The sequence below is a fragment of the Imbroritus primus genome (assembly GCF_964332355.1).
In the GTDB taxonomy this organism is placed as follows: domain Bacteria; phylum Pseudomonadota; class Gammaproteobacteria; order Burkholderiales; family Burkholderiaceae; genus Imbroritus; species Imbroritus primus.
Genome location: NZ_OZ201293.1, coordinates 1,481,228 through 1,538,508, shown reverse-complemented (window position 1 = coordinate 1,538,508; position 57,281 = coordinate 1,481,228). Strand labels below are relative to the sequence as shown.

51 protein-coding genes (2 of these 51 running past the window's edge) are annotated in these 57,281 nt (G+C 63.3%); 14 read left to right on the top strand and 37 right to left on the bottom strand.

The genetic code is table 11. From position 1 onward, the window contains the following. The 5 genes from ACQ3C8_RS07040 to queE form a co-directional block, all read right to left on the bottom strand. Positions 1-439, bottom strand: the 5' portion of a protein-coding gene (locus ACQ3C8_RS07040) for an ABC-F family ATPase (RefSeq protein ID WP_009522642.1). It extends 1,172 nt beyond the left edge of the window; the window shows 439 of its 1,611 coding nt (coding positions 1-439); the start codon lies at positions 437-439; the stop codon falls past the left edge of the window. Positions 440-634: 195 nt separating this feature from the next. Beyond that, positions 635-1,546, bottom strand: a complete 912-nt coding sequence (ldcA, locus tag ACQ3C8_RS07035) for a muramoyltetrapeptide carboxypeptidase (protein ID WP_428852948.1) — start codon at positions 1,544-1,546, stop codon at positions 635-637. A gap of 116 nt (positions 1,547-1,662) precedes the next feature. After that, the gene (tadA, locus tag ACQ3C8_RS07030; protein WP_428852947.1) at positions 1,663-2,169 is read right to left on the bottom strand and encodes a tRNA adenosine(34) deaminase TadA; all 507 of its coding nucleotides are present in this window, start codon (positions 2,167-2,169) and stop codon (positions 1,663-1,665) included. Continuing rightward, positions 2,169-2,645 carry a 6-carboxytetrahydropterin synthase QueD gene (gene queD / locus ACQ3C8_RS07025; protein ID WP_009522638.1) on the bottom strand — a complete coding sequence of 159 codons (477 nt, stop codon included), beginning with the start codon at positions 2,643-2,645 and terminating at the stop codon, positions 2,169-2,171. Before queD ends, tadA begins: the two co-directional genes overlap by 1 nt. A 39-nt stretch (positions 2,646-2,684) precedes the next feature. Beyond that, entirely contained in the window at positions 2,685-3,332 is a 648-nt protein-coding gene (gene queE, locus ACQ3C8_RS07020; RefSeq protein WP_428852946.1) for a 7-carboxy-7-deazaguanine synthase, read from the bottom strand. Between the two features lie 290 nt (positions 3,333-3,622). On the opposite strand from queE, the gene ACQ3C8_RS07015 reads away from it, so the two are divergent. From ACQ3C8_RS07015 to ACQ3C8_RS07005, 3 genes are all read left to right on the top strand, one after another. Then, positions 3,623-4,246, top strand: coding sequence for a hypothetical protein (locus ACQ3C8_RS07015; protein ID WP_009522636.1), 624 nt, complete (start codon positions 3,623-3,625; stop codon positions 4,244-4,246). A 22-nt stretch (positions 4,247-4,268) separates the two neighbouring features. After that, the gene (locus ACQ3C8_RS07010; protein ID WP_428852945.1) at positions 4,269-6,686 is read left to right on the top strand and encodes a catalase; all 2,418 of its coding nucleotides are present in this window, start codon (positions 4,269-4,271) and stop codon (positions 6,684-6,686) included. A gap of 460 nt (positions 6,687-7,146) precedes the next feature. Then, a complete protein-coding gene (locus ACQ3C8_RS07005) occupies positions 7,147-10,014 on the top strand; it encodes an HD domain-containing phosphohydrolase (RefSeq protein ID WP_428852944.1) in 2,868 nt (955 codons plus the stop codon). Positions 10,015-10,026: 12 nt separating this feature from the next. Here the strand turns inward: ACQ3C8_RS07005 and ACQ3C8_RS07000 are convergent, their stop codons facing one another. Beyond that, entirely contained in the window at positions 10,027-11,463 is a 1,437-nt protein-coding gene (locus ACQ3C8_RS07000; RefSeq protein ID WP_428852943.1) for a heavy metal sensor histidine kinase, read from the bottom strand. Then, the gene (locus tag ACQ3C8_RS06995) at positions 11,453-12,127 is read right to left on the bottom strand and encodes a heavy metal response regulator transcription factor (protein WP_428852942.1); all 675 of its coding nucleotides are present in this window, start codon (positions 12,125-12,127) and stop codon (positions 11,453-11,455) included. Before ACQ3C8_RS06995 ends, ACQ3C8_RS07000 begins: the two co-directional genes overlap by 11 nt. A gap of 351 nt (positions 12,128-12,478) precedes the next feature. Here ACQ3C8_RS06995 and ACQ3C8_RS06990 point away from each other — a divergent pair, with 351 nt between their 5' ends. The 3 genes from ACQ3C8_RS06990 to ACQ3C8_RS06980 all read left to right on the top strand — a co-directional run bounded on the left by ACQ3C8_RS06990 (position 12,479) and on the right by ACQ3C8_RS06980 (position 16,163). Continuing rightward, positions 12,479-14,323 (top strand): copper resistance system multicopper oxidase, encoded by a 1,845-nt coding sequence (locus ACQ3C8_RS06990; RefSeq protein WP_428852941.1) that lies wholly within the window; start codon positions 12,479-12,481, stop codon positions 14,321-14,323. Positions 14,324-14,603: 280 nt separating this feature from the next. Then, a complete protein-coding gene (locus tag ACQ3C8_RS06985) occupies positions 14,604-15,629 on the top strand; it encodes a copper resistance protein B (protein ID WP_428849609.1) in 1,026 nt (341 codons plus the stop codon). Between the two features lie 33 nt (positions 15,630-15,662). Beyond that, positions 15,663-16,163, top strand: coding sequence for a cupredoxin domain-containing protein (locus ACQ3C8_RS06980; protein WP_009522628.1), 501 nt, complete (start codon positions 15,663-15,665; stop codon positions 16,161-16,163). A gap of 58 nt (positions 16,164-16,221) precedes the next feature. Here the strand turns inward: ACQ3C8_RS06980 and ACQ3C8_RS06975 are convergent, their stop codons facing one another. After that, positions 16,222-17,142 (bottom strand): LysR family transcriptional regulator, encoded by a 921-nt coding sequence (locus ACQ3C8_RS06975; protein ID WP_428852940.1) that lies wholly within the window; start codon positions 17,140-17,142, stop codon positions 16,222-16,224. 113 nt (positions 17,143-17,255) lie between these two features. Between ACQ3C8_RS06975 and ACQ3C8_RS06970 the strand changes: the two genes are divergently transcribed. Beyond that, complete coding sequence (locus ACQ3C8_RS06970) at positions 17,256-17,999, top strand: SDR family oxidoreductase (RefSeq protein ID WP_428852939.1); 744 nt, start codon at positions 17,256-17,258, stop codon at positions 17,997-17,999. Positions 18,000-18,053: 54 nt separating this feature from the next. On the opposite strand, the gene ACQ3C8_RS06965 is transcribed toward ACQ3C8_RS06970, so the two are convergent. From ACQ3C8_RS06965 to guaB, 6 genes are all read right to left on the bottom strand, one after another. Next, positions 18,054-18,431, bottom strand: coding sequence for a hypothetical protein (locus tag ACQ3C8_RS06965; RefSeq protein WP_009522625.1), 378 nt, complete (start codon positions 18,429-18,431; stop codon positions 18,054-18,056). Positions 18,432-18,723: 292 nt separating this feature from the next. After that, positions 18,724-19,782: an endonuclease/exonuclease/phosphatase family protein gene (locus ACQ3C8_RS06960; protein WP_428852938.1), complete on the bottom strand. Its 1,059-nt coding sequence runs from the start codon at positions 19,780-19,782 to the stop codon at positions 18,724-18,726. A 267-nt stretch (positions 19,783-20,049) separates the two neighbouring features. Beyond that, positions 20,050-20,397: a GFA family protein gene (locus ACQ3C8_RS06955; protein WP_009522623.1), complete on the bottom strand. Its 348-nt coding sequence runs from the start codon at positions 20,395-20,397 to the stop codon at positions 20,050-20,052. Positions 20,398-20,660: 263 nt separating this feature from the next. Then, entirely contained in the window at positions 20,661-22,280 is a 1,620-nt protein-coding gene (gene guaA / locus ACQ3C8_RS06950) for a glutamine-hydrolyzing GMP synthase (protein ID WP_428852937.1), read from the bottom strand. Next, a complete protein-coding gene (locus tag ACQ3C8_RS06945; protein WP_428852936.1) occupies positions 22,255-22,833 on the bottom strand; it encodes a hypothetical protein in 579 nt (192 codons plus the stop codon). Before ACQ3C8_RS06945 ends, guaA begins: the two co-directional genes overlap by 26 nt. Before the next feature lie 135 nt (positions 22,834-22,968). After that, entirely contained in the window at positions 22,969-24,429 is a 1,461-nt protein-coding gene (gene guaB / locus ACQ3C8_RS06940) for an IMP dehydrogenase (RefSeq protein WP_009522620.1), read from the bottom strand. Positions 24,430-24,603: 174 nt separating this feature from the next. On the opposite strand from guaB, the gene ACQ3C8_RS06935 reads away from it, so the two are divergent. Continuing rightward, entirely contained in the window at positions 24,604-25,551 is a 948-nt protein-coding gene (locus ACQ3C8_RS06935) for a DMT family transporter (protein WP_428852935.1), read from the top strand. Between the two features lie 43 nt (positions 25,552-25,594). Further along, positions 25,595-26,182, top strand: coding sequence for a DUF4124 domain-containing protein (locus tag ACQ3C8_RS06930; RefSeq protein WP_428852934.1), 588 nt, complete (start codon positions 25,595-25,597; stop codon positions 26,180-26,182). A gap of 54 nt (positions 26,183-26,236) precedes the next feature. On the opposite strand, the gene ACQ3C8_RS06925 is transcribed toward ACQ3C8_RS06930, so the two are convergent. Further along, on the bottom strand, positions 26,237-26,578 hold the full coding sequence (locus ACQ3C8_RS06925) for an RnfH family protein (protein WP_428852933.1): 342 nt from the start codon (positions 26,576-26,578) through the stop codon (positions 26,237-26,239). Further along, a complete protein-coding gene (locus ACQ3C8_RS06920; RefSeq protein WP_009522616.1) occupies positions 26,565-27,002 on the bottom strand; it encodes a type II toxin-antitoxin system RatA family toxin in 438 nt (145 codons plus the stop codon). Before ACQ3C8_RS06920 ends, ACQ3C8_RS06925 begins: the two co-directional genes overlap by 14 nt. A 135-nt stretch (positions 27,003-27,137) precedes the next feature. Here ACQ3C8_RS06920 and smpB point away from each other — a divergent pair, with 135 nt between their 5' ends. Then, positions 27,138-27,581 carry an SsrA-binding protein SmpB gene (gene smpB / locus ACQ3C8_RS06915; protein ID WP_009522615.1) on the top strand — a complete coding sequence of 148 codons (444 nt, stop codon included), beginning with the start codon at positions 27,138-27,140 and terminating at the stop codon, positions 27,579-27,581. 139 nt (positions 27,582-27,720) lie between these two features. On the opposite strand, the gene ACQ3C8_RS06910 is transcribed toward smpB, so the two are convergent. The 3 genes from ACQ3C8_RS06910 to ppsA form a co-directional block, all read right to left on the bottom strand. Then, complete coding sequence (locus ACQ3C8_RS06910) at positions 27,721-28,674, bottom strand: SPFH domain-containing protein (protein WP_428852932.1); 954 nt, start codon at positions 28,672-28,674, stop codon at positions 27,721-27,723. Between the two features lie 105 nt (positions 28,675-28,779). Continuing rightward, positions 28,780-29,214, bottom strand: a complete 435-nt coding sequence (locus ACQ3C8_RS06905) for an NfeD family protein (RefSeq protein WP_009522613.1) — start codon at positions 29,212-29,214, stop codon at positions 28,780-28,782. 249 nt (positions 29,215-29,463) lie between these two features. Then, positions 29,464-31,851, bottom strand: coding sequence for a phosphoenolpyruvate synthase (gene ppsA / locus ACQ3C8_RS06900; protein ID WP_428852931.1), 2,388 nt, complete (start codon positions 31,849-31,851; stop codon positions 29,464-29,466). 234 nt (positions 31,852-32,085) lie between these two features. Here ppsA and ppsR point away from each other — a divergent pair, with 234 nt between their 5' ends. Then, positions 32,086-32,925: a posphoenolpyruvate synthetase regulatory kinase/phosphorylase PpsR gene (ppsR, locus tag ACQ3C8_RS06895; protein ID WP_009522611.1), complete on the top strand. Its 840-nt coding sequence runs from the start codon at positions 32,086-32,088 to the stop codon at positions 32,923-32,925. Between the two features lie 249 nt (positions 32,926-33,174). Here ppsR and ACQ3C8_RS06890 read toward each other — a convergent pair whose 3' ends face one another. The 16 genes from ACQ3C8_RS06890 to rpsB all read right to left on the bottom strand — a co-directional run bounded on the left by ACQ3C8_RS06890 (position 33,175) and on the right by rpsB (position 48,938). After that, entirely contained in the window at positions 33,175-33,954 is a 780-nt protein-coding gene (locus ACQ3C8_RS06890) for a TrmH family RNA methyltransferase (protein ID WP_428852930.1), read from the bottom strand. A 12-nt stretch (positions 33,955-33,966) separates the two neighbouring features. Next, positions 33,967-34,617, bottom strand: coding sequence for a ribonuclease HII (gene rnhB, locus ACQ3C8_RS06885; protein ID WP_428852929.1), 651 nt, complete (start codon positions 34,615-34,617; stop codon positions 33,967-33,969). Between the two features lies 1 nt (position 34,618). Further along, the gene (gene lpxB, locus ACQ3C8_RS06880) at positions 34,619-35,782 is read right to left on the bottom strand and encodes a lipid-A-disaccharide synthase (protein ID WP_009522608.1); all 1,164 of its coding nucleotides are present in this window, start codon (positions 35,780-35,782) and stop codon (positions 34,619-34,621) included. Then, positions 35,782-36,588, bottom strand: a complete 807-nt coding sequence (gene lpxA, locus ACQ3C8_RS06875; protein ID WP_009522607.1) for an acyl-ACP--UDP-N-acetylglucosamine O-acyltransferase — start codon at positions 36,586-36,588, stop codon at positions 35,782-35,784. The genes lpxB and lpxA overlap by 1 nt, the downstream gene beginning before the upstream one ends. Positions 36,589-36,693: 105 nt before the next feature. Further along, complete coding sequence (gene fabZ / locus ACQ3C8_RS06870) at positions 36,694-37,170, bottom strand: 3-hydroxyacyl-ACP dehydratase FabZ (protein ID WP_009522606.1); 477 nt, start codon at positions 37,168-37,170, stop codon at positions 36,694-36,696. Continuing rightward, positions 37,167-38,237, bottom strand: a complete 1,071-nt coding sequence (gene lpxD / locus ACQ3C8_RS06865; protein WP_428852928.1) for a UDP-3-O-(3-hydroxymyristoyl)glucosamine N-acyltransferase — start codon at positions 38,235-38,237, stop codon at positions 37,167-37,169. Before lpxD ends, fabZ begins: the two co-directional genes overlap by 4 nt. Before the next feature lie 51 nt (positions 38,238-38,288). Next, positions 38,289-38,813, bottom strand: coding sequence for an OmpH family outer membrane protein (locus ACQ3C8_RS06860; RefSeq protein ID WP_009522604.1), 525 nt, complete (start codon positions 38,811-38,813; stop codon positions 38,289-38,291). 14 nt (positions 38,814-38,827) lie between these two features. After that, positions 38,828-41,131: an outer membrane protein assembly factor BamA gene (bamA, locus tag ACQ3C8_RS06855; RefSeq protein WP_037030057.1), complete on the bottom strand. Its 2,304-nt coding sequence runs from the start codon at positions 41,129-41,131 to the stop codon at positions 38,828-38,830. A 120-nt stretch (positions 41,132-41,251) separates the two neighbouring features. Further along, the gene (gene rseP / locus ACQ3C8_RS06850; protein WP_428852927.1) at positions 41,252-42,616 is read right to left on the bottom strand and encodes an RIP metalloprotease RseP; all 1,365 of its coding nucleotides are present in this window, start codon (positions 42,614-42,616) and stop codon (positions 41,252-41,254) included. A gap of 32 nt (positions 42,617-42,648) precedes the next feature. Then, positions 42,649-43,827, bottom strand: coding sequence for a 1-deoxy-D-xylulose-5-phosphate reductoisomerase (ispC, locus tag ACQ3C8_RS06845; RefSeq protein ID WP_428852926.1), 1,179 nt, complete (start codon positions 43,825-43,827; stop codon positions 42,649-42,651). Continuing rightward, a complete protein-coding gene (locus ACQ3C8_RS06840) occupies positions 43,827-44,639 on the bottom strand; it encodes a phosphatidate cytidylyltransferase (protein ID WP_428852925.1) in 813 nt (270 codons plus the stop codon). Before ACQ3C8_RS06840 ends, ispC begins: the two co-directional genes overlap by 1 nt. A 12-nt stretch (positions 44,640-44,651) precedes the next feature. Beyond that, entirely contained in the window at positions 44,652-45,431 is a 780-nt protein-coding gene (uppS, locus tag ACQ3C8_RS06835; RefSeq protein ID WP_428852924.1) for a polyprenyl diphosphate synthase, read from the bottom strand. A 61-nt stretch (positions 45,432-45,492) separates the two neighbouring features. After that, positions 45,493-46,050, bottom strand: coding sequence for a ribosome recycling factor (gene frr, locus ACQ3C8_RS06830; protein ID WP_009522598.1), 558 nt, complete (start codon positions 46,048-46,050; stop codon positions 45,493-45,495). A 63-nt stretch (positions 46,051-46,113) separates the two neighbouring features. Further along, complete coding sequence (gene pyrH / locus ACQ3C8_RS06825; protein ID WP_009522597.1) at positions 46,114-46,824, bottom strand: UMP kinase; 711 nt, start codon at positions 46,822-46,824, stop codon at positions 46,114-46,116. Between the two features lie 237 nt (positions 46,825-47,061). Then, positions 47,062-47,940, bottom strand: coding sequence for a translation elongation factor Ts (gene tsf, locus ACQ3C8_RS06820; RefSeq protein WP_009522595.1), 879 nt, complete (start codon positions 47,938-47,940; stop codon positions 47,062-47,064). Between the two features lie 251 nt (positions 47,941-48,191). Next, positions 48,192-48,938 (bottom strand): 30S ribosomal protein S2, encoded by a 747-nt coding sequence (gene rpsB / locus ACQ3C8_RS06815; RefSeq protein ID WP_009522594.1) that lies wholly within the window; start codon positions 48,936-48,938, stop codon positions 48,192-48,194. A gap of 404 nt (positions 48,939-49,342) precedes the next feature. Between rpsB and map the strand changes: the two genes are divergently transcribed. Both map and ACQ3C8_RS06805 read left to right on the top strand, forming a co-directional pair. After that, on the top strand, positions 49,343-50,158 hold the full coding sequence (gene map, locus ACQ3C8_RS06810; protein ID WP_428852923.1) for a type I methionyl aminopeptidase: 816 nt from the start codon (positions 49,343-49,345) through the stop codon (positions 50,156-50,158). Between the two features lie 64 nt (positions 50,159-50,222). Then, positions 50,223-52,796 carry a [protein-PII] uridylyltransferase gene (locus ACQ3C8_RS06805; RefSeq protein WP_428852922.1) on the top strand — a complete coding sequence of 858 codons (2,574 nt, stop codon included), beginning with the start codon at positions 50,223-50,225 and terminating at the stop codon, positions 52,794-52,796. 23 nt (positions 52,797-52,819) lie between these two features. Here ACQ3C8_RS06805 and ACQ3C8_RS06800 read toward each other — a convergent pair whose 3' ends face one another. After that, complete coding sequence (locus ACQ3C8_RS06800) at positions 52,820-53,338, bottom strand: hypothetical protein (RefSeq protein WP_428852921.1); 519 nt, start codon at positions 53,336-53,338, stop codon at positions 52,820-52,822. Between the two features lie 585 nt (positions 53,339-53,923). On the opposite strand from ACQ3C8_RS06800, the gene ACQ3C8_RS06795 reads away from it, so the two are divergent. Next, positions 53,924-54,733: a pseudouridine synthase gene (locus ACQ3C8_RS06795; protein ID WP_009522590.1), complete on the top strand. Its 810-nt coding sequence runs from the start codon at positions 53,924-53,926 to the stop codon at positions 54,731-54,733. A gap of 156 nt (positions 54,734-54,889) precedes the next feature. Here the strand turns inward: ACQ3C8_RS06795 and purL are convergent, their stop codons facing one another. Beyond that, a protein-coding gene (purL, locus tag ACQ3C8_RS06790) for a phosphoribosylformylglycinamidine synthase (RefSeq protein ID WP_428852920.1) crosses the window boundary here: on the bottom strand, positions 54,890-57,281 show its 3' portion. 1,631 nt of this gene lie beyond the right edge of the window; 2,392 of the gene's 4,023 nt are visible here — the last part of the coding sequence; the start codon falls outside the window, past its right edge — the gene reads right to left on this strand; the stop codon is at positions 54,890-54,892.

The following is a 57,281-nucleotide window of genomic DNA, read 5'->3' as shown; positions in this document are numbered from 1 at the left end:
CCGTCGGAATGCCCACGCCCAACAGCAACTCGCCGGCACGCGCCTCGGCGGTGTAGCCGTCGTATTCGGCGTACTTGGCCTCCAGTTCGGCGGCGCGCATGTAATCCTCGTCGCTCGCTTCGGGGTTGGCGTAGATGGCGTCGCGCTCGCTCGCGGCAGCCCACATCTCGGTATGGCCCATCATCACCACGTCCAGCACGCGCATGTCTTCGTAGGCGAACTGGTCCTGGCGCAGCTTGCCGAGGCGCACGCCCGGCTCGATCATGACGTTGCCCGACGACGGCTCGAGGTCGCCACCGAGGATCTTCATGAACGTCGATTTACCGCAGCCGTTGGCCCCGATGAGGCCGTAACGGTTACCTTCGCCGAACTTGACCGAGATGTTCTCGAACAAGGGCTTGGGCCCGAATTGCATGGTGATGTTGGCAGTCGAAAGCACGGGTCGATCCTGAATTTAGCTGTGCCCCCCGGCAACGGGCGCGTAGCGGGCAAGGCAATGAGAAAGCAGGCCCTCCCGGATGCGGTGCATTCCGCCGGGGCGCGGCATTCCGCGCGGGCCAAACCTTGTATTGTACCACCCGGGCATGATGGCAGCGACGCAGCCACCCTCGCCTTGCCCCTGCTCCAGGCGGACCTAGGCCGACAGCACGGGATAGGCGGAAAGCGTCAGCGTGTAGCCCAGAGGGTGCGGCGCCACGACCGCATGCCCGCCGACGGGCAGAGTCATCTTGCGGGCACAGTGGCCAAATGGCAGCCCCGTGAAGATGGGAACCGGCAAGGTCGCGCGTAGCCAGGCGACCATCTCGCCAAGGTCGTAGCCATTGTCGTAATCCGTCGTCCGGTACGACGAAAAATCGCCCAGCAGCACCGCGCGCTGGCCGGACAGAACGCCGGCTTGCCACAATTGCAGCAGCATGCGCTCGACGCGGTACGGATGCTCGTTGACATCCTCCACGAACAGGATGCCGTCGCGGATGCGCGGCATCCATGGTGTGCCGACGAGGCTGCACAGCATGGCGAGATTGCCGCCCCACAGCGTGCCCTCCAGCGGCACGTCGTACGGCTGCGGCTCGGCGATGGTCTCGGTCACGGTCGGGGTCGTGGTCACGGCACGGAAATGCGCGGCCATGAAAGGATCCACCGGTTCCGCGCCGAAATCGGCTGACAGCATCGGCCCGGCAAAGCTGACACCGCCGGTCTGCGCCAGATAGGCCAGCTGGAAGGCCGTGAAATCGCTGTGCCCGACCATCAGCGTGCCGCTGTGCGCCACCTGCCGCGCCACGCGCGCATAGTCGATGCGCTCGAGCAGCCGGCTCAGGCCGTAGCCGCCACGCACCATCAGGGCAATGCCCGGGGTGTCGCCCGCGCCGATGCTGTGCAGGTCGGCCAGGCGTTCATCGTCGGTCCCGGCAAAGCGCTGGTGACGGCGCGCGATAGCGCCCTCGCCTTCCACCCGGTAGCCCAGCTCGCGCAGCACGGCAATGCCGCGCTCGGCGCGTTCAACGGGATGCGGGTAACCGGAGGGCGCGTGCAGGCGGATCAGCATGAGGCAACCCCGGAGAAGCGGTTGAATCGGCCATGCAAGTGTGGCTGGGCGAGCGGATGCCCGTCAGCTTGCTGTTCCTCGTATGCGCGTTCCATACCGCCTTGCTCCATGCGGATCTAGTCCTGGATATCGCGGAGCGCCTTACGCTGCGCACGCCGCTCGGCAAAAAAATCCTTGAGAATCTGGCTACAGGCTTCGGCCTCGCACCCTGCGGTGACCGTCGTCTGGTGATTCAACCGGGCTTCCGCGAACAGGTTGAGCACGCTGCCGCAGGCCCCAGTCTTGGGGTCCGGCGCACCATACACCACGCGCCGCACGCGTGCATGCAACATGGCGCCCGCACACATGACACAGGGCTCCAGCGTGACATACACGTCGCACTCGGGCAACCGGTAGTTGCCCAGATGCAGCGCCGCGGCCCGCAGCGCCTGCATCTCGGCGTGGGCCGACGGATCATGCGCACCAATCGGGCGGTTGTGTCCGCTGGCGATGATCGCACCCTGGTGGACGACCACCGCCCCCACGGGCACCTCGCCCGCAGCCTGCGCCAGCCGCGCCTGCTCAAGCGCGGCAGCCATGAACTGCGCATCCTGCTCCGCCGTCGGTTCGGGCAGTGCCGCCATCAGTCTTGTACCGTGCGCGGTGCCTGCATGGTGACCTCGGCCCAGCAGTTCGGGGTTTCGTACAACACCAGGCGCGACAGGTACAGCTGGTGACCGAAGCAGTCGCGGAAGACCGGCGCGAGCATGGCAAACGCTGCCTGTGCAAGGTTTTCCACGGTCGGGATATCGTCCAGCACGAAGGTCTTGTGATTGTCCATGCTGTTGAGGAAATTCAGCAGCGCCGTATCGCCCCGGTAGATCAGAAAGGCATGGTCCCACTTGGACACCAGGTGCTCGTGGGCGAGCGTCTTGACATCGCCGAAATCGAGGATCATGCCGTCATCCGATGCGCCTTCGCTGTGCAGCACCTGGCCCGACAGCGTCAATTCGAGCTGGTAGCGATGGCCATGCAGGTTGCGGCACTGCCCTCCGTGGCTGGGAATGCGGTGCCCGGCATCGAATTCGAGGCGGCGAGTGATGGAAACCTGTTTAGTCATGACGGCAATGTTTGGTACGAGCGGATATGGCTCGGCATCTCAGCGGATACCCAGCAACTTGTGGGTTTGCAGGCTCAGGCGCCAGCGCGGATGGTCCTGGCAGAACCGGACGGCGGCCGCGGTATTTTCACGCTGCAGCGGGCCATCCATGGGCTGCACCAGGAGATGGCGGAAATCGAGCGCCTCGTAGGCGGCAAAGTCTTGTCCGGCTTGGGGAATCACGACCTTTAGCTCGTCGCCACGCGTCACCACGAGTTCAGCGCCCATCTTGGGGCTCACGCAGATCCAGTCAACACCCTCCGGGACTGGCAGCGTGCCGTTGGTCTCGATGGCGATCTCGAATCCCTGGGCGCGCAAGGCGGCGATCAATGGCGCATCGAGTTGCAGCAACGGTTCGCCACCCGTGCATACGACCAGGGGCCGTCCACCGGCCTCATCTGGCAACGGCGCCGGCCATTGGGCAGCCACGACCGCGGCCAGCGCCTCGGCCGAGGCGTACTTGCCGCCGAGCGTGCCGTCCGTGCCAACGAAATCGGTATCGCAGAACTGACAGACCGCCGTCGCACGGTCGCGCTCGCGTCCGGTCCACAGGTTGCATCCGGCAAAGCGACAGAACACCGCAGCCCGGCCAGCATTGGCGCCCTCGCCTTGCAAGGTATAGAAGATCTCTTTGACGGTGTAGGTCATGAAAAAAGCGGAAAACTGCATCGAAGTGACGACCGTCCGGCCGCCTGCCGCATTTTCTCACAGAAGCGGAGGCTGCCCCCATTCGATGCCCACGCCATGCCACTCCCATTTCCGGTCTACACCAGAATATCCCCACACAACTGTCAGACGTTCCCTGACGGAGTGTGCGGGCAAATCTCCCTAGACTGACCGGAAAGGCCATGTCACGGGCTGTCCAGCCCGGCTGCATGTCGCCAAGGGCCAGACACTGAGTGCCCAACCATGTCCACCATCAGTCAAGGGAGTCCGCAATGTCGAAGAAATCAGGCAATACTGCCCAGATCCACGAACTGCTCTACCAAGCCCTCGAAACCGAAGCGGGCGGCATGCAGATCTACGAGACCGCGATCGAATGTGCGCTCAATGACGACCTGCGCAAGGAATGGCAGGAGTATCTTGAGCAGACCACCACGCACCACAGTGTGCTGATGGCAGTGTTCGAAACACTTGGCCTCGATCCGCAGCAGATGACACCCGGCCGCCAGGTCGTCCGCCACCAAGGGGAATCGCTGGTGAAAGCGATGAAGATGGCTAAGCAGGCGGGCGACCCCGCCGCCGCGCAGTTGGTCGCCGGGGAATGCGTCGTACTGGCGGAAACCAAGGACCACGCCAATTGGGAGCTGATCGGCCTGGTTGCCGAGAAGAGCACTGGCGATCTTGCCAAGGCGCTGAAACAGGCGCATGAAGCCGTCGAGAAAGACGAGGACCATCACTTGTATCACACCAAGGGATGGACGCGCGAACTCTGGATCGAGTCCCTCGGTTTTCCGGCCGTGTTGCCGCCGCCCGAGGAGGTCAAGCAGGTCGAGACCGCCATCGGCGCCTCGCGTGCCGAGCAGGCGCGCGACCAGATGCTGAACGGCCGGCGCGCCTGAGCGTTGCTACGAGGACCCCCACATGGCTACACGCAAACCAGCCGGCGGAGCCGGCGGAAAAAATAAGCTCGCAGCATCCGCCGCCTCGGCAGCCTCTCTCACTACCGGGCATGGCACGACCGACAGCGGCCCCGCGCTTCCACCAACCGGTAAGCGCCTGCCAGCCGCGGTGCGAAAGGCTCGCGATACCGGCACCACGGCCGCCTCGCTGCCGTTCAACGCCAACAAGCCCGCCGAATACGGTGCTGCTACGGCTGTTCCTATCACAGGTCAGCACACTGTGCCACCGTCGCCGGACGCCACAGGCAGTACGCTTTCCGAAGCCAATGCATCCGGCAAGACGGGCGGCCCCGCCGAGGCGGGTCTCAATCGCGTGGGCGGTGATCTGCTCCGGGTCCGCGCCGATGGCGGCGGGCAGGTCATGACGACCAACCAGGGCGTGCCGCTCGCGGATAACCAGAGTTCGCTCAAGGCCGGTCTGCGCGGCCCTGCCCTGCTCAAGGACTTTATCCTCCGCGAGAAAATCACGCACTTCGACCACGAGCGCATTCCCGAGCGTATCGTGCATGCGCGTGGCTCCGCGGCGCACGGTTATTTCGAGTGCTACGCGCCGCTTACTGATATCACCTGCGCGTCGCTGTTCGCCGAGGCAGGCAAGCGTACGCCAGTGTTTGTGCGGTTTTCAACCGTGGCGGGAGAGCGCGGCTCCAAGGACACGGCCCGCGATGTGCGCGGCTTCGCGGTGAAGTTTTATACCGATGAGGGGAACTGGGATCTGGTTGGCAACAATATGCCTGTGTTCTTCATCCAGGACGCCATGAAGTTTCCCGACCTGGTCCATGCCGTCAAGCCAGAGCCTCACCACGGCATGCCGCAAGCAGCCTCGGCGCACGACACGTTCTGGGATTTCGTGTCGCTGATGCCGGAGTCCACGCACATGTTGCTGTGGCTGATGTCAGATCGTGCCATCCCGCGCAGCTATCGCATGATGCAGGGTTTTGGGGTACACACCTTCCGCTTCGTCAATGCCCAAGGCGCATCAGTGCTGGTCAAGTTCCACTGGACGCCGATGCTGGGCACGCATTCGCTGGTGTGGGACGAAGCCGTGAAGATCTCCGGCGCAGACCCGGATTATCACCGCCGCGACCTGTGGGAGGCCATTGAAACCGGGCACTATCCCGAGTGGGAGCTGGGCGTACAGATCTTCACCGAAGAGCAGGCGGAGGCATTCAGCTTCGATGTGCTTGATGCCACCAAAATCGTCCCCGAAGAACTGGTCCCCATTACCCCCATCGGCCGGATGGTGCTCGACCGCAATCCGGACAACTTCTTCGCGGAAACCGAGCAGGTCGCATTCTGCACTGCACATGTGGTGCGCGGCATCGACTTCACCAACGATCCCCTGCTGGCCGGACGTATCCACTCCTACGTCGATACGCAGATCTCGCGCCTGGGTGGCCCGAACTTCCACGAACTGCCGATCAATGCGCCGCTGGCAGCGGTACACAACAATCAGCGCGATGGCATGCACCGCCAGACCATCCATCGCGGTCGAGTCGCCTACGAGCCGAACTCGCTCGGCGGCGGGTGCCCATTCCAGGCAGGCGCCACCGGGTTCGTCCCGTTTCCCGAGCCCATCGCTGCCGATGAGCTGCGCGGCAAGCCGGAAAAATTTGCCGAGCATTTCGCACAGGCCAGCCTGTTCTACGCCAGCCAGGCACCGCACGAACAGCGGCATATTGCGCAGGCCTTCCGCTTCGAACTCAGCAAGGTCACGGTACCGGCCGTGCGCGAACGCGTCGTATCCATGCTGCGGAACGTTTCAGAGCCGCTCGCGGCGGAGGTGGCGGAGGGCCTTGGTATGCCGTTGCCGGAACCCATGCCACGCGCCACGGCGGTAGAAGTGAAACCGGAAGTCGACGTGTCGCCGGCACTTTCCCAGCTGGCGCGCCCGGGCGACGGCGGCATCGCAACGCGCCAGATCGCCTTGCTGGTGGCAGATCAGGTCAATGCCGACGCCGTGCTGGCCATGGCTCACGCATTGATCGACCGAGGCGCGATGGTGCGGATGGTTGGCCAGCATGTTGGCATCTTTGCCGCCGATGATGGCACGCAGCTGGATGCCGATGCATCTCTGGAGAATCATCCCGCCTGCCTGTTCGACGGCGTGATCATTCCGGATGGCCAAGCGGCAATCACGCTGCTCAGCGACGACGGCCGTGCGCTGGAATTCCTGCGCGACCAGTACCGGCACGCCAAGACGATTCTCGCCATCGGCGCGGGGCGTCAGTTACTGGAGGCCGCCGGCATCCCGCTTGACGCACCTGACCCGGGCGTCATCCAAGCGGAGCAGGCTGATGCCCGTGCGATGGCGGCTACCGTTGCTGCCTTGGCGATGCACCGCCATCCCGAGCGCGAAACAGATCCCCCGCGCGTCTGAAATGGCCGGGCATCCGGCCACTGGCGTGGATGCCCGGAATACATAATCCCATTACCCCCTCTTTCGATGGGTGTCATGGCGGCCTGGGGCTGCCTGGCATTTCATTTGACCAGGATATTCAGAATCCGCCATCTCTCGGTGTCGCGTGGCACCGCCAATGGCCGCACAGCGGCGCACCTCGAATTATTGCGACATTGAGCCGGGCGCGCAAAACCGCCGACAACGCCCAAATCGATACCCTCCAATAATCATAGGAGGATAACCCAGCCGATAATTGACCATAAAGCCACAGCGATCTCATTGCACCCCCATACAAAAAAATGAATGTATGGATGGATAATCTCCTTTCCGCCGTGCATAATCGCAAAACATAATAAGGCCGGCCATGACCGGCTCATATAATCAGGCGCAGGCAACAGCAACTAGAAAAGCCAGCCTACAAGCCCTCGGAGAGGCATGCATGAACGGGAAATCGCGAGGCATCTCGCTCAAGAGCCTGATTGCCTGGGCCATCATTGCGGGCGTCGCCCTCCTCGGCGGCACGCTGACATGGCGGAGCTATTCCGGCATGCAGAATATCGTGCTCTCGGCGGCGGAGGATTATGCCGAACAGCTAGGTGTCATCGTCAACGAGCGCGCAGAGCGCATCCTGGAACCAGCCCAGCAAACTATCCGTATTCTCGCGCTCGACCCCGTCGCCAACGCGACCGACATGACCGCGCGACTGGCGAGACTGCCCGTGCTCGCTCAGCTCCTCAATTCCAATGCCATGTGGAGCGCCGTCTACGCCGGGTTCGATAATGGCGACTTCCTGCTGCTGCGCCGGCTGGGCACCACCCCAGCCCGCACACGCGTGAACGCGCCCGCGGACAGCGCCTACCTGCTCCAGACCATCACCAATAACGCCACGGGCGGCCGGCAGGGGCACTGGCGTTTCTATGATGCCGAGCTGCGCCTGTTACGTGAAGACCTCAAGCCCGACTACGACTTCGATCCGCGCACCCGCGCCTGGTACACGCATACCGCGAAGATGGTCCTGACCGATCCGTACACCTTCTTCACCACGGGCGAAGCCGGCGTCACGCTTGCCCAGCGTAGCGCCCGGAACAATGGCGTGATCGGCCTGGACGTGTCCGTCGCTGACCTGAGTGCCCGCATGGACGACCTACAGATGACGCCTGGCACGCAGCTGGCAGTCGTCGACGAGCAAGGGCTCGTCATCGCACATCACCACGGTAATCCGGTGGCCGGAGGCGATGGCCCCCTCCACCTCAAGGCACTGGCCGAGACCGATCAGTCGGCGCTCGCAGCGATACTGGCCCAAGGCATTGCAGCCCAGCCCACGCACTACTCCTCGGCTGGCGCCGAATGGTATGGCATGAAGGTCCCGCTATCGCGGCTGGGCCAGCAGGAAATCAACCTGTTGATTGCAGTCCCGGCTGCGGAGATGCTAGCCGAGGGGCGCAAGGTGCTCGTCAACGAGATCCTCTGGATTGCGATCCTGACCCCCGTGATGCTATTGATCGGACTGGTGTTGGGGCGACGGTTGGGCCGGCCGCTCGACCAGCTTGCGCAGCAGGTGCAAGAGCTATCCGGATTCGATTTCAGCAAGCCGGTCGGCGTCCGCTCCCATGTGCGTGAGGTCCAGACGCTTAGCGACGTGCTGGGCCGCATGTCGCGCACCATCCGCGACTTCGAGGCAATCACGCTGACACTCAACCAGGAAATCCGCCTCGACGCGACCTTGAATGAAGTCCTGCAGCGTCTGGTGAGCATTTCCGGCGTAGCGAGCGGTGCAGTCTACCTGCTTCCCGATACCGGTGCGTCGCTCCAGCTGGCCTCTGCTTCGGCAACGGATCGCTATCCCGAAGAGGTAGCGTGCACGTCGCAAGATGCCGATGAGGCAGTCGCCGCTGTGCGCACCGCCCTCGGCAACCATCCCGGGTATCTCGTACTGTCATTGAGTGGGCGTGCGCAGAACCTGCTGGGTGTGCTGGTGCTCCAGCTGGCCGCCGAACATAACATCACACCAAGATTCGAGAAGGCGTTCCATAACTTCGTCAGTGATTTGTCGGGCGCCTTGGCCGTCGCGATCGAAACCCGCCAGTTGCTGGAAAACCAGAAGCGCCTGCTTGATGCGATCATCAAGCTGCTCGCAGGCGCCATCGATGCCAAGAGCCCGTATACGGCTGGCCATTGCGAACGTGTACCGGAGCTGGCGCATCTGCTCCTGAATCGCGTGATCGAAGCCAAGACCGGACCATTCGCGGATTTCAGCATGACCGATGCCGAACTCGACGAATTCCGCATCGCCGCCTGGCTCCATGATTGCGGAAAGATCACCAGCCCCGATTTCATCGTCGACAAGGCCACCAAGCTGGAGACGCTCTACAACCGCATCCACGAGATCCGCACGCGCTTCGAAGTACTCTGGCGCGACGCCGAGATCGACTACTGGAAACAGGTTGCCGAAGGCGGTGATCCTGCTCTCCTGCGGAAAGCGCGTGACGCGCGGCAGGCCGAGCTTCAGGAGATGTTCCGTTTCGTTGCCCATGCCAACGTCGGTACTGAGTCGGTCGAGGATGCGGACATCGCACGGCTCAACGATATTGGCAAGCAACCGTGGACTCGGCATTTCGACAACAGTATCGGCATCTCCGAGGCAGAAACGCGGCAGCTTGCCAGGGTTGAAACTGCTCCATTGCCGGTTGTCGAAACGTTGCTATCCGATCGCCCCGAGCATATTCAGGTGTGGGGAGATCGCCGCCCGCCTGTGGAGCCGGACGACCCGCGTAATCGGTGGGGCTTCCGCATGACCCTGCCCGCCCACGCCCATAACCATGGCGAACTCTACAACCTGAGCATTCGCCGCGGGACGCTCAACGCCGAAGAACGTTTCAAGGTCAACGAGCATATCGTGCAGACCATCATCATGCTCGAGAGCCTGCCCCTGCCGCGCGGACTCCAGCGGATTCCCGCCATTGCCGGGCATCACCACGAGAAGATGAACGGCTCCGGCTATCCGCGCCGGGTGATGGCGAAAGACCTCAGTATCACCGAGCGCGTCATGGCCATCGCCGACATCTTCGAAGCGCTGACTGCCGCGGACCGTCCCTACAAGAAAGCCAAGACGCTCACGGAGTCGCTCAACATCCTTGCCACCATGGCACGCGACGGGCACATCGACCCCGCGCTGTTCGAGCTGTTCCTGACGAGTGGTGTCTATCTGGACTATGCGCGGCACTACCTGATGCCATCGCAACTGGATACCGTGGATATACGCAAGTATCTGGAAATCGCCGGCCTGCCCGTCACCGCATCCGCCTGACCTGCTGCACCGTCAGGTGGTACGCGCCAGCGGCAGGGTCACTTCAAACGTGGTGTGCGCATCATCCGAGCATGCGCGTACCTGCCCGCCATGCAGCTCGACGATCGACTTGACGATAGCCAACCCCAGCCCGGCGCCCTGCCCCTTGCGCCGGCGCGCTGGATCAAGCCGGTAGAAGCGGTTGAACAGCAGCGGCAGCGCCTCTGCCGGAATACGCTTGCCGGGATTGGACACCCGGATCACCGCAACGTCCCCGGTATCGGCAAGATGCACCTCCACTGCCTGTCCGGGCGCCGTGTGCTGGACCGCGTTCGACAGCAAATTACCCAGGGCGCGCCGCATCATATCGCGGTCAGCATTGACCTTCGATGCCTCGCCTGCGCGCCGGAGATGCACCTGGCGGTCTTCCGCCCAGGCGCCGAAATAGTCGAACAGGTCTTCCGCCAGTTCCGTCAGATCGACGGGAACCAGCCGCCGGCTACCCGGATCGTTTTCCGTCTGCGCAAGAAACAGCATGTCGCCGATCATGCGCGACATCTGCTCGAATTCCTCCAGGTTGGAATACAGCACCTCGCGGTACTCGTCCGCGCTGCGGACCTGGCTGAGGGCCACCTGCGTATGCGTGGTCAGGTTGGTCACCGGAGTGCGCAATTCATGCGCAATGTCCGCCGAGAAGTTGGACAGTTGCTGAAAGCCGTTTTCCAGGCGTTGCAGCATGTCGTTGAAGGCCACCACCAGGTCGGTCAGCTCGACCGGCACTTCCTGCGGGTTGAGGCGCACGTGCAACTGCGATGAACCGATGGCGCGAATCCGGGCGTTGACCTTGCGGATCGGCACATGCCCCCACTGCACCGCCAGCCATGCCACGAGCAGGGCAAGGCACAGCACGACGCCAGTCGCCCACCAGATCATGCGCTTGAAGCGATGCAGGTAGGTCATATGGAAATCCATGTCCATGGCAACGGCGATGCGCAGTTCGTCTGCCGGTTCCGCGCCGCTCGCAGACGGTGCCGGCACCCGCAGCACGCCACCGCGATAGGTACTGCCACCCTCCTCCCACACCGACACGGTACGCGCTTCCAGTGCCGCTACCGGCGCAAGACGTGCCGACAGTGCATGCAGATCAGGACCGCCATTTGTATAGACTTGCCGGCCCTGCCCATCACCCACGTAGTAGTACACCTTGTGGTGCCCCGATACGGCGCCGGCCAGCCGCGCCTGTCGTTGTACCAAAGGCGCGTCGCCCGGCGTTTCCGCCAGCGCGCGCGAAACGGCGGTGGCAACCGCAGCCAGCTCGCCGGCATCCTGCTCGGCAAAATGGAACTCAAGCGAGCGCTCCACCAGCCAGCTGAAACTGAGGAACACCAGCGCGATCACCACGCCAACCAGCAGCGTGACGCGTAGTGCCAGCGAAGCGGGCCGGTGAACCCGGCGAGGATCACTCGACATCAAGCATGTACCCCATGCCACGCACCGTATGGATCAGGCGCGGCTCGAAGGCATCGTCGATCTTGGCACGCAAGCGGCGAATCGCAACATCGATCACATTGGTATCGCTGTCGAAATTCATATCCCATACCTGCGAGGCAATCAGGGAACGCGGCAGGACTTCGCCGCGGCGGCGCGCCAGCAGTTCGAGCAAGGCGAATTCCTTGCCGGTGAGGGGAATGCGCTGCCCTCCCCGCGTGGCCCGGCGGCGCGCCAGGTCAAGCTCCAGATCTGCGATTTGCAGCACATCGGGCTGGGCGGGCGCACTGCCACGGCGCAACAGCGTGCGCACGCGGGCCAGCAGCTCGGAAAACGCAAACGGCTTCACCAGATAGTCATCCGCGCCCAGCTCGAGCCCCTTCACGCGATCATCCACGCTGCCACGCGCCGTCAGGAACAGCACTGGCACCTGCTTGCCTGCGTTGCGCACCGCCTGCACGATGCGCCAGCCGTCGACATCGGGCAGCATCACATCAAGGATGATCAGGTCATAGATGTCATCGAGTGCGAGATGATGGCCGTCCAGCCCGTTGCGGGCCAGGTCCACGATGAACCCCGCTTCCACCAGGCCCTGGCGGAGGTAGTCGGCTGTCTTCTCTTCGTCTTCGATCACCAGCAGTTTCATCTCTCATCCCGTAGACATCCGCGCGCAGCCGCAACCGGATCAATGTAGCGACGGCCAGCAGACAGGAACATGACGTGAACATGACATAAATGTAATGTTCGGGACAGATTCCGGACAGCCGCACCACCCTACCATGCTCCTCGGATCCCCTGCCATGCAAGCCTGTGAATGGTGCGGGCATGCTACGTCAGTAGGGGCCGGCCATGCAGTTCAATCGTATGGCTCAGCCGCAAGGTTTAGCTGATAGCGCTGTCCGCCGGCTTGGCAGTGCCAATGGTATCCGGCATTCCGGCCCTCGCCAGCCTTGTGCAGGTTTTTAGTTCTTCCTGGCTTCTGGAGTCCATCCCTGACATGAACCGCCCTTCGCCTCTCATCCTGTCGGTCGCGCCGCCCAGTGCCTCGCGCCGCCGCTTTGTCCAAGGACTCGCCGCCGGTGGCGTCATGGCCGCGGTCTCCATTCCAGGACTGGCGGCGCTGGTCCAACCAGTTACCCAATCAGCTGCTGCACGCCCCGTGCCCGAACTGCGCGGTACGACCTTCGATCTCGTAGTCAGCGAAATGCCTGTCAATTTCACCGGCAAGCCTGGCATGGCGCCGGTCATCAATGGCTCGCTGCCGGCGCCGACACTGCGCTGGCGCGAGGGCGAGACGGTCACCATCCGCGTCACCAACCGCTTGCGGGAACATACGTCCATCCATTGGCACGGCATCATCCTGCCGTACCAGATGGACGGCGTACCCGGGATCAGCTTTGGCGGCATCGCACCCGGCGAAACCTTCACCTACCGTTTCAAGGTCCAGCAAAGCGGCTCGTACTGGTACCACTCCCATTCCGGTTTCCAGGAAATGACCGGCATGTACGGCGCGATCATCATCGACCCGGCCGGCCCCGAGACCATCCGCGCCGACCGCGAGCATGTGCTGGTGTTCTCCGACTGGACCGATGAAGACCCGATGCGGGTACTCGGCAAGCTCAAGTCGCAGGGCGACATGTACAACTACAACCAGCCGACCGTCATGGATTTCTTCCGCGATGTCGCGCATGACGGGCTGGCGGGAGCGGTTGCCAAGCGCAAGATGTGGAATGAAATGCGCATGAGCCCGACAGACCTCGCCGACCTGTCATCCGCCACGCTGACCTATCTCGCCAACGGCACCACTCCGGCCGGCAACTGGACCGGACTGTTCCGCCCCGGCGAACGCGTGCGCCTGCGCATGGTCAACGGCGCGGGCAATACTTTCTATGATGTGCGCATTCCCGGCCTCAAGCTCAAGGTCGTGCATGTCGACGGGGTCGATGTGGAGCCGGTCACCGTGGATGAATTCCGCTTTGGCCCGGGCGAGACCATCGATGTCCTTGTCGAGCCGCGCGACGATGCCTACACGGTGTTCGCCCAGGCGATGGACCGCACCGGCTATGCACGCGCCACGCTCGCGGTACGCGACGGCCTGCAGGCGCCGGTGCCAGCGCTCGACCCGGCCGAATGGCTGACGATGGGCGACATGATGGGTGCGATGGACCACGGTGGTGGCGGTGGCGGACATGCAGGACACGGTGTCACGACTCCTTCCTCCACTGCGGCACATACCGGCATGCAGCACGGCGGCATGACGAACCAGCACGTCATGCATGCGGCCTCTGGCCATCCAGCGAACTCGCTGGCCCGGCCCAGCACGCGGGCGCGTCACGCCCGCACGGAATATGGGCCCAGCACCGACATGCGCGTCGACATGGCGCGCACCAACCTCGATGATCCGGGCATCGGCCTGCGCAACACCGGGCGGCGCGCGCTGACGCTGGCCGATCTGCACACCCCGGGCGGGCCGATGGATCCGCGTGGCGCGGAACGCGAGATCGAGCTGCACCTGACCGGTAACATGGAGCGCTACACCTGGTCGTTCGATGGCCTGGAGTTCGGGCAGTCCACGCCGGTGCGTTTCCGCTACGGCGAACGCGTCCGCGTGATCCTGCACAACGACACCATGATGACGCACCCCATGCACCTGCACGGCATGTGGAGCGAACTGGAGAGCCCGGACGGCCGCTTCCTCGCGCGCCGGCACACCCTGCCGGTGCAACCCGCGCAGCGCATCAGCTTCCTCGTCACGGCCGATGCACTGGGCCGGTGGGCGTGGCACTGCCACCTGATGTTCCACATGGACATGGGCATGTTCCGCGAAGTTGTGGTGTCGTGAGCCCCAAGCAAGGAATCCAGTCATGACCCGTTACCCCTCACCGTTCCATCGCATGCCATACCGTCGCCCGATCTTTCGTCCTGCTTACGGTCTTGCAGCCCTGGCCGCGGCTGCCGCGCTCTCCGGCCAGGCGATGGCGCAGGATCACGCCGCGCATGGCAACGCATCGCCACCGGCTGACAATGACCAGCCAGCGGCCACGCAGGGCAAGCGTCACACCCCGGCCAAGCCGGCTTCTGGGCATGCCGGCCACGGCCATGGCACCCATGCTGGGCATGCCATGCACGGACAACATGCAGCCCCTGCTCCTGCCAACCCGTCGACTTCCGACGTTGATCACAGCACCGGACACGATGCGGGTCACGCGGGACATGCCGGGCATGGCGCTGCTGCGATGCCTGCGCCTGCCCTGCCACCTGCGCCGCAGGCACAACCTGCAGGACCGGATGTGCATGCGGGCCATGGGGCTTCCGCACAGGCGCCGGCGGCCCACGCGGACCACGCCTCCGAGACACCTGCCACGGAAGAAGCAGCCATGGACCATGGCGACATGCGCATGCAAGGCGGGTCGGCCCCGGCCGATGCGCGTGACCCGCATGGTTATGCCGACGGCTTGGCCCGTAACAGCGGCCCCTATGCGGTGCCGGGCATCCCCCATCTCATGATGGCGGACGAACACCTGTTCGCTGCGTTCCGCGCCGAAACGCTCGAACGCCGCTTCACCCGCAGAGGTGGTAATGCCACGGCCTACGGCGTACAGGGCTGGTTTGGCGGCACATACAACCGCGCGGTCCTCAAGGCAGAAGGCAATGTCGCGCAAGGCAAGCTGCAGGAAGGCCGCACGGAGTTGCTGTGGAGCCATGCCGTCAGCGGCTACTGGGATACCCAGCTCGGCCTGCGCGCCGACCACGGCGAAGGACCGGGCCGCCAATGGCTGGCCTTCGGCATGCAGGGGCTGGCGCCGTACTGGTTCGAAGTCGACGCTACGGCCTATGTGGGAACGCACGGCCGCACTGCATTGCGGCTCGAAACCAGCTATGAACTGCTGCTCACCCAGCGGCTCGTGCTGGAACCTCGTATCGAAATGCAGCTGTATGGCAAAGACGATCCCGCCCGCCATATCGGGCGCGGCCTGGCGGAAGCATCCGCTGGCCTGCGCCTGCGCTACGAATTCACCCGCCAGTTCGCGCCGTATATCGGCGTGGAACGCGCGGCAAGTTTTGGACGTACCGCAGACATGATCCGCGCCGATGGCGGCCGAGCCCAGCAGACCCGCTGGGTGGCAGGCGTTCGTTTCTGGTTCTGATCCCGACAGGCATTGCAACCACAAGGAGTTTTCATGAGGACTTCACGCACGCTGCTCGGTGTGGCCGCGCTGGCCGCCGCGCTTTCCTTTCCGGCGCTAGCAGCCCCTGGGCATGGCGCTCACGGCGCACATGGCTCCCATGGCAGCACCAGTGCATATGCCAGTGCAATAGGCCAGCCAGGGGATCCGGCCAAGGTGACCCGCACGGTGGAAATCACCATGGACGACACGATGCGCTTCACGCCTGCCTCGGTGGAGGCCAAGGCTGGCGAAACCATCCGCTTCTTCTTGAAGAACGAAGGCAAGGTGCCGCACGAGATGGTGATCGGCACGCTGAGCGAGCTCCAGGAGCACGCGGAGATGATGCGCAAGATGCCCGACATGAAGCATGACGATCCCAACTCCGCGACGCTGGCGCCTGGCAAGCGCGGAGGCATTGTTTGGCAGTTCACGCAGGCGGGCACCGTAGATTTCGCTTGCCTGATCCCGGGTCACTTCGAGGCGGGCATGGTGGGGAAAGTCACCGTCCAGTGAGCATCATATAAGCCGCGCCATGGCACCCGGCATCCGGCCGACGCCGTAGGGCGGGCCGTCAGGCACGGCCCGATGGCAGCGGGCCGAACTCCGCTGCATACAACCGGCTGAGCCAGTCGATCAGAACACGTACACGCGGCGAACGCTGGCGGTGACGCGGGTATAGCACGGACAGCGGCAGCGCCGGGCTGGGCCATGCCGCCAGCACTTCGACAAGCGTACCGGCGCGCAAGGCGTCCGCCACGTGAAACCGTGGCAACTGGATCAGGCCTGCGCCATGCAGGCCGCACACGACGTAGTTTTCCGCATCGTTCACGGCCATCCAGGCCGGCAGGGAGAATGTCTGCATGCGCCCATCGACCTGCAGCATGATGGGGTAATCCTGCGCACCGTTGCTGGCAAAAAACCGCACCATGTGGTGCTGTGCCAAGTCCTGCGGATGCCGGGGCTGGCCGTGCGCGGCAAGATAGCCCGGGCTGGCGCACACCACCTGCGGCATGAGCGCCAGGCGGCGCGCTACCAGTGACGAGTCGCGCGGCGTGCCGGCGCGCAACACGCAGTCCACCCCTTCCCGAACCAGATCGACCAGTCGGTCGCCACTGCTGACAACCACCTCAATGTCTGGATACCGCGCGTGAAATTCCGCCATGCGCGGCAGGACTATGCGGGCGGCATGCGTGCCATGCATGTCCACGCGCAGGATGCCGCGTGGCTGGGCCGATGCCGGACGCAGCGCAGCTTCGGCATCTTCCAGTTCAGACAACAGGCGGACGCATCGTGCATAGAACGCCTGCCCGTCCGCTGTCGGGTGGACATGCCGTGTGGTCCGCTCCAGCAGGCGCGCGCCCAGGCGCTCCTCCAGCGCCTTGATGGCGTGCGTGGCTGTGGCGCGCGGCAGGTTCAGCGCTGCCGCCGCCCGGCTGAAGCTGCCAAGCTCGACAATACGGGCGAACAGTTGCAGCGAATCGAAGCGGTCCATAGCAATTGTTGACGAAAATTGAATTGTCTTGGCAATTTACCAGCCTTTATCGACGCCGGTACGCCAGCCATACTGCAAGCACGTTTTTTTTGCCATGTACTGCAGGAGTATCCATGACCACGACTTCCATCCAGAAAGCCGCCATCGTCACAGGCGGCACGCGCGGTATCGGCCTGGCCATCGCACAACGCGTGGCCGCAGACGGCTTTGCCGTGGCGCTGCACTATGCCGGCAATGACGCCGCTGCCGCCCAGGCAGTGGCCGGTATCGAAGCTGCCGGCGGAACCGCCTTGGCGGTACGCGGCGATATTGCGGATGACGCCGCCGTGCAGTCACTGTACGCCACGACGCTGGCGGCATTCGGCCGGATCGACGCGGTGGTAAATAGCGCAGGCATCATGACGCTCTCCCCGATCGAGCAAGGTGCGATGGAAGCATTCGACAGCATGATGGCCACCAACCTGCGCGGCACCTACCTGATGATGACGCATGCCGCACGGCACCTCGGCAATGGCGGCCGTTTCATCACGCTGTCGAGCAGCGTGATCGGCAAGAGCCTGCCGGGCTATGGCGCCTATATTGCCTCGAAAGCTGGCGTGGAAGGCCTGGTGCGCGTATTCGCGAACGAATTGCGGGGGCGCGGCATCACCGTCAATGCCGTGGCACCCGGCCCTGTCGGGACGGAATTGTTCCTGCGTGGCAAGCAACCCGAGCAGATTGCCCAGATCGTTGCCATGACGCCGCTGGAACGCCTGGGCACGCCTGAGGATATTGCCGGAGCAGTCGCCTTTCTGGTGGGCCCGGATGGCGGTTGGGTGAATGGCCAGATCATGCGCGTGAATGGCGGCTTTGTCTGACGCAGGGGGAGCCGGGAAGGCATGCTGGCATGCACGCCTTCCCGTCGTGCACGCTTACTCGCTGACCTTGTAGGTCTTGAGCTCGGACATCAGGTTGTCCAGCGCGCGTACCGTGGCGCGCACGGCCAGGCGCTGCGCATCGCCCGAGGTACGGCCAGCGGTATCGTAGCTCACCATGGTGAATGTCTCGGCCGGGTGAACCTTCGAGCCACGCGGTCGAATGCCGACGATGGAATGGCCGATCACCACATTGTTCAGCACGTAGGCAGTGGACTGGATGAAAAGCTGGTGCTTGGCATTGAAGCGCGCACAGTATTCATCGCTGACATGGCTGCCGATCTCCTGCGCGATCAACGCGCGCGTGCTGTCTTCGCCATAGTGGTACCAGCTGAACTGGCAGGCATGCGCATTTCCTGCGACAGCGAACGACATGGCAAGAAATGCTAGAACCTTCTTCAAGATGACCCCCTTCTGTTTTTCTGGCTTGGTATGACGGCAGCATGCAGGCTGTCCATATGGTGCGCCATTGCGGACAGATTGCATGGAGAAGCGCATGAATACTGGCTTCCCGGGCCGAAAGCTTACCTTGGCAGGAATGGAAGTCAAGAAATCGGATGGATATCCCCTCGAAAGCGGCATGCTGGCATGGGTTTCATCGTGATGTCATGATGCGTGTCCCTGCATGTGTATCGTGCAGACTGCGCATGCGACTGGAGAAACGTCTTTACTCACGCGAAACGGATGCCCGCATTGCAGCGAGAATCGCATCGCCATTTTCCAGGCTCAGCTCGATCCACATCGGCAGATGATCGCTCATGCGATACGTCCGCCAATCGCGGTAGCTGCGGCCCGGCGATGGCGCACGGACGGCGGCATACTGTACCTCGTCCTCCAGGCGATAGACATGCGCAAAGAAATCGAACACGCCTGCCCGGCGAGTGGGGCTGATCTGCGACAGCTGCCGGTACCATGCAATCTGGTCGTAATGCTTGTCGCGCGCGACGTTGGTGCCTGGTACAGACTGTAATTCCGGTGGAACCACGAAGCCTGCACGCGTGATTGCTTCCATCGTCACATCCCGGCGATTGAAGATGTTGAAGTCACCCAGCATGATGAGATTGCCTGGGCCGGGAGCCACGTCGGGACACTCCTGCGGTGCGCCGGAGAATGCTCCGGCATGGCGCGCCAGCGTACGGGCGAATGCGGTGATTTCCTCTAGTCGGCGCGGCTCTGCTGCCGCCGCTTGGCCGTAGTAAATATGCACAGTGGCCAAAGTGAGGTCGGCCCAGCCAGCCCGGAAGCCGGCGATGTACGGCGAGCGCGCCATCTGCACCGGCTCGGCTTGCGCCTTGCCTTCGCGGGGCAATACCAGCTCCGCCGCCAGGCCGGTAAAGGCAACCTTGCGGCGGTCATACAGATAGGCCATGCGCTCGGCATTGCCTGCGGTACCGAGCGTCACATCGGTCACGAGGTAGTCCCACCACGCGCCAAGCAGGCTACGCACCCGCTGCAACGCGTACAGCCCTTGCCGCACCTCCTGGATGGCGATCAGGTCGAAGCGGCCGAGGATCTCCGCAATGTAGTAGTACGCCTCGTCGTCTCGCCAGCCATGTCGGCCGGCATCGAATTCGCGGATATTCCAGGTCGCCAGCAGGAGCGTGTCAGTTGCGGTCCGCGCGGGTATCTCTGCGGACAACGCAGCGCGTAGTCTCGTCAGCCCGACAGTGGTGCGGGAGCGGATGGCGGTATCGGTGATCTGCTGCAGGAAAGCATAATCCAGCATGGGCTGCGGCTCCTCGAGTACGGTAAGCCCGTCCCCAGGAAGCAGCAGAACCTGCCTTGATCGCAGCTCACCAGTGCGGGTTCGGTGAGGCTAGCCCAGTACGCAGCATGATCGGTCGTTCTGCTATCGTGTTCCGGTCTACACGGTTATTTGATTCGCGTAGCGTGTGGCGGCTTCCGCGCTCAAGAGCCACTACGCTGCATGTACTCGCGCACCAAAGCCGAGATATGTATTTCATCGCAGCCTGCAAGCAGGCTGCGATCCGCCTCATGCCGAACGCCCGTCGTACTGCTGCACGGGAATCGCCGCAAGGTCGACATCGTCAAGACAGCGGATATTGATGGCCGCCATGGCCCTGCCTTCAGGATCTTGTCCTTCGCCATATGGGTGTATGCCGCATACTGGGCAAAAGCGATGCTTGATCACGTGCTTGTTGAATGTGTATGTGCTAGCAGCCTCTTCCGGACTTCGCAGCTGGAGAGCGGCACGAGGCACAAACCATAGTAATGCCCCCTTGCGCTGACACATGGAACAGTTGCAGGCCAGCGCTCCCTTGATGTCACCTTCCACATCGAAGGCGATCCTGCCGCAATGGCAACTACCCTTGTATTTCATATCCGCTCCTCAAGTCGCTCGATTCGCAACATCGGCGAGACCCACAATGCATACCGAGCATGGCCCACGTGCAACACAAGATTGGTATGCGGGCAGTGCCGGGTCCCGCGCACCACCCATCGACTATCGCCGGCGAACCACTGCCATTCACCGATGCCTGTTGATGAGAGTAGTCGAACCGGCCGTAAATGACAAAGCCCCGCTGTTCCGGCTTTCGCTCGAGAATAGCGGGGCTTTAGAAATGCAGGTGGAATAACTCTACCTCACTCCCACTCGATCGTCGCCGGCGGCTTGCCCGAAATGTCGTACACCACCCGGTTGATGCCGCGCACTTCGTTGATGATGCGGTTCGACACGGTACCGAGCAGCGCATGCGGCAGGTGCGCCCAGTGGGCGGTCATGAAGTCGGTGGTCTGGACCGCGCGCAGGGCCACGACGTAGTCGTAGGTGCGGCCATCGCCCATCACGCCGACGGACTTGACCGGCAGGAACACGGCGAAGGCCTGGCTGGTGAGGTCGTACCAGCTCTTGCCGATGTCTTCTGCGGTGCACAGGCCGGCAGCGGCGTCGTGTGCAGAAGCGACCGTATCGCGCAGTTCGGAGATGAAGATGTCATCGGCGCGGCGCAGCAGGTCGGCGTATTCGGATTTCACTTCGCCGAGAATGCGCACGCCGAGGCCCGGGCCGGGGAACGGGTGGCGGTAGACCATTTCGCGCGGCAGGCCGAGGGCCACGCCGAGTTCACGGACCTCATCCTTGAACAGCTCGGTGAGCGGTTCAAGCAGCTTGAGATGCAGCGTGTCTGGCAGGCCGCCGACGTTATGGTGGCTCTTGATGGCATGCGCAGCGTTCTTGCCTTTGCCGGCGGATTCGATCACGTCCGGATAGATAGTGCCCTGGGCCAGCCATTTGGCGCTCTTGAGCTTGCCGGATTCGGCCTGGAACACTTCGACGAATTCCGCGCCGATGATCTTGCGCTTGCGTTCCGGGTCGGTCACGCCGGCCAGCTTGCCGAGGAAGGCATCGGAGGCATCGACCTGGATGACCTTCACGCCGAGGTTGCGGGCGAACATGTCCATGACCTTCTGGCCTTCGTCGAGGCGCAGCAGGCCATGGTCGACGAACACGCAGGTGAGCTGGTCACCGATAGCACGGTGGATCAGCGCGGCGGCCACGCTCGAATCGACACCACCGGAGAGGCCGAGAATGACTTCTTCATCGCCGACCTGCTTGCGGATATTTTCTACGGCTTCAGTGATGTAGTCCCCCATCACCCAGTCCTGACGCGCGCCGCAGATGCCGACCACGAAGCGTTCGAGCAGGGCCTTGCCCTGAACGGTATGCGTGACCTCCGGGTGAAACTGCACGCCGTAGAAGCGGCGCGTCTCGTCGGCCATGCCAGCCACCGGGCATGCCGGCGTGGAGGCCATGAGCTTGAAGCCGTCGGGCATCTTCTGCACTTTGTCGCCGTGGCTCATCCATACCTTGAGCATGCCGTGGCCTTCCGGCGTGACGAAGTCCTCGATGTCGCGCAGCAGTTCGGTATGACCATGAGCACGAATCTCGGCATAACCGAATTCGCGGATGGTACCGTTCTCGCATGCGCCGCCGAGCTGTTCGGCCATCGTTTGCATGCCGTAGCAGATGCCCAGCACCGGTACGCCGGCCTCGAACACAGCCTGCGGCGCACGTGGTGTATCGCCGTCGATCACCGAGTTGGGGCCGCCGGACAGGATGATGCCCTTGGCGCCATAGTTGCGCACGAAGTCTTCGGAGACATCGTACGGATGGATCTCGCAGAAAACGTGCGCTTCGCGGATCCGGCGGGCGATCAGCTGGGTAACCTGGGAGCCGAAATCAAGGATGAGGATTTTGTCGTGCATGGTCGGATTGAGTTGAATCGGCATTGACGGGTGTCACATCGTGCGTGAACACCGGATCGCGCCAGGTGGGATCGAGCGTTGCGGGTGCAGGTGTCACAGGGACGCCTGTGGGCGTGGTATCGACAGTGGCTTCACGGGCTGCGGCGCGCTGTGCCTTTTCACGGCGGACCACGGCGGCGGCGGCGGGAATTTCGACGGCGGCGAACAGTGCCATGACAGCGGCAAGCACCGGCAGCCAGATGCGCCCTGCTCCGCTGACCGGCAGGTCGAAGAAGACAAGCCAGACGATGATGAGCACTGCGCAGGCGAGATTGACATTACCGGTCACGCCGGCTACCGGCGCGGTCAGGTGCCCGTTGAAGGCCGCGCGTGCCAGCAGCCACGCAAAGCCGATCAGCAGCACGCCAAGCATTTGGCCATACAGCGCCGGGGCCGGTTGCGGCAGTTGCAATCCTGCATAGATGGACTGCATCGGGGCGAGCAAGAGGATGATACCTACCAGGACCTGCAGCACGGCGTCCAGTAGCAGGATGACTCGTAACAGCGCTTTCATCGGACTCCTCCGGGGCGGGAATGCCCTGCGCCCCGTCGTGGGAGCGGCAGGGGTTCACGGAGCCGGCAGGCGTGCCACCGGCCGGCGCGAGCGGTCGGTTGGCGTGGCCACGGACACCGTGACCGCGCCCTACCGTCAGTCGAGATGATAGTTCGGTGCTTCCTTGGTGATCTGCACATCATGCACGTGCGATTCACGCATGCCGGCACCAGTGATCTGGACGAACTGGCTGGTCTCGTGCCATTCAGCAATCGAGGCGGCGCCGCAATAGCCCATGGAGGCCCGCACGCCACCACACAGCTGGTGGATGATCGCGAGCACCGAGCCCTTGTACGGCACGCGGCCTTCGATGCCTTCCGGCACGAGCTTTTCGGCGTTCGACGAGGAGTCCTGGAAGTAGCGGTCTGCCGCGCCTTCCTTCATGGCGCCAACCGAGCCCATGCCACGGTACGACTTGTATGAGCGGCCCTGGTAGAGAAATTCCTCGCCCGGCGATTCCTCGGTACCGGCGAACATGCCGCCCATCATGACCGCATGCGCGCCCGCTGCAAGCGCCTTGGCGACGTCGCCGGAGTAGCGCACGCCACCATCGGCGATGAGCGGCACACCCGAGCCCTTGAGCGCTTCAGCCACATTGGAGACCGCGGTAATCTGCGGCACCCCGACGCCAGCCACGATCCGCGTGGTGCAGATCGAGCCCGGGCCGATGCCGACCTTGACGCCATCGGCGCCATGGTCTGCCAGTGCCCTGGCGGCATCGCCAGTGGCGATGTTGCCGCCGATAACCTGGACGTGCGGGAAGTTCTGCTTGACCCAGCGGACACGCTCGAGCACGCCCTTGCTGTGGCCGTGGGCGGTATCGACCACGATCACGTCCACGCCGGCCTTGACCAGCAGTTCGATGCGCTCTTCGTTGTCCGGACCCACGCCGACGGCCGCGCCGACCAGCAACTGGCCGTGGCTGTCCTTGGTGGCCAGCGGGTGTTCGGTGGCTTTGAGAATGTCCTTGACGGTAATCAGGCCGCGCAGCTCGAAGGCATCGTCGACCACCAGCACACGCTCCAGGCGGTGCTTGTTCATCAGGCGCTTGGCGTCTTCCAGGGCGGTATTCTCGGCCACCGTTACCAGCTTCTCGCGCGGCGTCATCTTGGCGCGCACCGGAGCATCGAGTTCGTTCTCGAAACGCAGGTCACGGTTGGTGATGATGCCCACCACCGTGCGGCCTTCCACGACCGGGAAGCCGGAAATGCCATGCTGGTCAGACAGCGCGATCACGTCACGGATGCGCATGTCAGGCGAAATCGTGATCGGATCACGCAGCACGCCGGATTCGAAACGCTTGACCTTGGCTACCTCGCGCGCCTGATCCACCGGCTTCAGGTTCTTGTGGATGATGCCGACGCCACCTTCCTGCGCCATGGCAATGGCCAGACGCGCTTCCGTCACCGTATCCATCGCGGCGGAAACAAGCGGAATGTTGATATGGATGTCGCGGGTCAGCTGGGTACGAAGCGAGGTATCGCGGGGAAGCACGGCCGAATAGGCCGGAATGAGGAGCACGTCATCGAACGTGAGTGCTTTCTGGACAAGACGCATAGCAAATCCTCTAGGCGCAAAAGCAGATTATACAGGAATGACGCCGTTGCTGTTGGGGAATCGTCGCGCGGATGACGCCACCGTCGGGCCATGCGAGCCACCCCCAACCACTGGTCTGCCGCGCCCCTGCTCCTGCATGGTATGCTCCGGGCCGGAATCGTAAAGGGCCAGGGCATGGGAATCGGCATCATCTGCGGCCTGCTGGCCGGTGCGCTATGGGGCATGGTGTTCATCGCCCCACGCCTGCTGCCAGCCTTTACGCCGTGGGAGCTGTCCATCGGCCGCTACCTGGCCTACGGGCTGGTCGCCCTGGTGGCCAGCGTGCCGCTGCTGCGCCGGATTTCACGCAAACTGACGCGCGCCGACTGCCTGGCCCTGCTGCGTCAATCCTGCGCCGGCAATCTGGTGTATTACGTGCTGCTCGCGGCAGCCGTGCAACTGGCTGGGGTCGGCCCTGCATCCCTGATCATCGGCATTCTGCCGATCAGCGTCTCGCTGTCCGGACGACGCGACCGAGGCGCGCTGCCGCTGCGCCAACTGGCCCTGCCGCTACTGCTGGTGGCGCTGGGAATCGCATGCATCAACGTCGACCTGTTCTCCAGCGCCACCGCCAGCCAGGCCACGGTAGCGACCCGCTTGGCTGGCGTGGCCTGCGCAGCCGGAGCACTTGCCAGCTGGACCTGGTACGCGGTCGATAATGCCCGTTACCTGCAGCGCAATCCGCAGTACAGCAGCCACGAGTGGTCGGCGCTGTATGGCTTGTCGACCGGCGTGCTGTCGGTCGTCTTCGGTATCCTTGGCTGGCTGCTGTTCGCCCCGCTGGTCACGGCCGCCGAGACGCAACGCGACTGGCAAATGTTCTGGCTCGTCAATGGCGCGCTTGCGCTGGGGGCGTCGCTGATCGGCAACAGCCTGTGGAACCGCGCCAGTCGCCGGCTGCCCTTGACCTTGAGCGGCCAGTTGCTGGTGATGGAATCACTGTTCGCGCTGCTCTATGTGTTCATGCTGGAGGGCAGGCTGCCACGCCTGCTCGAAGCAACGGCCATCGCCCTGTTGATCGTTGGCGTCGCCTGGGCTGTGCGCCTGCACGGGACCTTGCACAGCCGCGGCAAGTCTGCTTAACTGTGCAACGACTCTCATTCTGGCCGGCCACCCCGGTTGCGCGATGATTCGGACCCTGTTTGCCCTGACGCACCATCGCCGCCCGGCGGCCCTCTCTGTCCTGCCGGCCCTGCTGGCTGCAACGGGCCTTGCGCTGCTGCCCGCACCGGCCGAGGCCCAATGGAAATGGCGCGACGCCCAGGGGCGCTTGGTCTACAGTGATGTCCCTCCACCACCGACCATCCCCGCAGCCCGGATCGTGCATGCGCCGGGCGGCCGCACAGCCGGTCCGCTGGAGAACCTGCCGGATGCGCCACCCAAACCTGCGCCTGCGCCAGCAGCCGGAGCCCAGGCCAATGCACGTTCAGCCCCCGCTGCGCCGGCCGCGCTGACACCGGAACAGGCCTTCCAGAAACGGCATGAAGAACGCCTCAAGGCCGAGGCCGCGGAACGGGAGCGCAATGCGGAGAAACAGGTGCGCGATGCCCGGTGCGCACGCCTGCGCGGCTATGTCAGCGCGCTGGAGAGTGGACTGCGTGCCAGCCGCACCAAACCGGATGGCTCGATTGAATTCCTGGATGATGCGGCCCGCGCCCAGGAACTGAATCAGGCTCGCGAGACCGCCGCGCGCGAATGCAGCCCGGCGAGCTGACCCCCGGCGCAGCCCACCGTACCTCGACCAGCGGCGTGCATTAGGGCATCGCCCTTAGTTCTGCCCCCGCCGCCACTTGAGCCCCTCGGTACTGCCGGCTGCACGCTTATGCGCGACGCGGCGTTGCCGGGCGGTTTTCGGATCGGCAATCAGGGGGCGATAGATCTCAATGCGGTCGCCCGGCTGAGCCTGGGTATCGAGCGGTCGCAGCTTTCCGAACACACCGACGCGACAAACACCGAGATCGAGCTGCGGGAATGCCTGCAAGACGCCGGAAGCACGGATGGCGTCTTCGAGCGTGGTGCCAGGTGCCACATCCAGCGATTTAAGGAATATCTCATCGGGCGTGGCGTGGCACACCATGACCTGTATCAACCCGGCATCAGGCTGCGCCATAGACCACTTCCGCACGTTTCACGAAGGCATCCACAAAGGTATTGGCGATGACGCTGAAGACCGGGCCGATCACTTTCTCGAGCAGCAGGCTGGAGAATTCGTAATGCAGGTGAAACTCCACCTTGCAGGCGTTTTCGCGCAGCGGGGTAAAGGTCCACCAGCCCGTGAAGACCTTGAACGGACCATCGGCGAACTCCATGTCGATGCGCGTCGGCCGCTGCTGCGTGTTGCGCGTGCGGAAGAACTGATGCAGGCCCTTGAAGTCGATATCGACCTTGGCGTCGAGATGCGTCTCGGTCTGCTCGTAGATCTCCACGCCGCCGCACCACGGCAGGAATTCCGGGTATTTCGCCACATCGGTGACGAGGTTGTACATCTGTTCGGCGGAATAACCAAGCAATACGGTTTTGTGAACGTCAGCCATGCGAAGGTCGAAGCGGCCTCGGGCGGCCGGGTTTTGCTAGAATCGTGATTTTACTTCAGGCGGCGCGGGATCGGCACGTCCGTGCATGCGGATGCCCCTATACAGTCACCCCGTCCTTCTGTCATTGATCACTGCATGAGCATCGTCGACAACAAGAAAGCGTTTTTCGATTACTTTATCGAGGAGCGGTATGAAGCAGGCATCGCGCTGGAAGGCTGGGAGGTCAAGTCGATCCGTGCCGGCCGCGTGCAGATCAAGGAAGCCTACGTGATCGTGCGCGATGCCGAGCTGTTCCTGATCGGCGCGCACATCAGCCCGCTGCAGACCGCTTCGACGCACATCAATCCAGACCCGGTGCGCACGCGCAAGTTGCTGCTCAAGGCCGAGGAAATCCGCAAGCTCATCGGCAAGGTGGAGCAGCGCGGCTACACGCTCGTGCCGCTCAACCTGCACTACGCGCGCGGCCGTGTGAAATGCGAGATCGGTCTTGCCAAGGGCAAGAAGCAGTTCGACAAGCGCGATACCGAGAAAGAACGGGACTGGCAGCGCGAGAAAGGACGGCTGCTGCGCGGCAAGTAAGGCTCGCGGTCCATCGCATCTCTGGTCCCATCTTTGCGCAGTCGGAATCTCGGATACAGATCATCATGCGCTGGCCACATGCCCAAACAAAAAACGGCAGACCAATTCGGCCTGCCGTTTTCATTTGAGCGGGTAATATTCAGGCGTTCGGCGTCCGCCCGCCGAGGACAGAAGCGTTCCCGCTGCCTTTCACAATCTGCAGTGCGGACGCGATCATCGAGCCCATGTCGCCAAGGTTGCCCGGCACGATCAGCGTATTGCCGGTCTTGGCCAGTTTGGCGAAGGCATCCACGTACTGCTCCGCCACCTTGAGGTTGACGGCTTCCGTACCGCCTGCCAGCTGGACCGAGGCGGCAATCTTGCGGATGGCTTCGGCATTAGCTTCGGCCACGGCAAGAATGGCTGCAGCTTCGCCCTGTGCCTGGTTGATCTGCGCCTGGCGATCACCTTCGGAGCGCTGGATAGCTGCCTCGCGCTCACCGGTCGCGATATTGATCTGCTCCTGCTTGCGGCCTTCGGATGCAGCGATCAGGGCGCGCTTCTCACGCTCGGCGGTAATCTGCTGCTGCATGGCGTGCAGGATTTCCTTCGGCGGTGTCAGGTCCTTGATCTCGTAGCGCAGCACCTTCACGCCCCAGTTGGAAGCGGCTTCGTCGAGTGCGTTGACGATGCTGTGGTTGATGTACTCGCGTTCCTCGAAGGTCTTGTCAAGCTCCAGCCGGCCGATGATCGAACGCAACGTGGTCTGCGCCAGCTGGGTGATGGCCAGCACGAAATTGCTGGAGCCATATGAGGCCTTCATCGGATCGGTGACCTGGAAGTACAGCACGCCGTCCACCTGCAGCTGGGTGTTGTCGCGCGTGATACAGATCTGGCTCGGCACATCGAGCGGAATTTCCTTGAGGATGTGCTTGTAGGCGACGCGATCGATGAACGGTACGATGATCGTCAGACCCGGCGACAGCGTGGCGTGATATTTACCGAGCCGCTCAACGACCCAGGCATGCTGCTGCGGGACGATCTTCACGCCCTGGGCGATCAGCACGACAGCGGCAATCAGGATAAAAATGGCGAGACTACCAAGCTCGAACATGCAAGGCCTCCGTTGAAGAAAATAAATGACAGGAAACAGCGTACCGCGCTTCCGTGACAGCGTGCGCCGGAACGTTCCCGGCGGCTGTGCTCGCGGCGCCTCCGCTTATCCCTGGCGCGGTTTGACGATCAGTGTGTTGCCGCGTAACTCAACGATGCGAAACCGCCCCGGCGCTGGCGGTTGGTCACCGGCCAGCTCGACATCCCATTCCGCGCCACGATACGACACGCGGGCACGGCGGTCTGCACCCCACTGGGCGACCGAGACTTCCTCGCCGATATCCAGGTTGACATCCGGATTGCTCGCCACGCTGCCGGCCCGGCGGGTCTTGCCGAAGCGGCTGCGCCGCAGCAGCAGGATCGCGATCACGCCCACCAGCGCGGCAAGGGCGGCCTGGGCGGGAAAAGCCAGCCCGGCCATGGCCGCCACACCGCCTGCGGCGAGCCCGAGAGCGACCATCAGCAGGTAGAACGTCCCGGTCGTCAGTTCGGCAATGATCAACAGTACCGCGAGTGAAAACCAGACATAGCTCGGCTGCATCGCAAGCCCTCCATCGGCAACAATTCATCACGACGGCGCTGAGAAGCCACCGTCACCTGACAGCATGCCAGCAGCGGGCAGCCATGTCCATGCACCTGCGCGGTAACGTGCGAAAACTGTGTCGCAGAAAGCGCGCCGCAGAAACAGTACGCTCAAGATGACCACACCCCCGTCCGCATGAAGCGGGCCGGGGGTGTGGGAACGGCATCCGGCGGATGGCAGCACATGTGCCACCATCCTGCTACGGGATCAACGCGTCGACAGGTGCTTCCAGGTCTCGACCACGGTGTCCGGGTTCAGCGAAATCGAGGAGATGCCCTCCTTCGCCAGCCACTCCGCAAAATCGGGGTGGTCGGACGGGCCCTGGCCGCAGATGCCGACATACTTGCCCAGCTGCTTGGCCGTGGTGATGGCTCGCTGCAGCATGAACTTGACGGCCGGATCACGCTCATCGAAGTCCACGGCCAGCAGTTCCATACCGGAGTCGCGGTCGAGGCCGAGCGTGAGCTGCGTGAGGTCGTTCGAGCCAATCGAGAAGCCATCGAAGTACTCGAGGAACTGCTCCGCCAGAATCGCGTTGGATGGCACTTCGCACATCATGATGAGGCGCAGGCCGTTTTCACCGCGCTTCAGGCCGTGCTTGCCGAGCAGCTCGACAACCTTGGCTGCCTGGCCGAGCGTGCGCACGAACGGCACCATGATCTCGACGTTATCGAGGCCCATATCTTCGCGCACGCGCTTCATGGCCTTGCATTCCATCTCGAATGCTTCGGCGAAGTCGTCGGCGATGTAGCGCGAGGCGCCGCGGAAGCCCAGCATCGGGTTCTCTTCGTCCGGCTCGTAGCGCGAACCACCGATCAGCTTCTTGTACTCGTTCGACTTGAAGTCCGACAGCCGCACGATCACAGGCTTCGGATAGAACGCGGCAGCAATTGTCGCCACGCCTTCCGTCAGCTTGTCGACGTAGAACGCACGCGGGCTGGCATGGCCGCGGGCCACGCTTTCCACGGCCTTCTTCAGGTCGCCGTCGACTTGTGGATAGTCGAGAATGGCCTTCGGGTGCACGCCGATGTTGTTGTTGATGATGAACTCGAGACGGGCCAGGCCCACGCCGCCGTTCGGAATCTGGCAGAAATCGAAGGCCAGCTGCGGGTTGCCGACGTTCATCATGATCTTGACGTCCATCTCTGGCAGTTCGCCGCGCTCGACTTCGGTCACTTCGGTATCGAGCAGGCCATCGTAGATGCGGCCTTCGTCGCCTTCGGCGCACGACACGGTCACCAGCGTGCCATCCTTCAGCACGTCGGTGGCGTCGCCACAACCAACCACGGCCGGCACGCCCAGTTCACGCGCGATGATCGCGGCGTGGCAGGTACGCCCGCCACGGTTGGTGACGATGGCGGAAGCGCGCTTCATCACCGGCTCCCAGTTCGGGTCGGTCATGTCGGCCACCAGCACGTCCCCGGGCTGCACGCGCTCCATTTCGGATGCGTCGTTGATCACGCGGACCGGGCCGGTACCGATCTTCTGGCCGATGGCGCGGCCGGTGGTCAGCACGGGGGCGGTACCCTTCAGCTTGTAGCGGTGCTCGACCTTGCCGGCGGCCTGGCTCTTCACCGTTTCCGGACGAGCCTGCAGGATGTAGATCTTGCCATCCTTGCCGTCCTTGCCCCACTCGATGTCCATCGGGCGGCCATAGTGCTTTTCGATGATGACCGCGTACTTGGCCAGCTCGGTGACGTCTTCGTCGGTGATCGAGTAACGGTTGCGCAGCTCGCCCGGCACATCCACGGTCTTGACACGGCCTTCTTCGCCCGGCTGCGTGAATTCCATCTTGATCAGCTTGGAGCCGATCGAGCGACGGATGATCGGGTACTTGCCCTGGGCCAGCGTCGGCTTGAACACATAGAACTCGTCCGGATTCACCGCGCCCTGCACCACCGTTTCGCCCAGGCCATAGCTGGAGGTGATGAAGACGACCTGGTTGAAGCCCGACTCGGTGTCGATGGTGAACATCACGCCCGATGCGCCCACGTCTGAACGAACCATGCGCTGGATGCCGGCGGACAGTGCCACGCCGTCGTGTGCGAAGCCCTTGTGCACGCGGTAGGAAATGGCGCGGTCGTTATACAGCGAGGCAAACACCACGCGGATCTTGTCGAGGATGTCGTCGATGCCTTCGACGTTCAGGAAGGTTTCCTGCTGACCGGCGAAGGAAGCGTCCGGCAGGTCTTCAGCGGTGGCCGAGGAACGCACGGCAAACGAACCCTTGACGCCCGACTCGGCTTCCACGCGAGCAAAGTGCTCGCGGATTTCCTGTTCCAGGCGCGGCTGGAACGGCGCGGTTTCAACCCAGTTGCGGATCTCGGCACCGGCTTCGGCCAAGGCCTTGACGTCTTCGACGTCGAGGCCGGCGAGGCGCTGGGAAATGCGCTCGGTCAGGTTGTTGTGGGTCAGGAAGTCGCGGAAGGCCAGCGCCGTGGTGGCAAAGCCGCCCGGCACGCGCACGCCCGCATCCGCGAGCTGGGAAATCATCTCGCCGAGAGACGAATTCTTGCCTCCCACGATTTCGACGTCGTGCATGCGCAACTGCTCGAACGGCAGCACATAGGCGCTGTCGATAGCCTGATTAGTCATAACTGCTCCAAACAAGTAAGAAACTGGTTGCGCACTCCGGGAAGCACCCACCGGAGCGATCGCTTGGCTAAACATGCCTGCCGGCAGCGCTTGCTGCGCCGCACAAAGTGCGAATTAAATCACTTTCTGCCGCTTTCAAGAAGCGGGGACAGAATTGCTTAGCGAAACGATCGCCGCTATTCTACCGTGCTGCACCGCATTTTCGCGCCGCACCCACTGAAAAAACCCGCCAAAATGACCTCGCCCTCCCCCGCGCCAGCCGGGCCACGCACTGTTTTCATCGTCTCGGATGGCACCGGCATCACTGCCGAAACCTTCAGCCATTCGATCCTGGCCCAGTTCGAAACCCGCTTCCGCAATGTGCGTATTCCGTTTGTGGATACCATCGACAAGGCCCATCTGGCTGTGCGGCGCATCAATGATGCGTTCGAGGCCGAAGGCGTGCGTCCCATCGTGTTCACCACGCTGGTAGATCCGGTGGCGAACCAGGTGCTGCGCGATGCCAAGGCAATGATCCTCAACATGTTCCAGACGTTCATCGAACCGCTGGAGAACGAGCTGGGCCTGAAATCGACCCACGCCATCGGCCGCCTGCACCAGAACGCCGATACAGAGGCCTACAAGAACCGCATTGAAGCCATCAACTTTTCGCTGATGCACGATGATGGGCAGTCGCACAAGAACCTCGCCGAGGCGGATGTCATCCTCGTGGGCGTATCGCGCAGCGGCAAGACCCCGACCAGCCTCTACCTGGCCATGCAATACGGGCTGAAATCGGCCAACTACCCGCTCATCCCGGACGATTTCGAACGCGGCAAGCTGCCCTCGGCCCTGCTCACCTATAAATCGAAGATCTTCGGCCTGACCATCGATCCGGCCCGGCTCTCCGAGATCCGCAACGAACGGCGCCCCGGCAGCAAGTATGCGGCACTGGAAAACTGCCGCTACGAAGTGAACGAGGCAGAAGCCATGATGCGCCGCGAAGGCATCACCTGGCTGTCAACCACGCACAAGTCGATCGAGGAAATCGCCACGACGATCCTGCAGGAAATCAAGGTCGAGCGGGATTACTGAGCATCAGGCTCCCTAGGGCGGAAGGCGGGTGCAGGTACGGAACCGGCTCCACCGTCCGCTCTTCACGCCTTGCCGGGCCTTCTCGTGCGGTGGTGCCCTGACGGACTCCGGACGACTCTGATCACTCAAACGATCCCAAGGCGGGGCAGTCCGGATGGCTGCCGGCTACGCGCACAGCGGTTGCGACCCTGCCCTCAGCCGCCGCCATCCACCCTCACCTGTCCTCGCACGCCGGCCAGCAGCAGTCAGTCAATGATGACGCTGACGCACCATTTCGAATAGGCAGACAGCCGCCGCCGCCGCCACATTGAGCGACTCCTGCCCGCCCGGCTGCGGAATGCGCACTGCCTGCGTCATCAGGGGCTGCCATGCCTCCGTTACCCCACTGCCCTCATTGCCCATCAGCCACGCAGACGGCGCCTGCAGCGGCAGTTCGTAGAGCGTGCCCTGCGCGTGCGAGGACGTGCCATAGACCGGCACGGCCAGGCGCTGCGCGAGTTGCTCGGGCGTGCAGTGTTCGACGATATTGAGGTTGAAATGCGCCCCCATGGCGGCGCGCAGGGTCTTCGGCGACCACGCGAAGGCGCAGCCGGTGCCGAGGAAGGCGTGACGGATCCCTGCCGCGGCCGCGCTGCGTAGGATGGAGCCGACATTGCCGGTGTCCTGGATGGCATCGAGAATCACGCAATCGGTATCGATCCGGGCCGGTAAGTGGCCGCCCGGCGTGTCGATCACCAGCAGCAGGTCGATGCCGTTTACTACGGTCGACAGCTGCCCGAACAGCGCGTCGCTGAGTACCACCACCGCCTGTGCCGGCACCTGCGCCAGCACGGCATCGACATCGGCGCGCGTAGCATGGCGCTCGGACACGACGCACCATACCGGAACCTTCCCGGCCGCCAGATATGCTTGGGCCAGGTGCACGCCATCGAGCAGCGAATGGCCGGCCTTGCGGCGCTGCTGTGTCGAACCGGCCAGTGCCTTGAACTGCTTGAATAGCGGATTGTCGCGGGAGGTGATGTGCTTCACGAAAAACTCGAATCAGAAAGATGCGACGTCAGCATCCGTGCGCCCTGGCACTGCGTGACCAAAGGCCAGCAGCGCCTGGCGGACTGGCGCAAAGGAGCGCCGGTGGTGTGCTGTCGGGCCATGCTCGTTAAGCGCCGCCAGATGGCGTGGCGTGGGATAACCGGCATGGACATCGAAACCATACTCCGGATGCAGCGCATGCAGGGCAGCCAACTGGCGGTCGCGGCTCACCTTGGCGAGGATCGACGCCGCGGAAATCGCCTGCACCAGGGCATCGCCCTTGACGATGGCTTCGACACGGCATGGAATCTGCGGGCAGCGGTTGCCATCGACCTGCACCAGATCGGGCTCGATACCGCTGGCAAGAATGCCGTGCACAGCGCGCTGCATCGCCAGCATGGTGGCATGCAGGATATTCAGCTGGTCGATTTCCTCGACCGAGGCTTCGGCAATGTGCCAGGCCAGGGCGCGCGTCTGGATTTCGTCGAACAGTGCAGCGCGGCGCTTGGCGGTCAGAGCCTTGGAGTCGGCCAGTCCGGCGATCGGGCGTGCCGGGTCGAGAATCACCGCGGCGGCCACGACCGGCCCGGCAAGCGGGCCACGGCCAGCTTCATCAACGCCGCACAGGCGCTGGGCAGTCCGGTCGAGTTCGGCGAACAGCATGTCAGATCCGTCCGCGTGCTTGCAGCAGGTCGACCACCACCTCGGCTGCGAGCGCCGCCGTGTTCTGCTTGAGCGTGAGGTGCATGTCGGTAAAGTGCGTGCGCAGCGCCGCGGCATTCGACTCGTCGTGCAGCAGGTGCAGTGTTTCGTGCGCCAGCGCTTCCGGCGTGGCGTCGTCCTGCAGCAGTTCCGGTACTACGAAGCGGCCGGCCAGGATATTCGGCAGCCCCACATACGGCAGATAACCCTGCCGCTTCATGATCTGCGCCGTCAGCCAGGGCACCTTGTAGGAAATCACCATCGGCTTCTTGTACAGCGCCGCTTCGAGCGTGGCTGTACCGCTCGCCAGCAGGATCACGTCCGCGGCTTCCATCACGGCGTGCGACTGGCCATCCGTGATGGTCAGGTTCAGGCGGCCGTGCGCGGCTTGCAGCGCTTCCAGACGGGCACGCAGATGCGGATTGGCAGCCGGAATCACAAAACTGAGATCGGGCTCCGCGCGCTGCATATGCTCCATCGCGCCAAAGAATGATGGCCCGATCAGTCGCACCTCGGATTCGCGGCTGCCAGGCATGACCGCGATCATCTTGCGCGCCAGCGGCAGGCCAAGGCTCTCGCGTGCGCCTGCAACATCGGGAATCAGCGGGATCACATCGGCCAGCGGATGCCCGACATAGGTCGCGGCAATACCAGCTTTGGCATAGATTTCCTGCTCGAAGGGAAAGACGCACAGCATGTGGTCGACCGCCCGCGCGATCTTGTGGATGCGCCCGCCGCGCCATGCCCAGATCGACGGGCTGACGAAATGCACGGTGGGAATGCCGGCACTGCGGAGCTTGAGCTCAAGATCCAGGTTGAAATCCGGCGCATCGACACCGACGAAGCATGCGGGCGGATTCGCGAGTAACTGACGTCGCAGCCGGTTGCGGATCGCAAGAATCTCCGGCACGTGCCGGAGCGCTTCGACATAACCGCGTACTGCCAGCTTGTCCATGGGCCACTGGGCTTTGAAGCCCTGTGCCGCCATGCGCGGTCCACCGATACCGGTGTAGGTGGCGGCCGGCAAGCGTTCTGCCAAGCCACGCAGCATCAGGGATGCCAGCAGGTCGCCGGAGGTTTCGCCGGCGACCAGCGCGATGGCGGGTGCCTGTGCCACTCCCTGCATCAGCGCACGATACCGCGTGTGGATGCGGCCACGAAATCGAGAAAGCGCTGGACCGGTGCGGTGGCGGTAGCGTCGTTCAGGGTGGCGATGTCCGCCGCGATGGCGGCCTTGGCATCGTCGAAGCTCAGCCCTGTCTTGTACAGTTGCCGGTAGGCGGTGCGCAGCGCTGCAATCTGCTCGGCGCTGAAGCCACGGCGACGCAGTCCCTCGACGTTCACGCCGTGCGGCGCGGCCTTGTTGCCGCCCTTGTCGCTCGCGGCAATGACGAACGGCGGCAGGTCCTGCACGAGCGCGGAGGCGCCGCCCAGCATGGCATGCTCGCCGATGCGCACGAACTGGTGCACGCCCGACATGCCGCCCATGATGGCCCAGTCGCCCACGGTCACATGACCGGCGATCTGCGCATTGCTGGAAAACACCGTGTGGTTGCCCACGCGGCAGTCATGCGCAATATGCACGTACGCCATGATCCAGTTGTCGTCGCCAATGCTGGTGACGCCCTCGTCCTGGACTGTGCCGGTGTGAATCGTAGTGAATTCGCGGATGGTGTTGCGATCGCCGATCGTCAGGCGCGTCGGTTCGCCACGGTACTTCATGTCCTGCGGATCGCCCCCCAGGGCGGCATAGTGGCCGATGCGGTTACCGCTGCCGATGGTGGTGTGCCCTTCGATCACGGTATGCGCACCGATCCGGGACCCCGCGCCGATCTGCACGTTCGGCCCGATGACCGTGTACGGGCCGACCTCGACATCAGGGGCCAGTTCAGCTTGCGGATCGACGATTGCGGTTGGGTGTATCTGCGTCATGCACTCTGTTCCTTGCTGGTGCCGGACCGCCTCGCGGCTTCCGGCTCGCGGGGTTTGCGACTCCGGGGTTTGCGACTCCGGATTTACGACTCGTTGAGGAGCCGGTTACGACTCGACCTGCTTGACCGTGCACATCAGCTCGGCCTCTGCCACCACCTGACCATCCACGGTGGCGAACGCCTTGAATTTCCAGATACCGCGGATATAGCGCAGCACCTCGACATTGAGATGCAGCTGGTCGCCGGGCGTGACCTGGCGCTTGAAACGTGCGCCATCGATGCCGACGAACAGGTACACCTGGTCTTCCTTGCGCTCCATCTCGCCACCGAAAGTCAGCAGCGCAGCCGTCTGGGCCAGCGCTTCCAGGATCAGCACGCCCGGCATGACCGGGTGATTCGGGAAGTGGCCCATGAAATACGGCTCGTTGATCGTGACGTTCTTCAGCGCTTTGATGCGCTGCTGCGGTACGAATTCCAGCACCCGGTCGACCAGCAGGATCGGATAGCGGTGCGGCAGCAGCTTGATGATGCTGTGAATGTCCATATTGACTGCGTCCGGCGCAGCCTGATTTTCGTCTGTCATTCTTCTGTGGCTCGGGAGGAAATCTGTTTTTCAACTTGTTGCAGGCGGCTGCGCAGGCGGCCAAGGCCGCGCACGATAGCCGCATTGCGCTCCCATTCCGCGTGGGGCATGAATGGGAATACGCTGGTGAAATGTCCGGGTGCGGCAATCGACTTGGTGATCGACGTCCCGCCCGAAATGGTGACCTTGTCGGCAATCGTCAGGTGACCGGCAAGGTTGGCGGATCCGCCGATGATGCAGTAGCGCCCCACCTTCGTACTGCCGGCAATCGCGGCACAGCCGGCGATGACCGTATAGGCGCCCACACGCACGTTATGCGCGATCTGGATCTGGTTGTCGAGCTTGCAACCCTGCTCGATGACGGTATCGGCCATGGCGCCACGGTCGATGGTCGTATTGGCGCCAATCTCGACATCGTCGCCGATCACAGCGCGTCCGGTCTGCGGGATCTTGACCCATTCGCCGCCAGTCGGCCCGAAATCCGGGGCAAAGCCGAAACCATCCGCGCCAATGACAACGCCGCTATGGATAATACCGCGCCGGCCAACCACGCAACCGTGGTAAACCGTTACCTGCGGCTGGATTACGGTGTCGTCGCCAATTTCCGCTCCGGCGCCAATGAACGCATTGGCTACGATGCGCACGCGTTCACCGAGGCGTGCGCCGGATTCGATCACGACGTTAGGGCCGATGACGCAACTCACGGGAACCACGGCATCTGCGGCGACCACGGCACTCGGATGCACGCCAGGCAATGCTGCAGGCCTGCCCTGTCGCTCGAACCACTGGGCGATCCGCGCAAAACAGGCGTATGGATTGGCGGCGATCAGCCAGTTGCGCTGGCCGGTCTGGCCCTGCTCTGTCAGCGCGTCGAAATCCTTGCGGGAAACAATGATCGCGCCGGCGCGCGAGGCGCCAGCCTGCGGGAGATACAGGGGATTGGAAAGAAAAGACAACTGCTCAGGTCCGGCCTGGTCGAGCGGTGCGAGACCGCCCACCGTGGCGCTATCGTTTCCGATGACCTGAGCCCCGCCTTCCTGCGCCAGAAGCGCGAGCGTGGGGAACATCAGACGGCTCCGGAAGGTGGCGTAACCAGCGTGCGCTGTAAAACGATCAGGTTAACGGCCACCGGCATTCAGGGACTTCATCACCTCATCGGTGATATCGATGCGCGGGCTGACATATACCGCTTCCTGCACGATCAGGTCGTACTTGCGCTGCTCGGCGATCTGGCGGATGGCGCGGTTGGCGCGTTCGAGCACCAGGCCCAGTTCCTCGTTGCGGCGCTGGTTCAGGTCTTCACGGAACTCGCGCTGCTTGCGCTGGAATTCGCGGTCCTGGTCAGCCAGCTCGCGCTGACGACGCGCACGCTCGGATTCGGACAGCACGGGGCCATCCTTGTCGAGTTTCTCGGCCAGCGACTTGACGCGGTTCGCCAGGTCCTGCAGCTCCTTGTCACGCTTGGAAAACTCCTGTTCCAGCTTGCTCTGGGCTGCCTTGGCGGGTTGCGACTCGCGCAGGATCCGCTCCGAGTTCACCGCTGCAATCCGGGCCTCCTGTGCGTGGACAGGGGCTGCCCAGGCTGCAGCCGCGCCGCACAAGGCCAAAACAGCGTAGAAACGGGAAACTTGCAGGGAGGCCATCATGTAATCCTTTGTCAGAATGCCGTACCGATCTGGAACTGGAAGCGCTGGGTGCGATCATCCGGCTTGCGGCGCAGCGGGAAACCCACGCTGAGCTTGAGCGGACCGATCGGCGACAGCCACGACAGGCCAAGACCCGTCGAATAGCGCAACTCGCTCAGATTGTAGTTCTCTTTTTCGCCGTAAACGTTACCCGCGTCGAAGAAGGTGAAAAGACGCAAGGTACGATCGACACCGGAGCCCGGCAGCGGGAAGATGAATTCCACGTTGGCAATCAGCTTGGAGGCACCGCCGATCGGATCGCCATTGGCTTCCTTCGGCCCCAGTGAAGCAGTGTCGTAGCCGCGTACCGAGCCGATACCGCCGGCGAAGTAGTTCTTGAACACCGGGAATGCCTTGCCGGCATAGCCGCGACCGTAGGCAATCTCACCGTTGAATGCCAGCGTAAAGGCCTTGGACAACGGATAGTAGTACTGGTGCTGGTACGAGCCGCGATAGTACTGCAGGTCACCCCCCGGAACGCCGACTTCAAGGTTGGCCTGCTGGTAGCGGCCCTTGGTCGGCACCAGCGCGCTGTCGCGGCCATCGCGCGCCCAGCCGATGGTGAACGGGAAGTTGTGCGTCTGGCGGCCAAAGTCACGCACGAAGTCGCGGTAGGCTTGCGGCGTATTGTTGGTGACATCGAGCTTGGTGTTTTCGTAGCCGATACCGAAGAACACGGTATCGAGCTCGGAGAACGGCACGCCGAACTTGACGCCGCCGCCCGCGCTCACCACCTTGTAGTCCTGGTCGCCATTACCTGCGTAGTACAGCGGACGCGAGGTACGGTAGTACAGGTCGGTGGTGCGGCTGATACCGTCGATCGTGAAGTACGGGTCGTGGTGGTTCACGGACAGCGTACGGAATGCCTTGCCGGTATTGATATCGAGACCAAGACTGGTGCCGGAGCCAAAGACGTTCTCCTGCTTGATACCGGCCTGCAGCACGAGCTTGTCGGTGGACGAAAAGCCCAGGCCGAGGGTCAGCTGGCCGGTCGGACGCTCGGTGACGTTGACGTTGACGTCCACCTGATCGGGTGCGCCCGGCACATCTTCCGTGGTGATATTGGTATCGGTGAAGTAGCCGGTCCGGTTGATGCGGTCCTGCGAGAGCTTCAGCTTTTCGCCATCGAACCACGAGCTTTCGAACTGGCGCATTTCGCGACGCACCACTTCGTCGCGCGTCTTGTTGTTGCCGACCACGTTGATGCGGCGCACATACACGCGACGGCCCGGATCCACCACCAGCGTGAGGGCGACCTCGCGCGTTTCCTGGTTGATCTGCGGCTGTGGGTTGATCGTGGTGAAGGCGTAGCCATACGTGCCGAGCAGGTCGGTGATGGCCTTGGTCGTCTCAGTCAGCTTTTCGGACGAGAACACGTCGCCCTTCTTCAGCTTCAACAGCTTTTCCATCTCCTCCTGCTTGCCGAGCAGCTCGCCGGAGAAGTTGATGTCGGAGACCTTGTACTGCTCGCCTTCCTTGATGTTGATGGTCAGCGCGATGTCCTTCTTGTCGGGCGTGATCGAGACCTGCGTGGACTCGATCGCGAACTCCAGGTAGCCGCGGTTCAGGTAGAAGGAGCGGAGAGCCTCGAGGTCGGCGGTCAGCTTCTGCTTGGAATACAGATCGTTCTTGGTGTACCACGACAGCCAGTTCGGCGTGGCCAGCTGCATCTCGTCGCGCAGCGTGCTTTCTTTGAACACCTTGTTGCCAATGAAATTGATCTCGCGGATCTTGGCGACCGAGCCTTCGTCGACATTGAACACCACCGACACGCGGTTGCGTTCGATCGGCGTGACGGTACTCTGCACTTCAGCGGCGTAGTAGCCACGCGCTACGTACTGGCGCTTCAACTCCTGTTCGGCGCGCTCGATCATCGAGCGATCGTAGGACCGCGCCTCGGCCACGCCGACGGCACGCAGGGAGCGGCGCAGCGTGTCCTTGTCGAACTCCTTGATGCCGACGAAATCGAGCTGGGAGATCGCCGGGCGCTCTTCCACCACCACGACGAGCACGCCGTTCTCGGAGCGGATCTGTACGTCCTTGAAGAAGCCCGTGTTGTACAGCGTCTTGATCGCCTCGGAGCCCTTCGTATCATCGAACGTCTCGCCGACACGCACCGGCAGGTAGCCGAATACCGTGCCGGGTTCGACACGCTGCAAGCCCTCTACGCGGATATCGCGCACCACGAACGGTTCGGCAGCCCAGGCCGGCACAGTGAGCGCCGCCAGAATGGAAGCCGTTAGCAGACTCAGCGAGCGACGTTGTTTCCTGATCAACTTGGATCCCCTCGGTTTGATATCCATCACAGCACGCCTGTGCCGTCCCGGCTGCGCCGTGGCGCGGCCAGTGCTCGAGTTTGTGACGACGGATGGCGTACTGGATACAGTGCGTGATTCCTACGTCTGCAGCAGGCGGCTGAAATCGTTGAACAACGCCAGCGATGTCAACAGAAGAATGCACGCCATACCGACCTTTTGAAGCGCCATCTGCCAGTGTTCCGGGATGGGCCTGCCGGTCAAAATTTCTACGCAATAATACAGCAAATGCCCCCCATCCAATACCGGAATGGGTAACAAATTCAGCACTCCCAAGCTGATGCTGATCAATGCCAGGAACTGGATGAAGGGCTGAATTCCGAGGTCGGCCGCCTTGCCTGCGTAGCTCGCCACGGTCAGGGGCCCGCTCAGGTTCTGCAGCGATGCCTCGCCCACCAGCATCTTGCCCAGCAGACGCAGCGACATGACCGAGGTCGACCAAACCTGCCCCAGGCTGCGTGCCATGGCATCCTGCAGCCCATAGCTGACCTCTTCCATCGGCACCGCCTGGGCCAGCCCGGCTCCGAGCTTGCCGACCGGCGTGCCCGAAGCGGCATCGGCACCAAGCAGTGTCTGCAGCTGGTGCGCCTGCCCTGCCCGCTCGACCCCTATGGTCACGCTCTGACCCGGTTTGCTTCGGATGGCTGCAATCAGGCTCGCGGCATTGCCTGCCGGCGCGCCATCGAGTGCCACGATACGGTCCCCGACCATCAGTCCGGCACGGCTGGCCGCGCTGTCTGGAACGATTTCAGTGACGGTCACCGGACCGCCCTGCAATTGCAACCCGAGCGCGGCAAGCGGATCGCCACCCGGATTGCGCCCCACGTCCGGGACTTCCGGCAATGCGACAGTGCGCGTACGGCCATCTGGCGCGCGCAGCTCGAGTACCGGCTCCGCACCATCGAGCCCGAGCTCGAACATGCGCATGCGGAAGCTGTTCCAGGAGCGAATGACCTCGCTATCGTCGTCTACGCGCAGGGCAACGATGCGCTCGCCGCCGACAATGCCAGCCAGCGCCGCGGCGGACTCAGCCGGGGGTGCATCGAGAATCGCCACCGGCTCGCGCGTGCCGCTCATGGCCAGCATCATGTAAAGCACAATGGCCAGCAGGAAGTTGGCGGCAGGTCCGGCGGCGACAATGGCAAAGCGCTTCCACACCGACTGCCGGTTGAAGGCACGCGGCAGGTCGGCCGGATCGACATGCTGTCCGACCTCATCCAGCTCACGCTCGTCGAGCATGCGGACATAGCCACCCAGCGGAATCGCGCCGACGGTCCACTCGGTCTGGTCACGGCCACGCGATACGAAGCGCAGCAGCGGTTTGCCAAAGCCCACGGAAAAACGCAGGACCTTCACGCCGCACCAGCGAGCCGCAAGGTAATGCCCCATCTCGTGGATGAAGATCAGGATGCCAAGGGCAATGATGAAGGCGAATATCGTTTGCATGGGTACTCCGTCACCTCGCCTGCATGCCCTGACTACACAACGTACTGGCTGGAGAGCATGCTGTGCGCGCAAGCACGGGCTTTGCGGTCGGCTTCCAGGACGTCGTCGAGCGACGCCGGGGTATCGGCAGTACAGCGCTCGAGCGTGCGCGTGATGAGATCCGGGATGTCCGTGAAGCACAGGCATCCGTCGAGAAACGCTTCGACCGCCACTTCGTTGGCGGCGTTCAATATTGCTGCAGCGCTTCCACCCGCCCGCATCGCCTCATAGGCCAGACGCAGGCATGGAAAACGTTCCAGGTCCGGCGTCTCGAACGTGAGCCCGCCGGAGCGTGCAAGATCGAGCGGGTTGACGCCAGCTTCGATGCGCTCCGGATAGGCCAGCCCGTAGGCGATCGGCGTGCGCATATCGGGGTTGCCGAGTTGCGCAATGACCGAACCATCCCGATAGCTCACCATGGAATGGATGATGCTCTGGGGATGAATCAGCACTTCGATCGCCGAGGCCGGCGCGGAGAACAGCCAGTGGGCCTCGATGACCTCCAGGCCCTTGTTCATCATCGTCGCGGAATCGACCGAGATCTTGCGTCCCATCACCCAGTTGGGATGTGCGCAAGCCTCGTCGGGCGTGACCGAGTGCAGTGAATCGAGGGGACGTGTGCGGAAAGGCCCGCCCGAGGCAGTCAGGATGATCTTCTCGACGTGTGCGCCATACTGCGGGTGCTGTGCAGGCAGGCTCTGGAAGATGGCATTGTGCTCGCTGTCGATCGGCAGCAGCGTGGCGCCGCTGTCGCGCACCGCCTGCATGAACAGGTGGCCCGACATGACGAGCGCTTCCTTGTTGGCAAGCAGCACACGCTTGCCGGCGCATGCGGCCGCCATGGCAGACGGCAAGCCGGCTGCGCCGACGATCGCGGCCATTACCGTATCGCTGGCGGGATCAGCTGCTGCTGCCACCAGGGCCTTAGGGCCGTAGGCGACTTCGGTGGCCAGGCCATCGCGCCGCAACTGCACCGCCAGGGCTTGCGCGGCCTCCGCGGTACCCACCACGGCCAACGCCGGGCGCACTTGGCGGCATTGGGCCGCCAGCTTGTCAACCTGCGTATGCGCCGTCAGGGCATGCACGGCATAACGCTCGGGATGACGGCAAATCACATCCAGCGTGCTTTCGCCAATGGATCCAGTCGATCCGAGAATGGTGACATGGCGCATCATAAGAGCCAGAGGGCAAGCGGAAATGCAGGCAGCAAGGCATCAATCCGGTCGAGCACCCCGCCATGGCCCGGCAGCAACTGGCTGCTGTCCTTCATGCCGGCCTGCCGTTTCAACAGGGATTCAAACAGGTCGCCAATCACGCTGGCGGCAACCAGCACCGTCACCAGCGCAGCCGCAACCAGCCAGCCATGATGCTCGACCAGGCGCTGAGGCCACGTGCCGCCCGGCCAGCCGGTCAGCACCATCGCAGTGGCGATGATCATGACGCACAGCCATCCGCCGAGCGCCCCTTCCCAGGATTTGCCTGGGCTGACTGTCGGGGCCAGCTTGCGGTGACCGAAGGCCTTGCCGAAAAAGTATGCGCCGATATCGGCCGTCCAGACCAGCACGGCGACCGACAGCAGCATCAGGATGCCATGTGCGCGTAGCTGCATCAGCGCGAGACCGAAAGCAGGCAACATGATGAGCCCGAGGACGCCTGCCAGCAGCGCTCCGGATTTGTCGAGCGGGTGCACGCCGCGACGCAGCATGAGGAGCGCGACGGCCCAGGCAACGGCGGCGGCCACGAGGGGACCATCCAGTGGGCGCCCGATGGACAGGTCGCTCCAGATCATCATCAGCACCAGGGCTGCGATGCCATAGACGTAGGTCCATGGCGCAGACAGGCGCACGAGACGCGCCCATTCCCAGCCGGCAGCAAACACAAAGACGGCGGCAAGCCCACCGAGCACCGGCACCGAGCCGAGGAACAGGACCGGCAGGATGACCAGAAGCAGACACAGCGCGGTAATGACACGGGTCAGCAGCATGGCATCTCCGCGTCAGTTGGCCACGGGAGATTCAACCGCGACGCCATTCGTCACCTGGGCGCTGGTTCGCCCGAAACGCCGCTCGCGCTGGCGGTAGGAGGCAAACGCAAGATCCAGGGCGGCCGCATCGAAATCCGGCCAGTAGGTATCGGTAAAATACAACTCCGTGTAGGCGAGTTGCCAGAGCAGGAAGTTGCTGATGCGCTGCTCGCCGCCTGTGCGGATAAATAGATCGGGCTCCGGCGCGAATGACATCTGCAGGAACGGCGTCAGTGCCTCCTCTGTGATATCGGCCGGGGCCATCGCCGGGGATGCTGCAAGCATACGGCGTGTTGCCTGGAGGATGTCCCAGCGGCCGCCATAGTTAGCGGCAATGGTCACGGTCATGCCGGTATTGTGCTGTGTCTTGGCCTCGGCATCGCGGATCAGCCGCTGGATGCGCGGACTGAAGGCTGTCAGCTCGCCCACCACCCGCAGGCGGATGCCATTGGCATGCATACGCACTACCTCGCGGCGCAACGCTGCGGCGAAGAGACGCATCAGGAAAGTGACTTCGTCGGCGGGCCGACGCCAGTTTTCAGAGCTGAAGGCAAACAGCGTCAGATAGCGTACGCCGCGCACGGCGCACGCCTCGACGATGTTCCGCACCGCTTCCACGCCGCGGCCATGGCCGGCGACGCGTGGCATATGCCGATGCGTCGCCCAGCGTCCATTGCCGTCCATGATGATGGCAACGTGCTGGGGAACATCGCTGGCGGATGGAACCGCGAGGGTGGAGCTGATATGGGGCATGCAGTAATGACCAGGTGCAGCGCCGCGTCGGCCCGCCAGTGCGGACCGGCAGGCACGGCGGTTACACCGTCATGATCTCCTTGTCTTTCTCTGCCACCATTTTGTCGACTTCGGCGACATAGCGGTCGGTCAGTTTCTGGACCTCGTCCTGGGCACGGCGCTCGTCGTCTTCCGAAATCGCCTTGTCCTTTACCAGCTTCTTCAGTTGCTCGTTCGCATCGCGGCGCAGGTTGCGGATCGCCACCTTGGCGTCCTCGCCCTCGCCCTTCACCACCTTGGTCAGCTCCTTGCGGCGCTCTTCGGTCAGCGGCGGCATCGGTACGCGGATCACGTCGCCCTGGGTCGCCGGGTTCAGGCCCAGGTCACCATCGCGGATCACCTTCTCGATGGTCTGCACCATCTTCTTTTCCCATGGCGTCACGGCAATCGTGCGCGAGTCCGCCAGCGTGATGTTGGCGACCTGCGAGATGGGCACCATCGAACCATAATAATCGACCTGCAGATGGTCGAGCAATCCGGTGTGGGCGCGGCCCGTACGGATCTTGGCCAGGCTGGCCTTGAAAGCCTCGATCGACTTCTGCATCTTCTGATCGACGCTCTTCTTGATGTCGCCTGTCATGACAGCTCTCCAAAACAGTTTAAGTTGATGCAATGCCACGGCACGTCTGCCGCAGCCGGCAAATCAGACATGTACCAGCGTGCCCTCGTCCTCGCCCAGGATCACACGCTTGAGCGCGCCGGGCTTGACGATGGAAAACACCTTGATAGGCAGCTTCTGGTCGCGGCACAGGGCGAACGCAGTGGCATCCATCACCTGCAGGTTGCGCGAGATTGCCTCATCGAAGGTGATCGTGGAGTAACGTGTGGCGCTCGGATCCTTGTTCGGATCGGCCGTGTAGACGCCGTCCACCTTGGTCGCCTTGAGCACGATCTCGGCACCGATTTCCGCACCGCGCAACGCGGCTGCCGTATCGGTGGTGAAGAAGGGGTTACCCGTGCCGGCGGCGAAAATCACCACGCGCCCCTCTTCCAGCTGGCGGATGGCGCGCGGCCGGATGTACGGCTCGACGATCTGGTCCATGCGCAGCGCAGACTGCACCCGGCCTTCGATGCCCGCGTGGCGCAGCGCATCCTGCAGCGCCAGCGCGTTCATCATGGTGGCCAGCATGCCCATGTAGTCGGCCGTGGCGCGGTCCATGCCGGCTGCACCGCCCGCCATGCCCCGGAAGATATTGCCGCCGCCGATAACGATCGCCACCTGGACACCCAGATTGACGATGCCGGCGATGTCGCTGACCATGCCTTCGATGGTGCTGCGATTGATGCCGAAGGCATCGTCGCCCATGAGGGCTTCGCCGGACAATTTGAGAAGAACGCGCTTGTAGGCTGGCATGGTCACCCTCGGTGTGGCTATGTTCTGTTTGATGTCACAGCGGGCCTTGCAAAAGACCAAGCTATGCAATCCGGATAGGATTGAAAGCCGGTTTTCAGCATCGCCCCAGGTGTGCCAGGGGAGCCACGCTGAAAACGGGCCTGCGGCATTATACGGTGCCGCGGGCGGGCAGCGGCCAAGGCACGCCGCCCGGTACGCCGGCCTGCCCCGGCTTGCGCCGGAAACAGGCCAAGAGCATCAGCCCTGCTTCGCGGCTGCCACCTGGGCGGCCACTTCGGCAGCGAAGTCGTCCTGCTTCTTCTCGATGCCTTCGCCCACCACATACAGGGTGAAGCCCTTCACGGTAGTGTTGGCGGCCTTCAGCATCTGCTCGACGGTCTGCTTGTCGTTCTTCACGAACGGCTGGTTCAGCAGCGAAACTTCCTTCAGGTACTTCTGCACCGAACCTTCCACCATCTTGGCAGTGATTTCGGCCGGCTTGCCCGATTCGGCAGCCTTCTGCTCGGCAATGCTGCGCTCCTTGGCGATCAGCTCGGCCGGCACGTCGTTCGACGACAGCGATACCGGCTTCATGGCTGCGATGTGCATCGCCACGTCCTTGGCCGCCACTTCGTCGCCCTCGAACTCGACCATCACGCCGATGCGCGTGCCGTGCAGGTACGATGCCAGCTTGCCGCCGCCCTGGAACTTGGCAAAGCGACGAATGGTCATGTTTTCGCCGATCTTGCCGATCAGACGGGTGCGTGCAGCTTCGATCTGCTCGCCGTCCAGGCTCAGCGCCGACAGGCCAGCCACGTCGGCCGGCTGCTCGTTGGCGACGACCTTGGCCAGGTCGGAGGCGAACTTCAGGAAGTCGTCGTTCTTCGAAACGAAGTCGGTTTCGCAGTTCAGTTCGATTAGCGCACCCTTGGTGCCATCGATGAACGCAGCCACCACGCCCTCAGCCGTCACACGCGAAGCCGCCTTGCTGGCCTTGTTGCCCAGCTTGACGCGCAGCAGTTCCTCGGCCTTGGCCAGGTCGCCGTCGGCTTCGGTCAGGGCCTTCTTGCATTCCATCATCGGCGCGTCGGTCTTTGCGCGCAGTTCTGCCACCATGCTTGCGGTAATTGCAGCCATTTGTGTGCTCCTAGATTTGTGTGCCGCCTGATGTCTCAGGCCGGCCGTTGATGTTGGATCCGGCGACGATGGTGCCATTGCCGGATGACAGTGTCTGGTCGGCGCAGGGACCGGAATGTCCAGTCCGCTGCTTAAAAAAAAGGGGTCGATCTGCATCGCCCCTTTTTTGCTCAGGACTCCCTGGACGCGCTGCCCGGCACGGAAGCGGCCGGCATTCACGCGCAGGCGGTCGGAAAGTCCCGCCTGTCGGCTCAGCCTTCGGTGACTTCGACGAACTCGTCGCCTTCGCCACGCACGGCTTCGACCACTTCCTGCACCGCGTTGGCACGGCCTTCCAGGATCGCGTCGGCCACGCCGCGCACGTACAGGGCCACGGCCTTGCTCGAGTCGTCGTTGCCCGGGATGACATAGTCAATGCCATCAGGGGTGTGGTTGGTATCGACCACGCCGATCACGGGGATACCCAGCTTGTTGGCTTCGGTGATGGCGATCTTGTGGTAACCGACGTCCACCACGAAGATGGCGTCCGGCACACCGCCGAGGTCCTTGATGCCGCCGATGGACTTTTGCAGCTTGACCATCTCGCGTTCGAACATCAGCGCTTCCTTCTTGCTCATCTGTTCCACGGCGCCCGATTCCAGCATGGCTTCCATGTCCTTCAGGCGCTTGATGGAAATCTTGACCGTCTTGAAGTTGGTCAGCATGCCGCCCAGCCAGCGGCTGTCGACATACGGCATACCGGCGCGTGCGGCTTCCTCGGCGAGGATTTCGCGCGATTGACGCTTGGTGCCCACGAACAGGATGGTGCCGCGGTTGGCCGACAGCTGACGCACGTACTTCAGCGCGTCCTGGAACATCGGCAGCGTCTTTTCGAGGTTGATGATGTGGATCTTGTTGCGATGGCCGAAAATGAAGGGAGCCATTTTCGGGTTCCAGAAGCGGGTTTGGTGGCCGAAGTGGCAGCCAGCTTCCAGCATTTCACGCATGGTCACAGCCATGAGGATTCTCCAATAGGGTTAGGTCTGAAGACGCGCCCGACATTCCTCAACAGGAACACCCCGGATGGCGCGGCTCGCGATTCAGGCACAGTGAGTCGGGTCCGACAGGACGCGATCCCCAAGTGCCTAGCCCGCAAGTATAACAGGCTTTCACCCCGGGGCTCAAGATGGACGGGCAGTTGCCCGAGGGGCGCCCTGCCCGGCCGCCGACTGCCGCGGCCAGCACATCGCAGGTACCGGGAAGTGCGTGACGCATTCTCCCCCGATCCAGCCTTGGAAGCGCGCCGCCTGTGCGATAATCACGCTATCCGGATTGATCGGGGAAATAGGATCTGAAAATCACTTTCAGATCGCCCCGCCCGACTACCGCAGCGCCCTCCCCGCGCTGCCTTACCATGGACAGCATGACGATTCACCTGAAAACCGCCGAAGACATCGCGCAGATGCGCGTTGCATGCCGCCTCGCGGCAGAGGTCCTCGACTACATCACGCCATTCGTTCAGGCCGGCGTCACCACCGGCAAGCTCGACGCGCTCTGCCACGCCTACATGCGCGACGAGCAAGGCACCGTACCGGCGCCGCTAAATTACGCCCCGCCCGGCTATCCGCCGTTTCCGGCGTCGATCTGCACCTCGGTCAACGACGTGATCTGCCACGGCATTCCCGGCGACCGCGTGCTGAAGAACGGTGACATCGTCAACCTGGACATCACCGTCATCACCAAGGAAGGCTACTACGGCGATACCAGCCGCATGTTCATCGTCGGAGAAGGCTCCATCCTTGCCAAGCGGCTCTGCCAGATTACCTTCGAGTGCATGTGGAAAGGCATCGACCAGGTCCGCCCGGGCGCGCATCTTGGCGACATCGGCCATGCCATCCAGCAGCATGCGGAACAGGCCGGCTACTCCATCGTGCGCGAGTACTGCGGACACGGCATCGGCAAGAACTTCCACGAAGATCCGCAGATCCTGCATTACGGGCGTCCGGGCTCGGGCATCGAACTCAAGCCAGGCATGATCTTCACCATCGAGCCGATGCTCAATGCCGGCAAGCGCGACATCCGTACCATGCCGGACCAGTGGACCGTCAAGACGCGCGACCGCAGCCTGTCCGCGCAGTGGGAACACACCGTCCTGGTGACGGACAGCGGACATGAGGTACTGACCGTCTCAGCCGGCACGCAGCCACGCCCCTCACAAGCCGCACCCGCTGCCGCCTGAACGCAAGCCCCCGCCCCTGGCCAGCCCAGGGGCGTCGAATTCCGCCCGACCGCACGGCGCACCCATGGATATTCTTGCCGACCCCGACCTCGCCCCCCGCCTGCGCACCGGACTGAAAACACGGACGCGAGAGCTGTACGAGGACTTCGCGCGGACCCACAATGTACAGACATTGCTCACGCGCCGCCGCCGCATGGTCGACGAGGCGCTGCGCGAAGCGTGGACGGTGTTGCAACTGCCGCGCGAAGTCGCGCTGGTAGCCGTGGGCGGTTATGGCCGTGGCGAACTGGCACCGCACTCGGATGTCGATGTGCTGGTGCTGGTCCCGGAGAATACCGATACGGAATGCAACCAGCGCATCGAACAGTTCATCGGCCTGGGCTGGGATCTCGGGCTCGAGCTCGGCTCCGCCGTGCGCACCGTCGAGGAGTGCCTGCTGGAAGCACAGCAGGACATCACCGTGCAAACGTCCATGCTGGAAGCGCGCCTCGTCGCTGGCAGCCGGGCCCTGTTCGAGACCTTCCAGCAACGCTTCGCACCCACTGTCAATGCACGCGAGTTCTTCCAGGCCAAACTGCTGGAAATGCGTCAGCGCCACGCCAAGTACCAGTACACACCGTACGCATTGGAACCGAACTGCAAGGAAAGTCCGGGCGGACTGCGCGATTTGCAGGTGATCCTCTGGATGACCAAGGCCGCCGGTTTCGGCGACAGCTGGAACGAGCTGTTCGACAAGGGATTGCTGACCCGGCGCGAAGCGCAGGAGTTGTCGCGCAACGAACGCCTGCTCAAGACAATCCGGGCGCGTCTCCACATCCTCGCCGGTCGCCGTCAGGATGTGCTGGTGTTCGACCTGCAGACCACGCTAGCAGAATCGTTCGGTTATCGCGGCAACAACGTCAAGCGCGCCAGCGAACTGCTGATGCGTCGCTATTATTGGGTCGCCAAGGCCGTCACGCAGCTCAACACGGTGCTGCTGCTCAATATCGAAGCCCGGCTGTTCCCGCAGGAATCGGCAGTCATCCGGCCGCTCAGCGAGCGCTTCTACGAGCGCCAGGGCATGCTCGAAGTGAGCGAAGCGGATATTTACGAAAAAAACCCGCACGCGATTCTCGAGACCTTCCTGATCTATCAGCAGGCTAGCGGCGTCAAAGGCTTGTCGGCCAATACGCTGCGCGCGCTGTACAACGCACGCACCCTGATGGATGCCAAGTGGCGCCGCGATCCGGAAAACCGCAGGCTGTTCCTGGCCATTCTGCAACAGCCACGCGGTATCACGCATGCACTGCGGCTGATGAACCAGACCAGCGTGCTGGGCCGCTATCTCATCAACTTCCGGCGCATCGTCGGCCAGATGCAGCATGACCTGTTCCACGTCTACACGGTGGACCAGCACATCCTCATGGTGGTACGCAACGTGCGGCGTTTCGCCATCGTCGAGCACACCCACGAGTTTCCGTACTGCAGCCAGCTGATGGCGCATTTCGACAAACCATGGGTGCTGTATGTCGCTGCCCTATTCCATGACATTGCCAAGGGGCGTGGTGGCGACCACTCGCTGCTCGGCGTGGGCGACGCCCGGCGCTTCTGCCGGCAGCATGGCGTGGCCAAGGAAGATGCGGACCTCATCTGCTGGCTGGTCGAGCACCATCTCACCATGAGCCAGGTCGCACAAAAGCAGGATCTCGGCGATATCGAAGTCATCCGCAACTTTGCCAAGGCCGTGGGCAACGAACGCTACCTCACCGCGCTCTATCTGCTGACGGTGGCCGATATCCGCGGCACCAGTCCAAAAGTGTGGAATGCCTGGAAAGGCAAGCTGCTGGAAGACCTGTACCGCATGACACTGCGCGTGCTCGGCGGCGACGCGGTTGACCGTCATTCGCTGCTCGCCCAGCGCAAGGAAGAAGCCATCAGCCTGCTGCGCCTGGTCACCATGGACAGCCGTGCGCATGAGGCACTGTGGGACCAGCTCGACGTCGCATTCTTTCTGCGCCATGACGCGCGCGACATCGCCTGGCTCACGCGCCACCTGCACGACAAGGTCAACAGCCCGACGCCCATCGTCCGCGTGCGCCTGTCGCAGGCCGGCGAGGGTCTCCAGGTGGCGGTCTACACGCGGGACAAGACCGATCTGTTCGCGCGCATCTGCGGCTACTTCGACCGCAAGAGCTTTTCGATTCTCGATGCCAAGATCCACACCACGCGGCACGGCTACGCGCTGGATACTTTCCAGATCACCGATCCGGACAGCGTGCAGCACTATCGTGACATCATCGCCCTGGTCGAGCACGAGCTGGTGATCCACCTGGAACGCGATGAACCACTGCCCGAGCCAACGCGCGGACGCCTGTCGCGCCAGTCGCGCAGCTTCCCAATCAAGCCGCGCGTCGACCTGCGGCCCGACGAGCGTGGCCAGTACTACCTGCTGTCCGTGTCCGCCAATGACCGCACTGGCCTGCTCTACGCCATCGCGCGCGTGCTGGCACGCCACGGCGTCTCGCTGCATACCGCGCACATCAACACGCTCGGCGAACGCGTGGAGGACGTCTTCCTCATCGACGGCACCCGCCTCGCCGAAAACAGCAAGCTGCAACTGCGGCTGGAAACCGATCTTCTCGATGCGTTGGTGGTATAAGCACCACCATTGACATCACCCTGTTATCTGAGTCCACCATGAACGATTCCTCGCGGCCACGCCGTACCCTTGGCGTCAAGCGCCCCGCCGGCGATGCCGCATCCAGCCCGTCGGCCCCGGCGCGTCCGGCACGGCCCGTGCGCGTCTCCGACCTCAACCGAAAGCGTGTGCGCGAAGCTGCCCTCGCTCGCCCGGCGCCCACCAAGGCTGACGGCAAGAGCCGGAGCGGCGATGCACGTGCGCCCGCCCAGCGTGCGAGCGACACCGATCGCGGCAGGCCAGCGCGTGCAAAACCGGTTGGGTTTGAGGATCGTGGAGGCTATCGCGATCGAGGCAGCTACGCTGACCGGGGTAATCGTGGCGCCGGAGGTGATCGCAGCAATCGTGATGACCGAGGCTTCCGTAGCGAGCGCAGCGATGCCGGTGACCGGAGCTTTCGCGGTGGTGAGCGTGGGAACCGCGATGATCGCGGCTTCCGTAGTGAGCGCAGCAACGCTGGAGAGCGTGGCTTCCGCGGTGAACGTAACGACCGTGGTAACCATGGTTTCCGCAGCGAGCGCGGCGATTCCGGTGATCGGGGTTTCCGCAGCGAGCGAGGTGACCGCGGCTTTCGTGACAATCGCGAAGGCACGGCTGACCGAGGCTTCCGCAGCGACCGTGATGGTCGCGGCTTCCGTGGTGATCGCATTGACCGCGGCGACCGGAGTTTCCGCGGTGATCCCGGCGATGCCCGAGAACGAAGCCCGTCACGCGCACCGCGTGACGGCGGATACACATCCGAGCGCCCCGCATCGCCACGTCCCTGGCAGGACCGCAAATCGCAAGGGCAATTCGAGCGACGTCCGGGGCACACGTCGGAACGCCCCCCTGGACGCTCGCGGGAATATGGAAATGAGCAGCGCCCATATGCTCCGCGGACACGCAGGGACGAGGACGACCGTGCGCCGGGCGCACCGCGCCGCTCCGAATGGCGTGACCGAGGCGAGAATACGCGCCCTCCACGCGGCGCAGGCCGATCCGACTACGCCTCCGCGCGCAATGCGGATGACCAGCGCAAGCCGGCAAGCAGGCCGGAGCGTCGACGCGCTGTCGAAGGTGCATCCCGACCACCCAGCGCCCCGGCCGACATGCTGCCGGCCAGCGAGCGAGATGAAGCGGTCCATGACCAGACCGGCGTTCGCCTGTCCAAGCGCATGTCCGAGCTGGGCCTGTGCTCGCGCCGCGAAGCCGACGAATGGATTCCGCGCGGCTGGGTACGCGTGAATGGCGAGCCGGTGACCGAACTCGGCACGCGCATTCCTGAAGATGCCCGCATCGAAATCGACGCCGCCGCGCGCAGCGTGCAGGAGGAGCGCGTGACCATCCTGCTGCACAAACCGGTGGGCTATGTCTCCGGACAGGCCGAGGATGGCTATACGCCAGCCGTCACACTGGTCACGCCTGAGAACCAGTGGGAGGAAGACACTTCCGGCAAACGCTTCCAGCCATGGCACCGCAAGAGCCTTGCGCCGGCCGGCCGGCTCGATATCGACTCGACGGGCCTGCTCGTGCTGACCCAGGATGGCCGCATCGCCAAGGCGCTGATCGGCGAGGACTCCACGACCGAGAAAGAGTATCTGGTGCGCGTGGCCTATGCGACGCCCCAAGGCATCGTTGACCGCGATGTGCAGAGCGTGTTCCCGGCCGCTGCAATAAAGCAGCTGGAACATGGCCTGTCGCTAGACGGCGTGGCGCTCAAGCCGGCCAAGGTCAGCTGGCAGAACCCGGAGCAACTGCGCTTTGTACTGCGAGAAGGCAAGAAACGCCAGATCCGTCGCATGTGCGAGCTCGTCGGCCTGCAGGTCGTGGGCCTGAAACGGATCCGCATGGGGCGCGTTGTGCTCGGTGCGCTGCCGCCGGGCCAGTGGCGCTATCTGGGCAAATTCGAGAAGTTCTGAGCACGACCCGTGAATCGATGACGATATCTGACAGCATTGCCTCATCATGATCCGGCCGCAGCCCTGACACAGGATTTTCGGCCCAAATAAAACGGCACCTCACGGTGCCGTTTTATTTGACGAACTGCTCGTCGTTCCGCCGTGGCGGCAAGCCGCTCAGCCGACCCACTTGCGCGCATTGCGGAACATGCGCATCCACGGGCTGTCGCCATCCCATCCTTCCGGATGCCAGCTCATCTGCACAGCGCGGAACACGCGTTCCGGATGCGGCATCAGCACGGTGAAGCGGCCGTCGGTGGTGGTCACCGAGGTAATGCCGTCGGGCGAGCCGTTCGGGTTGAGCGGATACACCTCAGTGGGCTTGCCATGGTTGTCGACGAAGCGCAACGCGACCGGCGCCGCGGCGCGGTCACCATGCTGCGAGAAATCCGCGAAGCCTTCGCCGTGCGCCACGGCGATCGGGATCCGGCTGCCTTCCATGCCGGCAAAGAAGATCGACGGCGATGCCTGCACTTCCACCAGCGCCAGACGCGCCTCATACTGCTCCGACTGGTTGCGCGTGAAGCGCGGCCACGCACCCGCACCAGGGATGATCGGCGCAAGGTTGCTCATCATCTGGCAACCGTTGCAGACGCCCAGCGCGAACGTATCAGCGCGGTTGAAGAAAGCGGCGAACTGCTCGGCCATCTTGCCATTCAGCAGGATGGTCTTGGCCCAGCCCTCGCCCGCGCCGAGCACATCGCCGTAGCTGAAGCCACCGCATGCGACGAAGCCTTTGAAGTCGGCCAGATCGGCACGGCCGGCGATCAGGTCGCTCATGTGCACGTCGTAGGTATCGAAGCCGGCACGCGCCATGGCGTACGACATTTCCACCTGCGAGTTGACGCCCTGCTCGCGCAGGATGGCGACGCGCGGACACGTGCCTGTGCTGATGAATGGCGCGGCGATATCATCGGTCGGATCGAAGGTCAGATGCGGCGTCATGCCCGGATCGGCAGCATCGAGGATGCGGTCGTATTCGCTGTCGGCGCAAGCGGAGTTGTCGCGCAGCGCAGCGATGCGCCAACTGACTTCACTCCAAGCGCGCTGCAGGTCGACACGCGATTGTCCGAATACCTTCTTGGCATCGCGGTAGATCTCGATCACATCATTGCCGTTCGGCTTGCCGATCACATGACTACAGGCTGACAGGCCATGTGCGCGCAGGACGGCAAACACGGCGTCGCGCTCTTCTGCGCGCACCTGGATGACCGCGCCCAGCTCTTCATTGAACAGCGCGCGCAGCGTCTGGTCATTACGGCGCTCGGCAACCTGCTGGGCCCAGTTCTTGGCATCACCATGGTCCGGCTCCTGCGCATCGAGCGCCAGCATATCGACATTGAGCGACACGCCGACATGCCCGGCAAACGCCATTTCACAGACGGTAGCGAAGAAGCCGCCATCGGAACGGTCGTGGTAAGCAAGCAGCTTGCCGTCCTGGTTCAGAGCCTGGATCACGGTGAAGAACTGCTTGAGGTCCTCGGCACTATCGACATCCGGGGTCTCATTGCCGATCTGTTGCGTCACCTGTGCCAGGATGCTGCCACCCATGCGGTGCTTGCCGCGGCCGAGGTCGATGGCGATCAGCGTGGTGTCTACATCGGCACGCAGTTGCGGCGTGAGCGTGCGGCGTACGTCGGTCACCGGTGCAAAGGCCGAGATGATCAGCGACACTGGCGCAACCACTTCCTTGTCCACGCCGTTGTCTTGCCACTTGGTGCGCATCGACAACGAATCCTTGCCGACCGGAATGCTGATGCCAAGCGCCGGGCATAGTTCCATGCCCACCGCCTTGACGGTATCGAACAGCTTGGCATCTTCACCCGCCACGCCGCACGCTGCCATCCAGTTGGCCGATAGCTTGACCTGGCCGAGATTGGCAACCGGTGCGGCGGCCAGGTTGGTGATCGCCTCACCAATTGCCATGCGACCTGAGGCAGGCGCATCGATCACGGCCAGCGGCGTACGCTCGCCCATGGTCATGGCTTCGCCGGCGTAACCGCTGAAATCGAGCGTCGTGACCGCGCAGTCGGCCACCGGTACCTGCCACGGGCCGACCATCTGGTCACGCACGTTCAGGCCGCCGACGGTACGGTCGCCGATAGTAATCAGGAAAGACTTGTTCGCCACGGTGGGGTGACGCAGCACGTCGAAGGCTACCTGGTCGAGCGACAGTCCCGTGACATCGACCGGCGGCAGGGTCTGCGCAACGCGGGTGACATCGCGGTGCATGCGTGGCGGCTTGCCGAGCAAGACGTCCATCGGCATGTCGACCGGGAAACGTTCCTTCTGCGCGGGATCGGCATCGCCATCAATCAGCTGCAGCTGGCGCGCCTCGGTCGCCACGCCGACCACGGCAAACGGCGAACGCTCGCGCGCGCAGATGGCCTGGAAACGCGGCAGATCGTTCGGCAGGATGGCTAGCACGTAGCGCTCCTGCGATTCGTTGCACCAGATTTCGGCGGGGCTCATGCCGCTCTCTTCCAGGTGCACCTGCCGCAGGTCGAAA

Excerpts from the sequence above, each read along its gene's own strand:
- guaB (WP_009522620.1), bottom strand. The coding sequence starts at position 24,429 with ATGCGTCTTGTCCAGAAAGCACTCACGTTCGATGACGTGCTCCTCATT.
- pyrH (WP_009522597.1), bottom strand. The coding sequence starts at position 46,824 with ATGCCAGCCTACAAGCGCGTTCTTCTCAAATTGTCCGGCGAAGCCCTC.
- ACQ3C8_RS06920 (WP_009522616.1), bottom strand. The coding sequence starts at position 27,002 with ATGGCTGACGTTCACAAAACCGTATTGCTTGGTTATTCCGCCGAACAG.
- ACQ3C8_RS07005 (WP_428852944.1), top strand. The coding sequence starts at position 7,147 with ATGAACGGGAAATCGCGAGGCATCTCGCTCAAGAGCCTGATTGCCTGG.
- lpxD (WP_428852928.1), bottom strand. The coding sequence starts at position 38,237 with ATGTTCCCCACGCTCGCGCTTCTGGCGCAGGAAGGCGGGGCTCAGGTC.
- uppS (WP_428852924.1), bottom strand. The coding sequence starts at position 45,431 with ATGCCCCATATCAGCTCCACCCTCGCGGTTCCATCCGCCAGCGATGTT.
- queE (WP_428852946.1), bottom strand. The coding sequence starts at position 3,332 with ATGACCTACACCGTCAAAGAGATCTTCTATACCTTGCAAGGCGAGGGC.
- rnhB (WP_428852929.1), bottom strand. The coding sequence starts at position 34,617 with ATGCTGTTCGCCGAACTCGACCGGACTGCCCAGCGCCTGTGCGGCGTT.
- queD (WP_009522638.1), bottom strand. The coding sequence starts at position 2,645 with ATGACTAAACAGGTTTCCATCACTCGCCGCCTCGAATTCGATGCCGGG.
- ACQ3C8_RS06960 (WP_428852938.1), bottom strand. The coding sequence starts at position 19,782 with ATGCTGGATTATGCTTTCCTGCAGCAGATCACCGATACCGCCATCCGC.
- ACQ3C8_RS06800 (WP_428852921.1), bottom strand. The coding sequence starts at position 53,338 with ATGGTTACCACGGTCGTTACGTTCACCGCGGAAGCCACGCTCTCCAGC.
- ACQ3C8_RS06945 (WP_428852936.1), bottom strand. The coding sequence starts at position 22,833 with ATGAAAGCGCTGTTACGAGTCATCCTGCTACTGGACGCCGTGCTGCAG.
- ACQ3C8_RS06860 (WP_009522604.1), bottom strand. The coding sequence starts at position 38,813 with ATGGCCTCCCTGCAAGTTTCCCGTTTCTACGCTGTTTTGGCCTTGTGC.
- ACQ3C8_RS06840 (WP_428852925.1), bottom strand. The coding sequence starts at position 44,639 with ATGCTGCTGACCCGTGTCATTACCGCGCTGTGTCTGCTTCTGGTCATC.
- ppsR (WP_009522611.1), top strand. The coding sequence starts at position 32,086 with ATGACCTCGCCCTCCCCCGCGCCAGCCGGGCCACGCACTGTTTTCATC.
- rseP (WP_428852927.1), bottom strand. The coding sequence starts at position 42,616 with ATGCAAACGATATTCGCCTTCATCATTGCCCTTGGCATCCTGATCTTC.
- ispC (WP_428852926.1), bottom strand. The coding sequence starts at position 43,827 with ATGCGCCATGTCACCATTCTCGGATCGACTGGATCCATTGGCGAAAGC.
- ACQ3C8_RS06995 (WP_428852942.1), bottom strand. The coding sequence starts at position 12,127 with ATGAAACTGCTGGTGATCGAAGACGAAGAGAAGACAGCCGACTACCTC.
- tadA (WP_428852947.1), bottom strand. The coding sequence starts at position 2,169 with ATGGCGGCACTGCCCGAACCGACGGCGGAGCAGGATGCGCAGTTCATG.
- smpB (WP_009522615.1), top strand. The coding sequence starts at position 27,138 with ATGAGCATCGTCGACAACAAGAAAGCGTTTTTCGATTACTTTATCGAG.
- lpxA (WP_009522607.1), bottom strand. The coding sequence starts at position 36,588 with ATGACGCAGATACACCCAACCGCAATCGTCGATCCGCAAGCTGAACTG.
- ACQ3C8_RS06910 (WP_428852932.1), bottom strand. The coding sequence starts at position 28,674 with ATGTTCGAGCTTGGTAGTCTCGCCATTTTTATCCTGATTGCCGCTGTC.
- ACQ3C8_RS06930 (WP_428852934.1), top strand. The coding sequence starts at position 25,595 with ATGATTCGGACCCTGTTTGCCCTGACGCACCATCGCCGCCCGGCGGCC.
- ACQ3C8_RS06970 (WP_428852939.1), top strand. The coding sequence starts at position 17,256 with ATGACCACGACTTCCATCCAGAAAGCCGCCATCGTCACAGGCGGCACG.
- map (WP_428852923.1), top strand. The coding sequence starts at position 49,343 with ATGACGATTCACCTGAAAACCGCCGAAGACATCGCGCAGATGCGCGTT.
- lpxB (WP_009522608.1), bottom strand. The coding sequence starts at position 35,782 with ATGCAGGGAGTGGCACAGGCACCCGCCATCGCGCTGGTCGCCGGCGAA.
- rpsB (WP_009522594.1), bottom strand. The coding sequence starts at position 48,938 with ATGGCTGTGACCATGCGTGAAATGCTGGAAGCTGGCTGCCACTTCGGC.
- ACQ3C8_RS06980 (WP_009522628.1), top strand. The coding sequence starts at position 15,663 with ATGAGGACTTCACGCACGCTGCTCGGTGTGGCCGCGCTGGCCGCCGCG.
- ACQ3C8_RS06905 (WP_009522613.1), bottom strand. The coding sequence starts at position 29,214 with ATGCAGCCGAGCTATGTCTGGTTTTCACTCGCGGTACTGTTGATCATT.
- ldcA (WP_428852948.1), bottom strand. The coding sequence starts at position 1,546 with ATGCTGATCCGCCTGCACGCGCCCTCCGGTTACCCGCATCCCGTTGAA.
- ACQ3C8_RS07000 (WP_428852943.1), bottom strand. The coding sequence starts at position 11,463 with ATGTCGAGTGATCCTCGCCGGGTTCACCGGCCCGCTTCGCTGGCACTA.
- ACQ3C8_RS06975 (WP_428852940.1), bottom strand. The coding sequence starts at position 17,142 with ATGGACCGCTTCGATTCGCTGCAACTGTTCGCCCGTATTGTCGAGCTT.
- ACQ3C8_RS06935 (WP_428852935.1), top strand. The coding sequence starts at position 24,604 with ATGGGAATCGGCATCATCTGCGGCCTGCTGGCCGGTGCGCTATGGGGC.
- ACQ3C8_RS06925 (WP_428852933.1), bottom strand. The coding sequence starts at position 26,578 with ATGGCGCAGCCTGATGCCGGGTTGATACAGGTCATGGTGTGCCACGCC.
- ACQ3C8_RS06990 (WP_428852941.1), top strand. The coding sequence starts at position 12,479 with ATGAACCGCCCTTCGCCTCTCATCCTGTCGGTCGCGCCGCCCAGTGCC.
- frr (WP_009522598.1), bottom strand. The coding sequence starts at position 46,050 with ATGACAGGCGACATCAAGAAGAGCGTCGATCAGAAGATGCAGAAGTCG.
- ACQ3C8_RS06965 (WP_009522625.1), bottom strand. The coding sequence starts at position 18,431 with ATGTCGTTCGCTGTCGCAGGAAATGCGCATGCCTGCCAGTTCAGCTGG.
- ACQ3C8_RS06955 (WP_009522623.1), bottom strand. The coding sequence starts at position 20,397 with ATGAAATACAAGGGTAGTTGCCATTGCGGCAGGATCGCCTTCGATGTG.
- ACQ3C8_RS06795 (WP_009522590.1), top strand. The coding sequence starts at position 53,924 with ATGCTGCCGGCCAGCGAGCGAGATGAAGCGGTCCATGACCAGACCGGC.
- ACQ3C8_RS07015 (WP_009522636.1), top strand. The coding sequence starts at position 3,623 with ATGTCGAAGAAATCAGGCAATACTGCCCAGATCCACGAACTGCTCTAC.
- guaA (WP_428852937.1), bottom strand. The coding sequence starts at position 22,280 with ATGCACGACAAAATCCTCATCCTTGATTTCGGCTCCCAGGTTACCCAG.
- ppsA (WP_428852931.1), bottom strand. The coding sequence starts at position 31,851 with ATGACTAATCAGGCTATCGACAGCGCCTATGTGCTGCCGTTCGAGCAG.
- ACQ3C8_RS06985 (WP_428849609.1), top strand. The coding sequence starts at position 14,604 with ATGCACGGACAACATGCAGCCCCTGCTCCTGCCAACCCGTCGACTTCC.
- ACQ3C8_RS07010 (WP_428852945.1), top strand. The coding sequence starts at position 4,269 with ATGGCTACACGCAAACCAGCCGGCGGAGCCGGCGGAAAAAATAAGCTC.
- ACQ3C8_RS06805 (WP_428852922.1), top strand. The coding sequence starts at position 50,223 with ATGGATATTCTTGCCGACCCCGACCTCGCCCCCCGCCTGCGCACCGGA.
- fabZ (WP_009522606.1), bottom strand. The coding sequence starts at position 37,170 with ATGACAGACGAAAATCAGGCTGCGCCGGACGCAGTCAATATGGACATT.
- tsf (WP_009522595.1), bottom strand. The coding sequence starts at position 47,940 with ATGGCTGCAATTACCGCAAGCATGGTGGCAGAACTGCGCGCAAAGACC.